This is a genomic window from Azospirillum sp. VT-I1 (genome assembly GCF_055698305.1).
Genome location: NZ_CP168802.1, coordinates 115343 through 173013 on the forward strand (window position 1 = coordinate 115343; position 57671 = coordinate 173013).

General features: G+C 68.7%; 46 protein-coding genes and 3 pseudogenes (2 of these 49 running past the window's edge). 29 read left to right on the plus strand and 20 right to left on the minus strand.

Annotated elements, in window-relative coordinates; genetic code table 11:
• The 3 genes and pseudogenes from AB8P05_RS14665 to AB8P05_RS14675 form a co-directional block, all read left to right on the plus strand.
• Nucleotides 1-632, plus strand: the 3' portion of a protein-coding gene (locus tag AB8P05_RS14665) for an ABC transporter permease (protein WP_455173139.1). 142 nt of this gene lie to the left of the window's left edge; only the last 632 of its 774 coding nucleotides appear in the window; its start codon lies off the left edge, out of view; its stop codon occupies nt 630-632.
• A 27-nt stretch (nt 633-659) separates the two neighbouring features.
• Nucleotides 660-1682, plus strand: coding sequence for an ABC transporter substrate-binding protein (locus tag AB8P05_RS14670; RefSeq protein ID WP_472759840.1), 1023 nt, complete (start codon nt 660-662; stop codon nt 1680-1682).
• A 90-nt stretch (nt 1683-1772) separates the two neighbouring features.
• A pseudogene (locus AB8P05_RS14675) lies at nt 1773-3325 on the plus strand (gamma-glutamyltransferase family protein).
• Nucleotides 3326-3385: 60 nt separating this feature from the next.
• On the opposite strand, the gene AB8P05_RS14680 reads toward AB8P05_RS14675, so the two are convergent.
• Genes AB8P05_RS14680 through AB8P05_RS14695 form a run of 4 tightly spaced genes read right to left on the minus strand, consistent with a single transcriptional unit; the run spans nt 3386 to nt 7998 of the window.
• Nucleotides 3386-4747, minus strand: coding sequence for an aspartate aminotransferase family protein (locus AB8P05_RS14680; RefSeq protein ID WP_472759841.1), 1362 nt, complete (start codon nt 4745-4747; stop codon nt 3386-3388).
• A 28-nt stretch (nt 4748-4775) separates the two neighbouring features.
• Nucleotides 4776-6023 carry an NAD(P)/FAD-dependent oxidoreductase gene (locus AB8P05_RS14685; RefSeq protein ID WP_472759842.1) on the minus strand — a complete coding sequence of 416 codons (1248 nt, stop codon included), beginning with the start codon at nt 6021-6023 and terminating at the stop codon, nt 4776-4778.
• Nucleotides 6020-6850 (minus strand): phosphonoacetaldehyde hydrolase, encoded by an 831-nt coding sequence (gene phnX / locus AB8P05_RS14690; protein ID WP_472760138.1) that lies wholly within the window; start codon nt 6848-6850, stop codon nt 6020-6022. Before phnX ends, AB8P05_RS14685 begins: the two co-directional genes overlap by 4 nt.
• Nucleotides 6851-6879: 29 nt before the next feature.
• Nucleotides 6880-7998 carry a 2-aminoethylphosphonate--pyruvate transaminase gene (locus tag AB8P05_RS14695; RefSeq protein ID WP_472759843.1) on the minus strand — a complete coding sequence of 373 codons (1119 nt, stop codon included), beginning with the start codon at nt 7996-7998 and terminating at the stop codon, nt 6880-6882.
• A 187-nt stretch (nt 7999-8185) separates the two neighbouring features.
• Between AB8P05_RS14695 and AB8P05_RS14700 the strand changes: the two genes are divergently transcribed.
• Nucleotides 8186-9094 (plus strand): LysR substrate-binding domain-containing protein, encoded by a 909-nt coding sequence (locus AB8P05_RS14700; protein WP_472759844.1) that lies wholly within the window; start codon nt 8186-8188, stop codon nt 9092-9094.
• Here AB8P05_RS14700 and AB8P05_RS14705 read toward each other — a convergent pair.
• The 10 genes from AB8P05_RS14705 to AB8P05_RS14750 all read right to left on the minus strand — a co-directional run bounded on the left by AB8P05_RS14705 (nt 9012) and on the right by AB8P05_RS14750 (nt 22084).
• On the minus strand, nt 9012-10736 hold the full coding sequence (locus AB8P05_RS14705) for a putative 2-aminoethylphosphonate ABC transporter permease subunit (protein ID WP_472759845.1): 1725 nt from the start codon (nt 10734-10736) through the stop codon (nt 9012-9014). The genes AB8P05_RS14700 and AB8P05_RS14705 overlap by 83 nt on opposite strands.
• Nucleotides 10733-11818, minus strand: coding sequence for a putative 2-aminoethylphosphonate ABC transporter ATP-binding protein (locus AB8P05_RS14710; protein WP_472759846.1), 1086 nt, complete (start codon nt 11816-11818; stop codon nt 10733-10735). Before AB8P05_RS14710 ends, AB8P05_RS14705 begins: the two co-directional genes overlap by 4 nt.
• Nucleotides 11819-11928: 110 nt before the next feature.
• Nucleotides 11929-12978, minus strand: a complete 1050-nt coding sequence (locus AB8P05_RS14715) for a putative 2-aminoethylphosphonate ABC transporter substrate-binding protein (RefSeq protein WP_472759847.1) — start codon at nt 12976-12978, stop codon at nt 11929-11931.
• 160 nt (nt 12979-13138) lie between these two features.
• Complete coding sequence (locus tag AB8P05_RS14720; RefSeq protein WP_472759848.1) at nt 13139-13873, minus strand: hypothetical protein; 735 nt, start codon at nt 13871-13873, stop codon at nt 13139-13141.
• Nucleotides 13874-13962: 89 nt separating this feature from the next.
• Complete coding sequence (locus AB8P05_RS14725; RefSeq protein WP_472759849.1) at nt 13963-15345, minus strand: L-serine ammonia-lyase; 1383 nt, start codon at nt 15343-15345, stop codon at nt 13963-13965.
• A gap of 291 nt (nt 15346-15636) precedes the next feature.
• Nucleotides 15637-16911 carry a serine hydroxymethyltransferase gene (gene glyA / locus AB8P05_RS14730; protein ID WP_472759850.1) on the minus strand — a complete coding sequence of 425 codons (1275 nt, stop codon included), beginning with the start codon at nt 16909-16911 and terminating at the stop codon, nt 15637-15639.
• 17 nt (nt 16912-16928) lie between these two features.
• Nucleotides 16929-17483 carry a sarcosine oxidase subunit gamma gene (locus AB8P05_RS14735; RefSeq protein ID WP_472759851.1) on the minus strand — a complete coding sequence of 185 codons (555 nt, stop codon included), beginning with the start codon at nt 17481-17483 and terminating at the stop codon, nt 16929-16931.
• A gap of 11 nt (nt 17484-17494) precedes the next feature.
• On the minus strand, nt 17495-20494 hold the full coding sequence (locus AB8P05_RS14740) for a sarcosine oxidase subunit alpha (RefSeq protein WP_472759852.1): 3000 nt from the start codon (nt 20492-20494) through the stop codon (nt 17495-17497).
• Entirely contained in the window at nt 20491-20820 is a 330-nt protein-coding gene (locus AB8P05_RS14745) for a sarcosine oxidase subunit delta (RefSeq protein WP_455173153.1), read from the minus strand. Before AB8P05_RS14745 ends, AB8P05_RS14740 begins: the two co-directional genes overlap by 4 nt.
• A gap of 10 nt (nt 20821-20830) precedes the next feature.
• Nucleotides 20831-22084: a sarcosine oxidase subunit beta family protein gene (locus AB8P05_RS14750; RefSeq protein ID WP_109085702.1), complete on the minus strand. Its 1254-nt coding sequence runs from the start codon at nt 22082-22084 to the stop codon at nt 20831-20833.
• A 114-nt stretch (nt 22085-22198) separates the two neighbouring features.
• On the opposite strand from AB8P05_RS14750, the gene AB8P05_RS14755 reads away from it, so the two are divergent.
• The 5 genes and pseudogenes from AB8P05_RS14755 to AB8P05_RS14775 all read left to right on the plus strand — a co-directional run.
• The gene (locus tag AB8P05_RS14755; protein WP_472759853.1) at nt 22199-23227 is read left to right on the plus strand and encodes a GlxA family transcriptional regulator; all 1029 of its coding nucleotides are present in this window, start codon (nt 22199-22201) and stop codon (nt 23225-23227) included.
• A gap of 189 nt (nt 23228-23416) precedes the next feature.
• Nucleotides 23417-23947 carry a YbaK/EbsC family protein gene (locus AB8P05_RS14760; RefSeq protein ID WP_472759854.1) on the plus strand — a complete coding sequence of 177 codons (531 nt, stop codon included), beginning with the start codon at nt 23417-23419 and terminating at the stop codon, nt 23945-23947.
• A gap of 40 nt (nt 23948-23987) precedes the next feature.
• The gene (purU, locus tag AB8P05_RS14765; protein ID WP_472759855.1) at nt 23988-24851 is read left to right on the plus strand and encodes a formyltetrahydrofolate deformylase; all 864 of its coding nucleotides are present in this window, start codon (nt 23988-23990) and stop codon (nt 24849-24851) included.
• Between the two features lie 47 nt (nt 24852-24898).
• On the plus strand, nt 24899-25084 hold the full coding sequence (locus tag AB8P05_RS14770) for a hypothetical protein (protein WP_472759856.1): 186 nt from the start codon (nt 24899-24901) through the stop codon (nt 25082-25084).
• Between the two features lie 70 nt (nt 25085-25154).
• A pseudogene (locus AB8P05_RS14775) lies at nt 25155-26120 on the plus strand (MFS transporter); the annotation flags it as partial.
• A 335-nt stretch (nt 26121-26455) separates the two neighbouring features.
• Here AB8P05_RS14775 and fae read toward each other — a convergent pair.
• The 3 genes from fae to AB8P05_RS14790 all read right to left on the minus strand — a co-directional run bounded on the left by fae (nt 26456) and on the right by AB8P05_RS14790 (nt 29799).
• The gene (gene fae / locus AB8P05_RS14780) at nt 26456-27007 is read right to left on the minus strand and encodes a formaldehyde-activating enzyme (RefSeq protein WP_472759857.1); all 552 of its coding nucleotides are present in this window, start codon (nt 27005-27007) and stop codon (nt 26456-26458) included.
• 37 nt (nt 27008-27044) lie between these two features.
• Complete coding sequence (locus tag AB8P05_RS14785; RefSeq protein ID WP_472759858.1) at nt 27045-28760, minus strand: methyl-accepting chemotaxis protein; 1716 nt, start codon at nt 28758-28760, stop codon at nt 27045-27047.
• Nucleotides 28761-28908: 148 nt separating this feature from the next.
• Nucleotides 28909-29799: a glycine betaine ABC transporter substrate-binding protein gene (locus tag AB8P05_RS14790; protein ID WP_455173161.1), complete on the minus strand. Its 891-nt coding sequence runs from the start codon at nt 29797-29799 to the stop codon at nt 28909-28911.
• 740 nt (nt 29800-30539) lie between these two features.
• Between AB8P05_RS14790 and AB8P05_RS14795 the strand changes: the two genes are divergently transcribed.
• The 12 genes from AB8P05_RS14795 to AB8P05_RS14850 all read left to right on the plus strand — a co-directional run bounded on the left by AB8P05_RS14795 (nt 30540) and on the right by AB8P05_RS14850 (nt 46250).
• Nucleotides 30540-31820, plus strand: a complete 1281-nt coding sequence (locus AB8P05_RS14795; protein ID WP_455173162.1) for an aromatic ring-hydroxylating oxygenase subunit alpha — start codon at nt 30540-30542, stop codon at nt 31818-31820.
• A 100-nt stretch (nt 31821-31920) separates the two neighbouring features.
• Nucleotides 31921-33066, plus strand: coding sequence for an FAD-binding oxidoreductase (locus AB8P05_RS14800; RefSeq protein ID WP_472760139.1), 1146 nt, complete (start codon nt 31921-31923; stop codon nt 33064-33066).
• A 93-nt stretch (nt 33067-33159) separates the two neighbouring features.
• Nucleotides 33160-34314 (plus strand): GlxA family transcriptional regulator, encoded by a 1155-nt coding sequence (locus AB8P05_RS14805; RefSeq protein ID WP_455173163.1) that lies wholly within the window; start codon nt 33160-33162, stop codon nt 34312-34314.
• Between the two features lie 158 nt (nt 34315-34472).
• Nucleotides 34473-36518, plus strand: coding sequence for an oxidoreductase (locus AB8P05_RS14810; RefSeq protein WP_472759859.1), 2046 nt, complete (start codon nt 34473-34475; stop codon nt 36516-36518).
• Nucleotides 36519-36569: 51 nt separating this feature from the next.
• Nucleotides 36570-38486 (plus strand): DUF3483 domain-containing protein, encoded by a 1917-nt coding sequence (locus tag AB8P05_RS14815; protein ID WP_472759860.1) that lies wholly within the window; start codon nt 36570-36572, stop codon nt 38484-38486.
• Nucleotides 38483-39727, plus strand: coding sequence for an electron transfer flavoprotein subunit alpha/FixB family protein (locus AB8P05_RS14820; protein WP_472759861.1), 1245 nt, complete (start codon nt 38483-38485; stop codon nt 39725-39727). Before AB8P05_RS14815 ends, AB8P05_RS14820 begins: the two co-directional genes overlap by 4 nt.
• Entirely contained in the window at nt 39720-40517 is a 798-nt protein-coding gene (locus AB8P05_RS14825) for an adenine nucleotide alpha hydrolase family protein (RefSeq protein WP_472759862.1), read from the plus strand. The genes AB8P05_RS14820 and AB8P05_RS14825 overlap by 8 nt, the downstream gene beginning before the upstream one ends.
• Nucleotides 40518-40581: 64 nt before the next feature.
• Nucleotides 40582-41865 carry a glycine betaine/L-proline ABC transporter ATP-binding protein ProV gene (gene proV / locus AB8P05_RS14830; RefSeq protein WP_472759863.1) on the plus strand — a complete coding sequence of 428 codons (1284 nt, stop codon included), beginning with the start codon at nt 40582-40584 and terminating at the stop codon, nt 41863-41865.
• 3 nt (nt 41866-41868) lie between these two features.
• Complete coding sequence (locus AB8P05_RS14835; protein WP_472759864.1) at nt 41869-42753, plus strand: ABC transporter permease; 885 nt, start codon at nt 41869-41871, stop codon at nt 42751-42753.
• Nucleotides 42754-42833: 80 nt separating this feature from the next.
• Nucleotides 42834-43472 (plus strand): GNAT family N-acetyltransferase, encoded by a 639-nt coding sequence (locus AB8P05_RS14840; protein WP_472759865.1) that lies wholly within the window; start codon nt 42834-42836, stop codon nt 43470-43472.
• Between the two features lie 3 nt (nt 43473-43475).
• Nucleotides 43476-44957 (plus strand): aminodeoxychorismate synthase component I, encoded by a 1482-nt coding sequence (pabB, locus tag AB8P05_RS14845; RefSeq protein ID WP_472759866.1) that lies wholly within the window; start codon nt 43476-43478, stop codon nt 44955-44957.
• Between the two features lie 318 nt (nt 44958-45275).
• Nucleotides 45276-46250 carry an MBL fold metallo-hydrolase gene (locus tag AB8P05_RS14850; RefSeq protein WP_472759867.1) on the plus strand — a complete coding sequence of 325 codons (975 nt, stop codon included), beginning with the start codon at nt 45276-45278 and terminating at the stop codon, nt 46248-46250.
• 34 nt (nt 46251-46284) lie between these two features.
• On the opposite strand, the gene AB8P05_RS14855 is transcribed toward AB8P05_RS14850, so the two are convergent.
• Nucleotides 46285-47271 carry an aldo/keto reductase gene (locus tag AB8P05_RS14855; protein ID WP_455173173.1) on the minus strand — a complete coding sequence of 329 codons (987 nt, stop codon included), beginning with the start codon at nt 47269-47271 and terminating at the stop codon, nt 46285-46287.
• Between the two features lie 166 nt (nt 47272-47437).
• Here AB8P05_RS14855 and AB8P05_RS14860 point away from each other — a divergent pair, with 166 nt between their 5' ends.
• Entirely contained in the window at nt 47438-48571 is a 1134-nt protein-coding gene (locus AB8P05_RS14860) for a hypothetical protein (RefSeq protein WP_472759868.1), read from the plus strand.
• Between the two features lie 9 nt (nt 48572-48580).
• Here the strand turns inward: AB8P05_RS14860 and AB8P05_RS14865 are convergent, their stop codons facing one another.
• Nucleotides 48581-49066 carry an Lrp/AsnC family transcriptional regulator gene (locus AB8P05_RS14865; protein WP_472759869.1) on the minus strand — a complete coding sequence of 162 codons (486 nt, stop codon included), beginning with the start codon at nt 49064-49066 and terminating at the stop codon, nt 48581-48583.
• A 112-nt stretch (nt 49067-49178) separates the two neighbouring features.
• Here AB8P05_RS14865 and AB8P05_RS14870 point away from each other — a divergent pair, with 112 nt between their 5' ends.
• Nucleotides 49179-50063, plus strand: a complete 885-nt coding sequence (locus tag AB8P05_RS14870) for an EamA family transporter (protein ID WP_472759870.1) — start codon at nt 49179-49181, stop codon at nt 50061-50063.
• Between the two features lie 15 nt (nt 50064-50078).
• Here the strand turns inward: AB8P05_RS14870 and AB8P05_RS14875 are convergent, their stop codons facing one another.
• Nucleotides 50079-50846, minus strand: coding sequence for a DeoR/GlpR family DNA-binding transcription regulator (locus tag AB8P05_RS14875; protein WP_472759871.1), 768 nt, complete (start codon nt 50844-50846; stop codon nt 50079-50081).
• 265 nt (nt 50847-51111) lie between these two features.
• Between AB8P05_RS14875 and deoC the strand changes: the two genes are divergently transcribed.
• From deoC to AB8P05_RS14905, 6 genes and pseudogenes are all read left to right on the plus strand, one after another.
• Nucleotides 51112-51783 (plus strand): deoxyribose-phosphate aldolase, encoded by a 672-nt coding sequence (gene deoC / locus AB8P05_RS14880; protein WP_472759872.1) that lies wholly within the window; start codon nt 51112-51114, stop codon nt 51781-51783.
• 179 nt (nt 51784-51962) lie between these two features.
• Nucleotides 51963-53009, plus strand: a complete 1047-nt coding sequence (locus tag AB8P05_RS14885) for a substrate-binding domain-containing protein (protein WP_472759873.1) — start codon at nt 51963-51965, stop codon at nt 53007-53009.
• Nucleotides 53010-53095: 86 nt separating this feature from the next.
• A pseudogene (locus AB8P05_RS14890) lies at nt 53096-54597 on the plus strand (sugar ABC transporter ATP-binding protein).
• A gap of 11 nt (nt 54598-54608) precedes the next feature.
• Nucleotides 54609-55586, plus strand: a complete 978-nt coding sequence (locus tag AB8P05_RS14895) for an ABC transporter permease (RefSeq protein WP_472759874.1) — start codon at nt 54609-54611, stop codon at nt 55584-55586.
• Nucleotides 55587-55597: 11 nt separating this feature from the next.
• Nucleotides 55598-56590 (plus strand): ABC transporter permease, encoded by a 993-nt coding sequence (locus AB8P05_RS14900; protein WP_472759875.1) that lies wholly within the window; start codon nt 55598-55600, stop codon nt 56588-56590.
• A 24-nt stretch (nt 56591-56614) separates the two neighbouring features.
• Nucleotides 56615-57671, plus strand: the 5' portion of a protein-coding gene (locus AB8P05_RS14905) for an aldose 1-epimerase family protein (protein ID WP_472759876.1). 29 nt of this gene lie beyond the right edge of the window; the window shows 1057 of its 1086 coding nt (coding positions 1-1057); the start codon lies at nt 56615-56617; its stop codon lies beyond the right edge, outside the window.

Sequence of the window (57671 nt, forward strand, 5' to 3'; positions counted from 1 at the left end):
CCCGCTTCGGCATCCTCTGGCCGCATGTGCTGCAGACCCTGTGGACCACGATGATCGGCTTCGTCCTGGGCGTGACCGTCGGAGTGGTCATCGGGGCGGCCATCGGCGTCTCGCGCACCGCCTACGACACGGTCTATCCGCTGCTGATCGGCTTCTCCTCGATCCCCAAGGTCGCGGTGGTGCCGATCTTCGTGCTGTGGTTCGGATCGGGGGCGACGCCGGCCATCCTCACGGCACTCGCCATGTGCTTCTTCCCCATCGTCGTCAACATCGCGACCGGCCTCGCCACCACCGAGCCGGAACTGGAGGACGTGCTGAAGTCGCTGGGGGCCAGCAGGCTCGACATCCTGTGGAACGTCGGCCTGCCCCGCACCATGCCCTTCTTCTTCGCCTCGCTGAAGATCGCCGTCACCTTTGCCTTCGTCGGCAGCGTGCTGTCCGAAACCGTCGCCTCCAACAAGGGCATCGGCAACGTGATGATGACGGCCTCCTCCAACTTCGACGTGCCGCTGGTCTTCGCCGGCCTCTTCCTGCTCGCCGCCCTCGGCATCCTGCTCTACGTCGCCTTCTCGCTGGTCGAGGCGCGCGTCACCGGCTGGGCCACCCGCCGGCAGGGCTTTGCCTCCGCCTGACCCTTCATCCCGAAACGGAGCCTCCCCATGTTGAAAAAGCTTCTCGCGACGCTTGCGCTCGGTCTTTGCCTGAGCGGACCGGCGTTGGCCGACACCAACATCAAGTTCACGCTCGGCTGGAAGACCCAGGGCTCCGACGCGCCCTTCCTGCTGGCGCTGCAGAAGGGCTATTTCAAGGCCGAGGGGCTGAACGTCACCATCGACCAGGGCGAAGGATCGGCGGCCACCGTGACCCGCATCATGTCGGGCGCCTACGACGCTGGCTTCGGCGACATCAACGCGATCATCCAGAATGCGGCGACCCGTCCCGGCGACGTGCCGATCATGGTCTATCAGCTGTGGAACAAGCCGCCCTTCGCCATCGTCTCGAAGAAGACGACCAACATCACCAAGCCCGCCGATCTCGTCGGCAAGAAGCTGGGCGGCGCCCAGGGCACCCCGACCACCCGCCTCGTGACCGTGCTCGGCACGCTCAACAAGGTCGACATGACCAAGGTCGCCATCGAGAACATGGGGCCGAACCTGCAGGAACCGATGCTGATCAAGGGCGACATCGACGGCGCCCTGGTCTTCAACATCACCAGCTGGTTCAACCTGATCAACAACCGCCAGGATCCGGCCAAGGACTACAACTGGCTGCTGTTCGGCGAATTCGGCCTCGACCTCTATTCCAACGGCATGATGGTTTCCCAGAAGCTCATCAAGGAGAACCCCGCCGCCGTCGCCGGGCTTGTCCGCGCGGTCAACAAGGCGGCGGTCGAGATCGGCGGGGATGCCGCGGCCGGGCTGAAGGCGGTCCTCGCCTACGACAATCTGGCCAAGGAGGAGCTTGAACTCGCCCGCATGAAGTTCTCCTACGAGCATCTCATCGTTTCGCCCGAAGTCGACCGGCTCGGCCTCGGCGATGTGGACGACGCCCGCCTCGCCCGTTCGATCGGCATCGTGGTCGAAGGCTATCAGCTGACCGCCACGCCCAAGCCGGAACAGGTCTTCACCCGCCAGTTCCTGCCGCCGCAGGCCGAGCGCAAGCTCGCCTACAAGACCAACTGATCGCAGGGATGCCCCGGCCGGACCGCCGGCCGGGTTTCACCGATGGGGGAAGAGATGAACGTCGCCCATACCGGACTGGCCAGCGCCGGAATGGTCACCAGCCCGCATCCCCTGGCCTCCGAGGCCGGGGCCGCCGTCCTGGCGAGGGGCGGCACCGCCATCGAGGCGGCGGTCGCCATCGCCGCCTGCCTGTCCGTCGTCATGCCGCATTTCTGCGGAATCGGCGGCGACGCCGTCTGGCTGGTGGCCGATCGGCAGGGACGGCAGCGCTGTTTCCTCGGCATCGGGCAGGCGGCGGGCGCTCTTCCCGCCTATGATGCGCCGATCCCCCTGCGCGGCCCCGCCTCGGCCGTCACCTCGGCCTGCGCGGTGGACAGCTGGGGCCATGCGCTTGCCTACAGCGCCGGCCATTGGGACGGCACCCAGCCCTTCGCCGACCTGCTCGCCCCCGCCATCGCCCTGGCCCGGGACGGCTATGTCCCCAGCCGGTCGCAGCATTTCTGGTTCGATTTCCGGCGCGACGAGATCCCGCACTGGGGCCGCTTCGCGGATCATTTCGGCGCCGCCCCCGGCGAGCCGTTCTTGCAGCCCGGCCTCGCCCGCAGCCTCTCCCTGCTGGCCGAGGACGGCTACCGCTCCTTCTATGACGGGCGGCTCGGGCGGAAGCTGGCGGAAGGCTTGGCCGCCGCGGGCTCCCCCTCGGTGCCGCCGATCTGGCGGCGACCCGGACGCGGGAGGAGACGCCCGCCAGCCTGGACTATCGCGGGGTGACCCTGCTGGCCCCGCCCGCGCCGACGCAGGGCCTGTCCACGCTGGCGATCATGGGCATTCTCAGCCACTTCGATCTGGCCGCCCTCTCCCCCTCAAGCCCGCTCCGCTACCATCTGCTGGTCGAGGCGGTGAAGCAGGCATTCCTGGACCGGCCGCTCATCGCCGATCCCGACCGGTCGGAGCCGCCGCCCTGGGACTTTCTCGACCCGCAGCGTCTGGCGGGCAAGGCTGCCGCCATCGATCCCGCGCGCGCCCTGGCCTGGCCCCATCCCTACCGCCATGGCGACACCGTCTACTTCGCCGCCACCGACGAGCAGGGCCGCTGCGCCAGCGTTCTGCAAAGCACCTATTTCGACTGGGGCAGCGGCGTGCTGGTCGGCGATACCGGCATCCTCTGGCAGAACCGCGGGGCGGCCTTCTCCACCGTTCCCGGCGACCGCAACCGGATCGAGCCGGGCAAGCGGCCCTTCTATACCCTGAACCCCGGCATCGCCCTCAAGGATGGGGAGCCGCATCTTCTCTACGGCACCCAGGGTGCGGACGGCCAGCCGCAGACCCTGTCCGTGCTGCTCACCGGCCTGATCGATCACGGCATGACGCCGGAGGAGGCGCTTGCCCAGCCCCGCTTCCTGCTGGGAAGGACGTTCTCCGACAGCCGCGACAGCCTCAAGATCGAGGCGTCGCTGGGCGAGGCGGCGATAGCACAGCTTGCCGCCCTTGGGCACGAGGTGGCACCCCTTCCGGCCCTGTCGCCGATCTTCGGGCAGGCCGGGGCCATCCGCCTCGCCGATGCGGACACCGGCCTCGGCGCCCACGATCCGCGCGGCGAAGGCAATGCGATTCGATGCCAGCCGTCCCCATTTGCCGGATAGCATTCAGAATGGCGAGCCGGGGCGGCAACGCGGATGCCTCGGCAGCCCTATTGAATGGCCTCACCCCGGGATCGAACGGGCGACGATCGCGAGAGCCCGCTCCAGGTCGGCTTTGGCGATGGTCAGCGGCGGGGACAGGGTCAGCACCGTTCCCTGGGAGATCTTCAGGCTGACACCGGCCACAAGTGCGGCGTAGAAGGCCGCCTCCGCCCGGTCGGCGCCGCTCAGTCCCTCATGATCGGCCAGTTCCACCCCGATCAGCAGCCCGGCGCCCCGGATATCGGCGATGCCGGGCAGCGTGACGGTCAGTTCGCGCAGTCGATCGAGCGCGTGGGTGCCAAGGGCCGCGGCGCGGTCGGCCAGCCCCTCGTCCCGGATGATGTCCAGCGTGGTCAGGCCGGCACGGGCGAGGAGCGGGTTCTTCTCGTGGGTGTAATGGCCGAGCGCGCGGTCGGCGGCCACGTCCAGCCCGGCGCGGGCGATCACCGCGGCCAGCGGCAGCATGGCGCCGCCCAGCGCCTTGCCCAGCACCAGGATGTCCGGCCGCGCCCCGAAGGGCTCATGGCTGAACAGGCTGCCGGTCTTGCCGAGGCCGGTCGGGATTTCGTCGAAGATCAGCAGGGCGCCGGCATCGTCGCAGGCCCGCCGCACCTCCGCCCAGAAGCCCGGCGGCGGCACATAGGGCACGGCGCGCACCGGCTCCGCCACCACGGCGGCGACGTCCCCCTCCTTCTCCAGCACATAGCGCAGCATCCGCGCGCAGGTCATCCGGCAGGCGTCGAGGTCGGGACCGCCGCCCGGCGCCGGGTCGAAGCCGTAGGGACAGCGGGCGCAGGCAAACGGCGCCACATGCTCGGTCCCCGGCAGCAGCGGCCCGATCCCGTGCGACCGGAACAGCGCCTCGCCGCCAACGCCGGACGCGCCGAAGCCGGCGCCGTGGAAGGCGTCCCAGAAGGAGACCGTCTTGAAGCGGCCGGTGGCGACGCGGGCCAGCTTCAGCGCGATCTCGATCCCCTCCGACCCGCCGGGCGCGAACAGCACGCGGCTGCCCGGACCGGTCGGGGCGATTGCGGTGAGGCGCTCCGCCAGGTCGGCCGCCGGTTCGCAGGCGAAGCGGCGCGGGGCGAAGGTCAGCTCGTCCATCTGCGCCTTCAGCGCCGCCACCAGCCGGGGATGGGCGTAGCCGATGTGATGGACGCTGTTGCCGTGGAAGTCCATGTAGCGGCGGCCGTCCATGTCCTCGATCCAGATGCCCTCGGCCTTGCGGATTGCCGACAGGCAGGGGGTGGACAGGGACTGCCTGAGGAAGGCGGCGGCATCGCGCTCCACCAGCGCGCGGGAGCGGGGGCCGAGCGCGCCGGCCATCCAGCGCGCGCGCCGGGGCCCGAGATTGACGTCGCCTTCAGAACGGTCGGGCTGCATCGGGTTTTCCTTACTGTCAGCCGGCCCATCAGCCGGCGGTCTTGCCGGAACGTGCGGCGGCGCAGGCGTCGCGCAGCGCCGGGGAAAAGGGATCGACCGTGCCGAGCCGGCCGGGTGCGAAAGGAGCTAGGTCCACCGGTCCCGGCCGGCCGAGGACCGCTGCCGCCACGGCTTGGCCGATGCCTCCCGACGCGGCGATGCCGGCACCGCAGCAGCCGGTCGCCATGAACAGCCCCTCCACCTCCGGAACCGGCCCCAGCACGAAGCGCCCGTCGGCGGTGTAGGTGGACAGGCCGGAGACGTAATGGGCGATGCCGGCCTGGAGCAGCGGCGGGCAGAGCCGCACCAGCGCCTGCCAGCCTTCCTCCAGCGTCTCCAGGCCGCCGTCGGAATCGCCAAGGTCGAGCCCGGCCGTGTCGATGGGAAGCCGTGCCGGGTCGAGCGCCAGCGACCGGCTGCCGCGCAGCCCGAACAGCAGCGCCCCCAGTTCCGGCCGGGCATAGGCGCCGGTATCGGGCATGACCAGCACGGGCAGGTCGCGGGGAAACAGGTCGGGACGCGGCTCGGTGATCCAATACTGGCTGCGCACCGGCGCCTGCGGCAGTCCGGCCCCGGCGGACCATGCCAGTCTGGCCGCCCAGGCTCCGGCGGCATTCACCACGATAGGGGCGGCGATGAAGCCCTGGTCGGTCTGCAGCCCGGCGACGCGGCCACGCTCCACACGGATCGCCTGCACCGACGGGCCGGTGCTGATCCGGACACCGGAAAGCCGGGCCGAGCGGCGGTAGGCGTCGGCCAGCCGCACTGGATCGATGAAGCCGTCAAGCGGCATGAAGGCGGCGCGCTCGACGGCTTCCGCCGACAGGCAGGGGGCGAGGCGGGCGGCGCCGTCGCCGTCCAGCCAGTCCACCGGATCGGTGCTGGCGGCAACCAGGGTACGCAGGGCATCGACACGCGCGGCGCTGGCGGCGACATGCAGGGTGCCGACCCGTCGCAGGCCGAGATCCTCCCCCAACTCCTCTTCCAGGCTGGTGATGGCGATGTAGGTGTCCCGCACCAGCGCAGCCGTTGCCGCATCGCCGCGGACGCGGGTCAGCAGGGCGGCGGCCCGTGCCGTGGCCTGGGTCGAGGGCGGATGGCGGTCGATCACCAGAACCGAGCGGGTGCCGCCGGTCCCCAGCGCCTGCCCGAGCGCCCAGGCGACCGCCAGCCCCAGGATGCCGGCGCCGACCACCACGATGTCGGCGCTGTCGATAGGGGCATGATTTGCGGTCACGGCTTCTCGCCGCGGGCAAGCCTCGCCTCGATGGCGTCGAGCAGCGGCAGCGCCTCGGCCAGCGAGCGGACCACGTAATGGGCGCCGGCCCGTGCCAGACGGTCGGATGCCGCGGCATGCAGAGCGTCGCGCCGGTCCGGCGCCAGAGCCTGCCAGTCAGCAAGCGGCAGGCCGACCTCGTTGCCGGTGTCGGCCACCGCGATGGTCCACATGCCGGCGTTCAGCCCCTCTTCGACATCGACGACGGTGTCGCCGATCTTCACGCAGGCCTCCACCGGCGAGATGGACAGTTCGACGACGCAGCGCAGCGCCATCGCCGGACCGGGCCGCCCGGCCGGGGTCTCTCCGGCGCAGACGGTGATGTCGGGTTCATAGCCCTGCGCGGCCGCCACCCGCTGCACCACATCCATCACCGGGCGGGGATAGCCGGTGGTCGAGCCGATCTTCAGCCCGCGCGCGCGCATGGCGGCGACCGTCTCGGCGGCACCGGGGATCAGGACGGAATGCTGTGCCACCACCTCCACCTGAAGCGGCAGGAAGGTCTCGTAGAGGCGGTCGACGTCGGCGTCGGCCGGGGCGGCGCCATGGATGGCGGTCCAGGCTTCCGCCACCGGCGCCATGCGGGTGATCGCCTGGATGTGGTGCCATTTGGCCATCCCCATGGGGGCGCGGGCCTGCTCCAGCGTGATGGCGACGCCGGAGCGGCGGAAGGCCTCCATGAAGGCGCCGGCCGGGGCGAGGCAACCATGGTCCAGCGTGGTCCCGGCCCAGTCGAGGATGACGGCCTGGAGCGGCCCGGTGTAGCGGCGCGAATAGACGAAGCTCATCGGATCGGGCTTTCGAACGGGTGACATGGTCAAGGCGCGCCGGAGGCGACGCCCATCTCGGACAGGGTGCTGCGGATGGCGGCGACGGCGGCAGTCATCTCCTCCGCTCCCAGCCGGCCGATGCAGCCGATGCGGAAGCTGTCGGCCACCGTCAGCTTGCCGGGATAGATGACGAAGCCGCGCTCGCGCAGCCGGTCGTAGAAGTCGGCGAAGACGAAGGCCGGGTCGGCCGGCATGCGGAAGGTGACGATGATCGGGGCCTGCAGATGGTCGGGCAGCAGCGTCTCGAACCCCAGCGCCCGCATGCCGCCGATCAGGATGGCGGCATTGGCGCGATAGCGCCCCCCGCGCCCCTCGATGCCGCCTTCCGCCTCATGCTCGTCCAGCGCCTGGGCGAAGGCGGCGATCACATGGGTGGGCGGGGTGAAGCGCCACTGCGCGTTCGCCTCGAAGCCGCGCCACTGGTCGTGCAGGTCGAGCGACAGGGAGTGGGCGTTGCCCTTGGCGGCCTCCAGCGCATCGCGGCGGGCGATGACGAAGCCCATGCCCGGCACCCCCTCCAGGCATTTGTTGGAGGACGCGGCGACCGCGAGGGCGCCCAGCGCCGCCATGTCGAGCGCCAGCGCACCGAAGGCGCTCATGGCGTCGATCAGCAGGGCACGGCCGCGCGACCGCGTGACCTCGGCCACCGCCTCAATCGGATTGAGGATGCCGGAGGTGGTTTCGCACTGGACCACGGCGACATGGGTGATCGCCGGATCGGCGTCCAGCGCTTCGGCAAGGGCGGCGGGCGACACCGGCAGGTCCTCCGCCGTCTCAAGCGCGGTGACGGACCGGCCGGCGACCTCGGCGATGCGGACCATGCGGGTGCCGTAGGCGCCGTTGACCAGCACCAGCAGCCGGCCGGCGCGCGGCACCAGCGTGCCGATCATCGCTTCCACCGCAAAGGTGCCGGAGCCCTGGACGGGCACTGCGACATGGCTGTCGGCGCTGCCGCCGGCCAGACGCACCAACCGGTCGCGGATGCCGGCGTTGAGGCCGATGAAGCGGCCGTCCCGCGAACCCCAGTCGCGCAGCATCGCCTGCTTGACGGTGGCGGAGGTGGTCAGCGGGCCCGGAGTCAAAAGATAGGGCACAGGGTCGGACATCAAGGAGAATCCCGAAGGAAAGAGACCGTGACGGACGGAATGGCCCCATGACGCCGGTTCGCGTATCATAAAGCCAATCCATTCGACCTATGGGTCCATAGATGAAATCAATGAACTTCGCCCAGCTCCGCGCCTTCCACGCGGTGGCGACGGAGGGGGATTCACCAAGGCCGCCCGCCTGCTGAACGTGACGCAGCCGACCTGTTCGCAGGAGGTGAAGGCGCTGGAGGAGACCTACGGCGTCACCCTGTTCGACCGCGGCAACCGTCAGGTGGTGCTGACCGAGACCGGCACGGCGCTGTTCGCCGTCACCCGCCGCCTGTTCGCGGCGGAACAGGAAGCCATGGAACTGCTGGCAGGTGTGCGGCACCTGGATGGCGGCACGTTGGCCGTGGGGGCGGACGGGCCGTTCCATGCGGTGCCGCTGATCGCCCGATTCACCCGCGCCCATCCCGGGCCGACGGTGACGCTGGCGGTCGGCAATTCGCGGACCATGCTGGAAGGGCTGATGGAGACGCGCATCGACGTGGCGGTGCTGGCCGACGTGCCGGGGGATTCGCGGCTCTATGTGCTGCCGTTGCGGCGCGATCCGGTGCGGGTGCTGCTGCCGAAGACGCATCCACTGGCGCGGCGCCGGGCGGTGGCGCTGGTCGATCTGGCGGCGGAACGGCTGGTGCTGCGCGAACCGGGATCGATGACCCGCCGGCTGGTCGAAGGCGCGCTGGCGGCGGCGGAGGTCACGCCGGCCGCCGTGATCGAGATTCAAAGCCGCGAGGCGGTGGTGGAGGCGGTGGCGGCCGGGCTGGGCATCGGCTTCACGTCCGCCGCCGAATTCACCGGCGACGGGCGGCTGGTCCTGCTGCCCATCGCCGGGGCCGAGATCGAGATGGACGAATATGTGGTCTGCCTGCGCGAACGCCGCCGGCTGGCAGTGGTGCGGGCCTTCCTGGATCTGGCGCGGGAAGGGGCGGCGGAGGCCGGGGGCCCCCTGTCCGCGCTCAACTCCTCCGGCCTCAGCGCCGCCGCCACGCCTGCGTCCGCCGCTGCAGCGCCCAGGACAGCAGGGCATGCAGCGCCCGCACCACGGCGGAGGTGAGGACGATCATCATCGCCATGGCGGCGGCCCCCGCCACCTCGCCGGCGTCGTCCATGTTCAGCACGGCGACCGACGCCGGCTTGGTCTCCGGCGCATAGAGGAAGACCACCGCCGACACCGTGGTCATGGCGTTGACGAAGAAATAGATGGCGATGTCGAGGATGGCCGGCAGGCAGAGCGGCACCGTCACCCGCAGGAAGGTGGACCAGACCGGCACCTTCAGGCTGGCCGACACCGCTTCGAATTCGGCGTCCAGCTGCTTCAGGGCGGTGACGGCGGTCAGGTGGCTGACGGTGTAGAAATGCGCCACCGTCGCCAGCACCAGGATCGCCATGCCGTGATAGAGCCAGCCCAGCGGGTTCCACGGTGCGTTGAAGAAGAAGATGTAGGCAAGGCCCAGAACCATGCCCGGCACCGCCAGCGGCAGGATCGCCATCAGCCGCACCGCCCCCTTCATCATGGCGCGCCCCGGCGCCCGTTCCACCAGCCAGGCGCCGGTGAAGACGATGGCGGTGCCGGCCAGCGCGGTCCAGAAGGCGAGCGTCAGGCTGTTGGCGTAGCTGCCCCAGCCCGCCGCGTCGAGCTGGGCGAAGTCGTAGTTCGCCAGCGTCGGCGTCAGGTTGTAGGGCCAGAAGGTGACGATGGAGGCGAAGCCCGCCACCCCCAGCAGCCCCAGCAGCAGTCCGCCGACCAGCGCACAGAACAGGAAGGCCAGCCGGTCGCCGACCGGGTTCACCCGCGGCTGGAACGGCACCGAGCGGGCGGACAGCAGCGCCATCTGCCGGCGCTGGCCGAACCAGTCGGCGACGAAGGCCAGCACCGCCGGCACCAGCAGGACGATGCCGACCACCGCCCCCATGCCGAAATTCTGCAGGCCCACCACCTGCTTGTAGACGTCGGTCGCCAGCATGTTGGTGGAGCCGCCGATCACCTTGGGCACGCCGAAATCGGTGACGATCAGCGTGAACACCACGAAGACCGCGGAGATCAGGCCATAGCGCACGCCGGGCAGGGTGATGGTGACGAAGCGCTTCCAGGCGCCGGCCCCCAGCGCCTCCGCCGCCTCGTACAGCCGTGCGTCGGAGGTCGACAGCGCCACGGTCAGGATCATCACCGCATGGGGGAAGGCATAGAAGACCTCGCCCATCACGATGCCGATGGGGCCATAGATGCTCTCCCCCATCAGCAGGCCGCGCAGGATGCCCTTGTTGCCGAACAGATAGACCAGCGCGATGGCCGGCAGCAGCGACGGCGCCAGCAGCGGGATCTGCGCCAGCAGCCGGAACAGCCCCTTGCCCGCCATGTGGGTGCGGGTCAGGCAGAAAGCGTAGAGAAAGGCCAGCGCCACCGTGATGACCGTGGCCAGCAGCGACAGCGTCAGGCTGTTGACCACCGACTGCAACAGCGTCGGCGCCTCCAGGAAGGCGGCGAAGTTGGCGAGCCCGACGAAGGCGCCGTCGCGGTCGTAGACGCTGCGCAGGAACAGCGCGCACAGCGGCAGCAGCACGAACAGCGCCAGGAACAGCGCGATCCCGCCCATCCCCAGCCCGAACAGCAGGCGCTCGCCCGGCTCCACCGGCCGGCCGGATTGGCGGGCGGCGAAGAAGGAGGGCTTCGACACATTTGCCTGCAGCACGCTCATCGCACGGCCTCGAACACGCGCAGCCGCTCGCGCGGCAGGGTCACCGCCAGCCGGCGGCCGGACTCCAGCGACAGGTCGCGCACCAGATTGGCCGACAGGTCGGCGGTGACGCGGGCGTCGCCCAGCCCGTCGGCGGCCAGCCGGGCGCGGTGGAAGGGGCCGAGGAACTCCAGGCTTTCGATCACCGCGTCGAGCGTGTTGGCGCCGCCGGCCGCGCGCACCTGCACGTCCTCCGGCCGCAGGCAGACGGTGACCGCCGTGCCCGGCCCCGACGCGGCCAGATGGTCGCCGTCGCAGTCCAGTCCATGATTGCCCAGCCGCACCCGCCCCGGCGCTTCCAGCACGCCCGGCAGGAAGTTCATCGCCCCGACGAAGTCGGCGACGAAGGGGCTGGCCGGCCGGCGATAGACCTCGTCGGGGGTGCCGACCTGTTCGATGACACCGTCGTTCATCACCACGATGCGGTCGGCCATGGTCAGCGCCTCCTCCTGGTCGTGGGTGACCATGATGGTGGTGATGCCCAGCCGGCGGTGCAGTTCGCGGATCTGGCGGCGCAGATGCAGCCGCACCCGGGCATCCAGCGCCGACAGCGGCTCGTCCAGCAGAAGCAGGCCGGGGGACGGCGCCAGCGCGCGGGCCAGCGCCACCCGCTGCTGCTGTCCGCCGGAAAGCTGGGCCGGGTATTTCGGGCCGGCGTCGGGCAAGCCGACCAGCCCCAGCAGCTCATCCACCCGCGCCCGTTCGGCGGCCCGGCCCAGCTTCAGGCCATAGGCGACGTTCCTGTGCACGGTCAGATTCGGGAACAGCGCGTAGGATTGGAAGACGATGCCGTAATCGCGGGCCGAGGGCGGCAGGCGCGATACGTCGCGGTCCGCCAGCCACACCGTCCCGCCGCTCTGCGGGTCGAGCCCGGCGATCACCCGCAACAGCGTGGTCTTGCCGCAGCCGGACGGCCCCAGGAAGCAGACGAACTCGCCGCGCCGGATGTCGAGCGACACGCCCTTCAGCGCGGTGAAGGTCCCAAAGGTCTTGACGATGGACTCCAGGCGGAGATGGGGCGCGGCGGTTGTCTGGACAGTCATCGGCGGTACATCCTGGGGCGGAATCCTGGAGCGGTGTGTCCCGGCGGAAGGCGAAAAGGACGGGCGGGTGCGTCGGGGCACCCGCCCCTGGGGTCGGCTTGCCGCCGGCCTCAGCTCTTCGGTTCGGACTTGGCGCCGTAGCGCTTTTCCCAATCCGCCAGGATGCGGTCGCGGTTGGCGGCGGCCCAGGCGAAGTCGTTGGTCTTGTTCATCGCCGCTTCCGCGTTCTTCGGATAGTTCGGCGTCTCCTTGGTCACGCCCGGATGCGCCGTGACCTGATAGAAGTTCACATACTGCTCGTTCGCCTTGCGGCTGGCCGCCCAGTCGGCGAGCGCCTTCGCGGCCTCGGCATGGCGGGTGCCCTTGACGATGGCCGTCGCCTCCATCTCCCAGCCCACGCCTTCGGAGGCCAGGATCACGTCGATGGGCGCGCCCTTGGTCTTCTGCTGGGCGCCGGTGTATTCGATGGAGATGCCGATCGGGTATTCGCCGGCCGCCGCCATCTTGCAGGGCTTGGAGCCCGAATGGGTATAGAGGGCGATGTTGTCGTTCAGCCTGTCCATGTAGCCCCAGGCCTTGTCGCCGCCCATGGTCTGCAGCCAGCCCGACACGGCGAGGAAGCCGGTGCCCGAGGAGGCCGGGTTCGGCATGACGATCTGGCCCTTGTATTCCGGCTTCAGCAGGTCGGCCCAGGAGGTCGGCTTCGGCAGCTTCTTCTTCTCCGCCTCCACCGTGTTGAAGCAGATGGCCGCCATCCAGGCATCCATGCCGACCCAGGCCGGCGGGGACTTGGCGTCGCGGAAGCTGGGCTTGAGAGCCTCGGCACCCTTCGGCTGGTAGGGCATCAGCATGCCCTGCGCGTCCAGGATCATCAGGCTGGAGGCGGCAAGGCCCCACACCACGTCGGCCTTGGGATTGTCCTTCTCCGCCAGCAGCTTGGCGGTGACGACGCCGGTGGAATCGCGCACCCAGTCGATCTCGATGCCGGGATTGTCGGCTTCGAACGCCTTCTTGTAGGGGGTGAGCTGTTCGTTCTCCAGCGCGGTGTAGACGGTCAGGCGGGTGGCTGCCGCGGCTTCCGTGGCGGCCCCCGTGACGGACGCGACGGCGGCCAGAAGCGCAAGCGCACAAGTCCCGAGCAGAGTGGTGCGGCGGATCATCAGGAAGCTCCCGTGGTCGAATGGGCGGGTCTGGAGGCGTGCCGGAGCGGCATCGTCCGCCGCCCCGGCACAGGAGCCTCTCTACGCCCAAGCGCCCGTTCACTCCCGTTAAGCTTTGGTGACTCCGGACAGGGAACCGCCGACCTGCCGGCGATCGCGTTCACAGGGCGAACAGCATCGCCCCCGGCGTATGATCCAGAAGACCGGACAGCCGCCACTCGAAGCCCATTCGATGCCAGGACCGCGCCGGACGCTCCACGACCAGAAGGTCGCCTCCGGCACCAGCGATGGCGGCGGTCAGCACAGCGGCGCTCCACCGCAGCGTCGAAATCCGGACAGGGCATCGGCAGTTCAGCCGGTCCAGCCAGCGGGGCTCCTGGTCCGAGCCGACCCCGTCGCGCAGGATCAGGTGAACCGACTCGATGGTCGGGAAAAGCCGCCGTGCGATGCCGAAGGACTTCAGATCGCGTGGCGGTCCGTCCGCCAGGATGGTGACGCTTCGCCCCAATCGGGACGGTGTCTCACGCGGTGCCACCAGGACGGCGCCGAACCGCTTCGCGTCGGCGTTCCAATAGGCCGGATTGCCGGCAAGGGACCGGCCGACCGGCGGGCGGGCGACCATCAGCAAATCGAAATTCCCCGCCGGCGGATCGCGGCTCAGTTCCAGCGCCCCGTCGCCGGGGAGCAATGCCGCCAGGCGGCGCGCCTGGGCAGCGGCGGCACGCAGCAGCATGTCGTCGTCATGCTCCCGCCGCAGGACATGCAAATCCATGAAGCCGCGCGCGCATGGCCCGCCACCCGGCCCGGTGTGCGGAAGGCCGACCGTGACGGCGGTTCCCTGGATCATCGACAGCAGCCAGCCGCAGGCCAGCAACGGCTCCAAGTCGCCGCCCAATGCAGCAAAGATCCTGGTGCCGCCATGCACAGCATCAGCCTCCGACCGGGAATGCAGGCCCTGATACAGCGCCCCAACCCTCCGGGCCGTCAGCACTCCGGCAGGTTGACCGCAAGACCTCCAAGGCTGGTCTCCTTGAACTTCGTGCTCATCTCCTCGCCGGTCTGCCGCATCGCCTGGATGCAGTTGTCCAGCGGCATGAAATGCTGACCGTCGCCGCGCAGCGCCAGTGAGGCTGCGGCCACCGCCTTGGTGGCGCCGATGGCGTTGCGTTCGATGCAGGGCACCTGGACCAGGCCGGCGACCGGATCGCAGGTCATGCCGAGATGATGCTCCAGCGCGATTTCCGCCGCATTCTCCACCTGCTCCGGCGTTCCGCCCAGCACGGCGCACAGTCCGGCCGCGGCCATGGCGGCGGCGGACCCGACCTCGCCCTGGCAGCCGGCCTCCGCCCCGGAGATCGAGGCGTTGTGCTTGATGAGGCCGCCGATCGCCGCGGCGGTCAGCAGGAAATCGCCGACCTTCGCCGGCTCCGCCCCGGCACAATGGTCCAGGTAATAGCGGATCACCGCCGGCACGACGCCGGCCGCCCCGTTGGTCGGCGCGGTCACCACCTTGCCGCCGGCCGCATTCTCCTCGTTGACCGCCATCGCATAGACGCTGAGCCAGTCGGAGGCGACATGCGGCTGGCTGGAATTCGCCCCGCGTTCGCGCAGAAGCTGCTGGTGGATGGCCTTGGCCCGCCGCTTCACCTTCAGGCTGCCGGGAAGCTGGCCGTCCAGGCTGAGGCCACGCTCGATGCAGCCGTTCATCGCCGCCCAGACGGCGCCGAGCTTCTCCTCCACCTCGGCGGGGGAGCGGACGACGACCTCGTTGGCCCGCTTCATCTCGGCGATGGACACACCGCTTTCCCGCGCCATCCGCAGCATCGCCGCCGCATTGTGGAACGGATAGGGCCAGCCGGTGGAGTCGTTCTCGGACGCCGCCGGCGGGGACTCCCGTTCCGCCGCCGTGACGACGAAGCCGCCGCCAATGGAATAGAAGATTTCCGACAGCACCACCCTGCCCGCCCTGTCCAACGCCTGGAACACCAGCCCGTTGGCATGGCCCGGCAGCGGTGGCCCGAAGTCGAAGACCAGATCGGTTTCGGGATCGAAATCCATCTCCGGCAGGCCGGCGGGATGCAGCCTCCGCGTCCGCCAAAGCTCGGCGATCCGCTCTTCGGCTTCATCGACGTCGAGATTGTCCGGCCGGTAATCGAGAAGCCCGAGGAGCACCGCACGGTCCGTCGCATGGCCCTTGCCGGTGAAGGCGAGCGAGCCGTGCAGCCGCACCCTGATCGCCGCGGGCACGATGTCCGCCTGCGCCCGCAGCATGTCGAGGAACCGCACCGCCGCGGTCATCGGCCCCATCGTGTGCGACGACGACGGGCCGATGCCGATCTTGAACACATCGAAAACGCTGAGAAACATCGGGCGCCTCGTCAGAATTCGTGAGTTGCGGAAGCCTTGCCGAGAGACGCTTCAAATTTGCTCCCCTCTCCCCCCGGGGAGAGGGTCGGGGTGAGGGGGATGCACTGCAGAGATTTTGTGGGGATCGGGCGGTTCGCGATGCTTGAAAACACTCGCAATGCCTCCCCCTCACCCTAACCCTCTCCCCGGGGGGAGAGGGGATCTTCTCCTGCATCGGGAGAGCCGTCCATCCGGTAGCGCCTTCGCGGGGATGACGGCCGACGGTCTTCGCAAAAACACAGCCTCGTCAGGTCACCCATAGATCGGGAAGCGCTCGCACAGTTCGCGGACTTCGCCATGCACCCGCTTCTCGACTTCGGGATTGCCGTCCGGGCCGGCGGCGGCAAGGGCGTCGACGACGGTCAGGATCAGTTCGCCGATGCGCGTGAACTCCGCCTCGCCGAAGCCGCGGGTGGTGCCCGCCGCGGTGCCGAGCCGGATGCCGGAGGTCACCGCCGGCTTTTCCGGGTCGAACGGGATCGAGTTCTTGTTGCAGGTCAGGCCGGCCCGCTCCAGCGCGCGTTCGGCATCGCGGCCCTTGACACCCTTCGGCCGCAGATCGACCAGCACCATGTGGCAGTCGGTGCCGCCGGAGACGATGTCCAGCCCGCCCTTCACCAGCGTGTCGGACAGCACCTTGGCATTCGTCACCACCTGCGCGGCATAGGCCTTGAACTCCGGGGTCAGCGCCTCGCCGAATGCGACCGCCTTGGCGGCGATGACATGCATCAGCGGCCCGCCCTGGTTGCCCGGGAACACCGCCGAATTGAACTTCTTCGCCAGCGCCTCGTCGTTGGTCAGGATCATGCCGCCGCGAGGGCCCCGCAGGGTCTTGTGCGTGGTGGTGGTCACCACATGGGCGTGCGGCAGCGGGTCCGGATACTGGCCGGTGGCGACAAGCCCGGCGTAATGGGCCATGTCCACCATCAGATAGGCGCCGACCTCGTCGGCGATGCGGCGGAACTCGGCGAAGTCGATCACCCGCGGATAGGCGGACGCACCGGCGACGATCAGCTTCGGCTTGGTTTCCAGTGCCTTGGCACGCAGGGCGTCATAGTCGATCAGCTGGTCGCTCTCGCGCACCTCATAGCTGACGATGTCGAACCACTTGCCCGACATCGTCACCGGCGAACCGTGGGTCAGGTGGCCGCCATGGGCCAGCGACATGCCCATCACCCGGTCGCCCGGCTGCAGCAGGGCGAGGAAGACGGCCTGGTTGGCCTGGGCGCCCGAATGCGGCTGGACATTGACGAAGCCGGCGCCGAACAGCTGCTTGGCGCGCTCGATGGCGATGGTCTCGACCTCGTCCACGAACTCGCAGCCGCCGTAATAGCGACGGCCCGGATAGCCTTCGGCGTATTTGTTGGTGAGGATCGAGCCCTGGGCGGCCAGCACGTCCGCCGAGACGATGTTTTCCGAGGCGATCAGCTCGATCTCGTACTTCTGGCGGTTCAGTTCGCGCCCGATGGCCGCGGCAATCGCAGTATCGGCGAGATCGGGCTTCGGCAGAGACTGGTGACGGTTCATGTGCAGTTCTCTTTCGATCAGATGCCGAGCGCGATTTCGCGGCTGACGGCGTGCAGGATTCCCCAAACATGGTCGGCGAAGGAACGCCAGACCTCGATCCGGAAGCGGTTGGCGTCCTCGCGGATCAGGACGATCTGCGCCTTGTCGAAGATGGTGCGGCAGCCGGTGCCGACCGCCATCGCGTCCACATCGAAGGCGATTGCCGAGCGCAGGGCGAGCGCCGCGGCCTCCCCCTCCACCAGGATGCCGACCTCGCGATGGCCGACATCGACCAGGCTGTGCGGTTCCTCAAGGGCGGCGAAGGCGTCGGCGATGCCGTCGGTCTCGGCGACCGGCGCCGTCAGCATCCACTCGTCGGGACCGAGCTGGAGTGCTGCCCGGCCGCCGGCCTCCACCATTCCGCCGATGCGGGTGGGGAGCGGCGTGCCGAAGGCGGCCCCGGCCGCCTGGACGGCGGCGGGGTCGATGCGCAGGCTGAAGCGGGCGGTGTCCTCGGCGGCACGGATGCTCAGCCGGCTTGCGGTGTCGCCGGGGATGGTCTTGCCCAGCAACGGGTGATTGGCCAGAAGCATGGGGAGACCTCCTATGCGCTGAGACGCGTGTTCTCGGGATCGACGAACACCATGCCGGTGATGGTGGCGGCATGGACCTTGTCAGGCATCGGGACATGCACGGTCTTGCCCTGCAGGGACCGGCCGCCCTGGATCACCGCCAGGGCGATGGACCGCCCCAGCTCGGCACTCCAGTAGGACGAGGTCACATGGCCGACCATCTCCATCGGGACCGGCTGCTTGGGGTCGAGGACGATCTGCGCCCCTTCCTCCAGCACGGTCTTCGGATCGCTGGTCAGCAGACCGACCAGCTGCTTGCGGTTGGTCGCCAACATGTCCGGGCGGGACAGGGAGCGCTTGCCGACGAAGTCCGGCTTGGTCTTGCCGACGGCCCAGGACAGGCCGGCGTCGTCCGGCGTCAACGTGCCGTCCGTATCCTGCCCGACGATGATGTAGCCCTTCTCGGCGCGCAGGACGTGCATCGTCTCGGTGCCGTAGGGGGTGATGCCGAAACGCTGCCCGGCCTCGAACAGCTTTTCCCACACCGCGCGGCCGTAGCGGGCCGGGACGTTGATCTCGAAGCCGAGTTCGCCGGTGAAGGAGACGCGGAACAGCCGGGTCGGCACGCCGAAGATCTTGCCGGTCGCCACCGCCATGTGCGGGAAGGCGCCCTCCGACAGGTCGATGCCCTCGACGAACGGCACGATCAGCTTGCGGGCGTTCGGCCCCTGCAGCGCGATCACCGACCATTGCTCGGTGGTCGAGGTCAGCCAGACCTTCAGGTCCGGCCATTCGGTCTGGAGGTAATCCTCCATCATGTTCAGCACGCGCGCCGCACCGCCGGTGGTGGTCGTGACGTGGAAGCGGTCATGGGCCAGACGCCCGATCACGCCGTCGTCGCGGATGAAGCCGTCCTCGCCCAGCAGCAGGCCGTAGCGGCAGCGGCCGGGTGCCAGCTTGGTCCAGGCGTTGGTGTACATGCGGTTCATGAACTCGGCGGCGTCGGGACCGACGATCTCGATCTTGCCGAGGGTGGAGGCGTCGAACATGCCCACCGACGTGCGCACCGCCTTGCATTCGCGCGCCACCGCCGTGTGCATGTCCTCGCCGACCTGCGGGAAGTACCAGGCGCGCCGCCACAGCGACACCGGTTCGAACACCGCGCCGTTTTCCTCGGCCCAGCCGTCGATCGGCGTCTTGCGCGTCACGTCGAACAGTTCGCCCTTGTTGTAGCCGGCGAAGGTGCCGAAGGTGGTCGGGGTGTAGGGCGGGCGGAAGGTGGTCAGGCCCACCGCCGGGATCGGCCGCTTCAGCGCATCGGACGCGACCGCCAGACCGTTGATGTTGGACGTCTTGCCCTGGTCCGTCGCCATGCCGTTGGTGGTGTAGCGCTTGATGTGCTCGATCGACTTGAAGCCTTCGCGCACGGCCAGCCGGATGTCCTTGGCCATCACGTCGTTCTGGAAATCGACGAATGCCTTGGCATGGCCGGGATCGCGGTCGGTTGGCAGCTCCCGCCCGGTCACCCCGGTGAAGGACAGCTCGCCCTCGACATGGTAAGTGGCCGGTTCGGTGTTGAACCCGGCATCGGCCGCCGCCGCGGCACCGGCGGCGGCACCGTCCTCGAACGCCGCCTTCAGCCCGAAGCGGCCCTTGCCGGCGCCGGCCAGACGGCATTCTTCCTTGCCGCGGCCGGGCAGGAACATCTGGCCGTCCTCGTTCCAGGTCAGCGACCCCTGGGTGTGCGAGAACAGATGGATGCTGGGGGTCCAGCCGCCCGACATCAGCAGGGCGTCGCAGGCGATGGTCTCGGCGCCACCGACCTTACCGCCGTTCGTCACCGGATTGACCCGCACGGAGGAGACGCGCAGCCGGCCCTTGGTGCCGGTGACGGTCCAGCCGATCCGCGTCTTGATGCGCAGCGCATCGGCGGAGCCCACCAGCTGGGTCGGCACGGTGCCGCGGACGTCGACGATGGCCGCGACCTCCACCCCCGCCTTGGCCAGATCGAAGGCGGCATGCCAGGCGCTGTCATGGCTGGTGACGACCACGACCCGGTTGCCGACCTTGACGCCATAGCGGTTCAGGTAGGTCCGCGCAGCGCCGGCCAGCATCACGCCCGGCCGGTCGTTGCCGGCGAACACCAGCGGCTTCTCGATGGCGCCCTGGGCCAGAACCACCTGCTTGGCCCGCACCTTCCACATCCGCTCGCGCGGGGCGCCTTCCGGCACGATGTGCAGATGGTCGGTCAGCCGCTGGCACAGGCCGACGAAATTCTGGTGGTAATATCCGATGGCCGTCGTGCGCGGCAGCACCGTGACGTTCGGCATTCCCGCCAGCGCGGCGTTGGCATCCTCCAGCCAGTCCCAGGCCAGCTGCCCGTTGATCTCGGCAGTCGGTTCCGACAGCAGCGAGCCGCCGATTTCCGACTGCTCATCGCACAGGATGACGGAGGCGCCGCCGCGGCCGGCTTCCAGCGCCGCAGCGAGGCCGGCGGCACCGCCGCCGACGACCAGCACGTCGCAATGGGCGAAGCGGCTGGCGTAGGTGTCGGGATCGGGGGCGGTCGGCGCCTTGCCCAGACCGGCGGCGTTGCGGATGACCGGCTCATAGACCTTGTCCCAGAAGCTCTTCGGCCACATGAAGGTCTTGTAGTAGAAGCCGGCCGAGAACAGCATGTACAGCGCGTCGTTGACCGCGCCGATGTCGCGGGTCAGCGACGGCCAGCGGTTCTGGCTCTCGGTCTTCAGCCCTTCGAAGACCTCCAGCACCGTCGCCCGGGTGTTGGGCTCGAACCGCCCGTTGCCGCGGTCGGTCCCGACCAGCGCGTTCGGCTCCTCCGATCCGGCGGACAGGATGCCGCGCGGCCGATGGTACTTGAAGGACCGTCCGACGAGATGGACGCCGTTCGCCAGAAGCGCGGACGCCAGGGTGTCGCCCTCGTAGCCGGTGTAGTCGACGCCGTCGAAGGTGAAGCGGACCTGACGGCTGCGGTTGACCCTGCCCTTGCCGGCAATGCGGAAATTGCTCATGGACGTGCTTCCCCGGCGCTGGTGGCGCTGACCGCGAGCGCGATCTCCTCGTCGCTCGGACGCGGAGCCCCAGCCTTGTAGGTCATGGCGAATTTGTCGGTCACGGTGTCGCGCACCGCGTTGAAGAAGCGGCCGCAGCCATGCATGTGGCGCCAGCGTTCGAAATGCCGGCCGCGCGGGTTGGTGCGGATGAACAGGAAGTCGCGCCATTCGTCGTCGGACAGGGCGGAGGGGTCGGCCGGTCGCGCGATGTGCGCCTCGCCGGCATAGGTGAACTCCACCTCCGGGCGCTCGGCTTCGCAATAGGGGCAGCGGATGAGCAGCATGGTCGTCTCCTCAATGCGCGACGGCGGCGGCGGCGGCCTCGTCGATCAGCCGGCCGGTCTTGAAGCGCTCCAGCGTGAAGGGCGCGTTGATCGGGTGCGGCTCGTCGCGGGCGATGGTGTGGGCGAAGACGTTGGCCGACCCCGGCGTCGCCTTGAAGCCGCCGGTGCCCCAGCCGCAATTGACGTACAGACCCGGCACCGGCGTCTTGCCGATGATCGGCGAGCGGTCGGGCGTGACGTCGACGATGCCGCCCCATTTGCGCAGCATGCGCATGCGGTTGAAGATCGGGAACACCTCGCAGATGGCGGCGACCGTGTGCTCGATCAGCGGCAGACCGCCGCGCTGGCTGTAGGAGGTGTACTGGTCGGTGCCCGACCCGATGACCAGTTCGCCCTTGTCGGATTGGCTGATGTAGGCATGCACCGTGTTGGACATCACCACGCAGGGGAAGGCCGGCTTGATCGGCTCCGACACCAGCGCCTGCAGCGGATAGCTTTCCAGCGGCAGCCGGACGCCGGCGGTGTCCATCACCACCGAGGTGTTGCCGGCGGCCGAAACCGCGACCTTCTTCGCCTTGATGAAGCCGCGCGCCGTCTCCACCCCGGTGACGCGGCCGGAGGCGTCGCGGCGGATGGCGGTCACCGGGCAGTTCTGGATGATGTCGACCCCGCGCGCTGAGGCGGCCCGCGCATAGCCCCAGGCCACCGCATCATGGCGGGCGGTGCCGCCGCGCCGCTGCAGTGCCGCCCCCATGACCGGATAGCGGGCGTTGGCGGCGATGTTCAGCGGCGGGCAGTATTCCTTGGCCTGCTCCGGCGTCAGCCACTCGTTGTCGATGCCGTTCAGGCGGTTGGAATGGATGTGGCGCTTGAAGCTCTGGATGTCATGCACCGTGTGCGCCAGCATCATCACGCCGCGCTGCGAGAACATGACGTTGTAGTTCAGCTCCTGGCTCAGCCCTTCCCACAGCTTCACCGCATGCTCGTACAGGCGGGCGCTTTCGTCGTACAGGTAGTTGGAGCGGATGATGGTGGTGTTGCGGCCGGTGTTGCCGCCGCCGAGCCACCCCTTCTCCACCACCGCGACGTTGGTGATGCCGTGTTCTTTGGCGAGATAATAGGCAGCACCCAGACCATGCCCGCCCGCGCCGACGATCACGACGTCATATTCGGATTTCGGTTCCGCATCGGGCCATTGAGGCTGCCAGTTCTTGTTGCCGGTCAGCGCATTGGTCAACAGCGAGGAAAATGAGAAGCGGGTCATGGCAGCACCGCGAAGTTCAATGTGCTGACAGTATCGGGAAGCGACCCAACGTTGGACAGAACGGATGCGTCAGTTTAATGTCACCTGTGCGACGGTTCGACCGCCGGAGGTCACATGTCCAATAGCATCGCGGCAGGCAGCGTCAGGTCCAACGCCACCAGGGGCGGCCGGTTCCCGGACCGCCCGGCGGCGCCGCGCCTGTCCGTCGGTTTCATCCTCGCCCACCGCTTCACGCTGTGCGCCTTCGCGAATTTCGTCGACGTGCTGCGGCTCGCCGCCGACGAGGGCGACCGCAGCCGGCCGATCCTGTGCGAGTGGGCCGTTCTTTCGGACCAGATGCGGCCGGTGGCGTCCAGCTGCGGCATGCTGGTGCAGCCGACCGAACGGCTGGGCGATCCGGCCAAGTTCGACTATATCGTCGTGATCGGCGGGCTGATCGACGAGATCTCCAACCTCAGCCCCGACTATATCCGCTATCTGCGGCAGGCGGCGGCGGCAAAGATCCCGCTGGTGGGTGTGTGCACCGGCGCCTTCATCCTGCAGCGCGCCGGGTTGATGGACGGATACCGCTGCTGCATCAGCTGGTTCCATCACGCCGATTTCCTGGAGCAGTTCGACGGCATCACGCCGGTGTCCGACCAGATCTTCATCGTCGACCGCGACCGGCTGACCTGCTCGGGCGGGACCAGCTCGGCCCATCTCGCAGCCCATCTCGTCGAAAAGCATGTCGGCCGCGCCCAGGCGCGCAAGAGCCTGCACATCATGATCATCGACGACGCGCTGCGCGGGGAGAAGCCGCAGCCGGGCATTCCGCTCGACTTCTCCACCAACGACGAGGTGGTGCGGAAGGCGCTGCTGCTGATGCAGCAGAACATCGACGTGCCCTTGTCGGTGGCGGAGATGGCGCGCCGCCTGGGTGCCCCCCGGCGCCAGATGGAGCGGCATTTCCAGAACGCGCTGGGCATGACGCCGACCGAGGCTTACCGGATCATGCGGCTGGAGCATGCCGAGTTCCTGCTGCGCAACACCGAACAGTCGGTGACGGAGATCGCCGCCGCCGTCGGCTTCTGCGATTCCTCGCATTTCGTCCGCGCCTTCAAGGAACGCCGCGGCATGACGCCGTCCGTCTTCCGCAAGGGCTGAGACTCCGCCACGGCTGTTCCATTCCACGCCGTTGACGCACCCGTACAATCGGCGGGTGGATCCTTTCGCCATGCTGTGTCCATCCAAACAGTCGGGAGCGCGGAGCATCCACCGCGGCCCCGACCCGCATCGCGGCGAACCGCCTTCCGCGGCTTGCCGGACAGACCCGGACAGACAAGGACGGCGAACATGCTCGACGACAACGACACCATGCAGATGCACTGGCGTGAGGCCGGCATTCCCGAGGAGCTGTGCCGGGAACTCGCCCTGGCGACGACGCCGATGCGCCTGCACGCCCATCCGCCGGTGCGCACCGTCGCCGACGCGGAGGAGCATTGGCGCAGCGTTCCCGGCGTGCACACCAAGAACCTGCTTCTGAAGGATGCCAAGGGCGTCCTGTGGCTGGTGGTGCTGCCGCACGATCAGTCGGTGAACCTGAAGGAACTGGCCCCGGTCATCGGCGCGGCCAAGCTGTCCTTCGCCTCGCCGGTCACGCTGGAGCAGGTCCTGTCCATCGAGCCGGGCGGCGTGAGCCCGCTGGCCCTGGTGGCGGACAAGGAGCGCCGCGTCCGGCTGGTGCTGGAACGCCGCGTGCTGGCCGGCGACACCGTCAATTTCCACCCGATGACGAACCGCGCGACGCTGTCGATGCACCCCGACGACCTGTCGGCCTTCCTGCGCCGCCTCGGCTATGAGCCGACCATCGTCGACATCGCCTGACCCCACCTTCCCCCGGCCACCCTTCGGCGCGAGACCTGCGATGCGTTCCAATCAAAACCAGTTCTACATGAACGTCAGTTGCCGGAGCCGGCCGGGGATCATCTCCGCCATATCGACCTACCTGTCGGACCGCAACTGCGACATCATCGAAAGCGCGCAGTTCGTCGATCACGACGGCGAGCAATTCTTCCTGCGGATGGCCTTCGACGCGCCGGAAGCGATCCGGAACGACGCCGTTCTCATCGAGGATCTGCAACCCGTCGTGGACCGCTTCGCGATGACCCTGACGCTGCGCGACGCCCGGCGGCGGCCGAAGATCCTCATCATGGTGTCGAAGTTCGGCCATTGCCTGAACGACCTTCTGTACCGGCACAGCATCGGGGCGCTGCCCATCGACATCGTCGGCGTCGTCTCCAACCACGACGCCTTCCGGTCGCTGGTCGAATCGCATGGCATCGCCTACCATCACCTCCCGGTCTCCCCCGGCAACAAGCGGGAGCAGGAACTCCGCCTGATGGAGATCGTGGAGACGCAGGGCGTGGAACTCGTCGTGCTCGCCCGCTACATGCAGGTGCTCTCGCAGGATCTCTGCACGCGGATGGCGGGGCGGATCATCAACATCCATCACAGCTTCCTGCCCAGCTTCAAGGGTGCCAAGCCCTATCACCAGGCCTACGCCCGCGGCGTGAAGCTGATCGGCGCCACGGCGCACTACGTCACCGACGATCTCGACGAAGGGCCAATCATCGAGCAGGAGGTGGCGCGCGTCGACCATTCCATGTCGCCCGACGATCTGGTCGCCATCGGCCGCGACGTCGAAAGCGTCGTCCTGGCCCGCGCCATCCGGCTGCACATCGAAGCGCGCGTCATGCTCCACGATCATCGGGCCATCGTGCTGCGGTAACCTCCCGCGGCCGGTTTGCCGACCTCTCCCGAAGGAGTCCAGGAACCATGCAACTGATCGACGAAAGAGCCACCCAGGCGGTCCGGCAAGCCTTCGCGACCGGCGGCCTCGCCGCGGCGGTGCAGGAGCTGCGCCGGCATGTCGTCATCGAGGACGAGCGCATGGCGCTCGCCGCCGTCGAAGCCTTCCTGGCCAGCGGCCGGGACGGCGCCGCCGGCACGCGGGAGCCGTAACGGCGCGTTCCCCGAACCGCGCCGCCGAACTGCGACCCGTCGATCTCTTCCCACGCCTGCGGACCACGCGATGCCCCTCATCCAACCGATCGTCCCGTTGCTCGTCGCGGTTTTGCTGATGATGGGCGGGACGGGGGCGCTGACCACCATCGTCAGCGTCCGCATGGATGCCGCGGGCGCGCCGCCCATCCTGCTCGGCGCCCTGACCGCCGCCTATTACCTGGGGGTGACGGTCGGGTCGACGCAGGCATACCGGCTCATCGCCCAGGTCGGCCACATCCGCGCCTTCAGCGCCTCCGCAACGGTGATGGTCGCCGCGACCCTGGGGCATGCCCTCGGGTCCGATCCGCTCGCCTGGACCGCCCTGCGCCTCGTCGAAGGCTGCTGCATGGCCGGCCTGTTCGTCTGCATCGAAAGCTGGCTGAACCAAAGCGCCACATCGGCCACGCGCGGGCGGATCCTGGCCCTCTACATGATCGCGCTCTACGGGGCGCAAGGGGCCGGCCAGTATCTGATGGTCATCGACGACCCACATGGCTTCAGGCAGTTCGTCCTGGTGTCGATCCTGATATCGCTCGCCCTTCTGCCGGTTGCGCTGAGCCGCAAGGCCCCGCCCCTTCTGCAGGAACCGGCGCCCGTCCGCATCCGTGATCTCTATCGCGCAAGTCCGCTGGGGTTCGTCGGCACGGTGATCAGCGGGCTGGTGGTCGGCGCCTTCTATGGGCTGGGTCCGGTCTATATTCGGCACCTGGGCTATGATCTCGGCCAGTCGGCGACCTTCGTCAGCGCCGCCATCATCGGCGGCATGATTCTCCAGTGGCCGTTCGGGAAGCTGTCGGATCTCTTCGACCGGCGGCTGGTGCTGGTCGGCCTGTTCGCAGCACTGGCCGTCATCAGCATCGGCATGACGATGCTTCCGCAGAGCGGCTTCGGCCCTCTCGTCGGCGGCATCGCCCTGTTCGGCGGGATCATCTTCGCGATCTATCCGATCTGCGTCTCGCACACCAACGACTTCCTGACGCCCGCCGAGATGGTGCCTGCGAGCGGCGCCATGGTGCTGGGATTCTCGATGGGCGCCATCGCCGGGCCCTTCCTGGCCTCTCTGGTGATGGCGACGTTCGAACAGGATGGATTGTTCCTGTTCACGGCGCTGGTGGCGGTCGCCGCGCTGTGGTTCGCGCTGTGGCGCATGACGGTCCGGCCCCCGGTCCCCTTCGACCAGCGCCTTCCCTTCCTGCCCCAGGCACCGATCGCCGGGCCCTTGGACGGCATGACGGGCGAGGAGCCCCCAGGGAAAGCACCGGGGACGGCATCGGCTGACCGGCGCAAGCTGCCGTCTGGATGCGAACGTGAAGCCCGACGTCTCAGGCTTCACGTCCGGCGGCAAGAATCACCCTGCGAATCCAGCATGAAATGCCGGACCTTGTGCCGGTTTTCGATCAGCTCGTCGATGGTGGGTTCGTTGCGCATCGCCCGCCCGACGGCGATCTTGGTCGCCTCGTAATTGGTGCGGTAGAGATCGGCGCGATCGAGGTTCGGATCGGTGGCGCAGCGCGGATCGATCCAGACCATCACCAGGATGCACAGATCGTTGATGCCGTCGCGCGGCAGAACGCCTTCGATCACGCAGTCCAGCACCGCGTCGGCGGTGGCGGCCTGGACGACGCCGCCGAACAGGTCGACATAGGCGCTGGACTTCATCGTCACCTTGGACACCATCATGGTGGCCGGGCGGACCATCTGGTTGCAGTCCCGCACCGCGAACATGCGGGTGTGGCCGGCGGTCTGCCCCATCATGGTGGCGAACGCATGGCCGGCCGGGCCGTCGACCGTGCCGATCACGATCTCCGGCATGGCGTCGGTGAACTGGCCTTCCTTGGCGAACACGGTGGCCTCGCCGACGCGGAACAGCGGATTGCTCATGGGAACGTTGCTCTCTTGGAAAGGGTGGTGCCGGCGGTCATCCGGTGCGGATGCCGTCCAGCAACAGTTCGATGCTGCGGCGCAGCCGTTCGGTCTGGCCGGCCAGATCCGCAGCGGCGGTCAGGACGTGCCGGGTGGCACTTTCGGTGTCGCGGGCACCGCCGGTGACATGCCGGGCGTTGCGGGCGACCACGCCCGCCCCGGATGCCGCCTGGTCGATGCTGGTGTGGATGGTGGCCGATGCGGCGGCCTGCGCCTCCATCGACCGGGCGATGGCCAGCGAGATGGTGCTGATCTCCTCGATCACCGCGGTGATGCTCTGAAGGGCCTGGGCGGCGTTGCCGGTGGCGTCCTGCATCGCCTGGATGCGGAGCGAGACGTCCTGCGTCGCCTTGCCGGTCTGGCTGGCCAGCTGGCGCACCTCCTGCGCCACCACCGCGAAGCCCTTGCCGGCCTCCCCGGCGCGCGCGGCTTCGATGGTGGCGTTCAGGGCCAGCAGATTGGTTTGCCCGGTGATCTCGTCGATGATGCGCACGACATTGCCGATATCCTCGGCCGACTGCCGCAGGCTGTGCACCGACTGGTCGGCCTTCCTGGCCTGCTCCACCGCCGACTGGGCGATGCGGGCGGAATCGTCGATGCGAAGACGGATTTCCTCCAACGAGCGGAAGGTGTCGTCGGCCAGGGCGGCGACGGACTGGACGTTGCCGGCGATCTGTTCCGCGGCCACCACGGTGGCGCCCGCCTGTTCGTTGGTGCGGTCGATGATGCCGGTCAGCTGGCGCGCGGTGCCGTCGAGCGCGCTCGCCGACGAATCCACCGTGTCCAGCCCCTCCATCGCCGTCCGTTCGAAATCGGAAATCAGCGCTTCCAGATGGGCGGAGCGCAGGCGCTCGCGCCGCCGCGCCGCGATGTCCTGGAAGGCGGACCGGACCTGATCGTTGGCAGGATGCTCCAGGATTTCGTCCAGGGTGCCGGTCTGGGTGATGCGTCCCGCCTCCATCACGGCGATCCGGTCGGCAAGCCGCATCGCCTCGTCCGGGTCCTGCGTGGTCAGCAGCACGGCGGCGCGATGCGCCCGCTGCCAGTCGAGGAACTCGGCCTCCAGCTCCGACCGCAGGACGGGATCGACCCCGGCAAAGGGCAAATCCATCAGCAGCAGCGGCGGATCGCCGATCAGGGAGCGCGCCAGCCCGATCCGCAACCGCGCATCGGGCGGGATCTCCTGCGGGCGCCGGCTGGAGAGATGGGCCAGCCCCATGCGCTCCAGAAGGGCCAGGGCGCGCTCATGCCGGTCGCGCCGGCGCAAGCCCGCAACTTCCAGCCCGAAGGCCACGTTTTCCAGAATGCTGCGGTTCGGCATCAGCGCCACGGCGCCGAACGTCATCGCCATGGCGCCGCGGCGGGCGGCCACCAGTTCGGCCGGCGTCATCGCCGCCATGTCGCGTCCGTTCAGGACCACGGTCCCGGCGGTCGGTTCCACCAGACGGTTCACCATGCGGACCAGGGTGGACTTGCCGGAGTTGGACCGCCCCAGCACCGCGAGGATCTCGCCGGCCGATAGGTCGAACGAGACATCGGCCACGGCCACGGTCGCGCCGGTTTCCTGCCGGATGTCGGCGTGGTCCATGCCGGCCTGCAGCATGGCCAATGCCCGGGCGGCGTTGCCGCCATAGACCTTGCACAGTCCTTCGGCCGACAACATCCCGGTGCCGGCCGGCACGGTGCCCTGCATGTGAGCTGACGAGTTCATCGGCGATCCCGGTCATGGACGGACTGAAAACGGGAATGGCTGGAGACGGCCCTTCGTCACGCGACCGCGCTGCGAACGGGCCGCCTCCATGGACGCCGCGGGAAAGGGTGCGCGGCCGCCACACCGGCGGCCGCGGCCCGGCAGCGGATCAGAGCTTGCCGGTGACCCAGTAATCGATCCGGGCCTTGTTGTTCTTGATGTAGTTGTCGACCGCCTGCTCATAGCTGGTCTGGCGGGCTTCCTGCATCATCGCCTCCAGGTCGCCGATCGGCAGGACCATCCGGTTCAGGAACTCGTAGACCTCCGGGTGATCCTGGTAGAAGCCCTTGCGGACGATGGCGTTCACGCTCTCCAGACCGCCCAGCGCGCCCTTGGGATCCTCCAGGTAGCGCAGCTTCCAGTTGGCGAACATCCAGTGCGGGCTCCAGCTCGTCACGACGATCCACTCGTTGCGCTTCATGGCGCGCTCCAGGGCGGCAAGCATCGCGGCGTCGCTGGCCGACACCAGTTGCAATCCCTTCAGATCGTAGGTCTTCAGCGCCTTTTCGGACGCCTGCATCAGCCCCGAACCCGGATCGATGCCCTGGACCTTGCCGCCCAGCTGCTTCTGCACCTCCGGCTTCTTCAGGTCGTCGATGGTCTTGACCTGATCGACCGGAATATAGTCCGGCACGACCCAGCCCAGACGGGCACGGGTGTAGAGCGGGCCGAGATCGACGATGTCCTTGCCGACCTTGTCGAGATAGGGCTTGTGGGTCAGCGGCTGCCACGACATCAGCATGGCGTCGAGCTTGCCGCTGGCGATGCCCTGATACTGGATGCCGATGTCGGCCATGGTCAGCTCAACCTTGTAGCCGAACCGCTCCTCGATCACGTGCTTGGCCAGCTTCGTCACCGCCTCGGCGTCCGACCAGGCGGTCCAGCCGATGTTGATGGACTTCCCGGCGGCCAGCGCCGGGCTGGCGATCACGCCGGCCCCCAGACCGACCGTCATGGCCGCCGACAGCAGCATGCCCAAGGCTTTACCGAAGATTCTCATCAAGAAGCCTCCTCTTATCGTTTGTTTGTACTCGTCTGTTCTGACGGGCCGGACTTTCGCCCCTGGACTTGAACGGGGCGCGTGCCTGCGGCCCGGGAGATCACCTCTGTCCTACCGGTGAACGCGATCGGGTGACGGCCCCGTATCCGTGGATGCGGCCGGCCGGCCACCTTGCGGCATCAAGACGAAAAGCTGCTTCCAACCGACGCACATGGTTGCGGGCATCAGTGTCGATTGAGGAAGAATGCCGGCCCGGAAAGCAAAAAACCTACATCAGAACGGCAATTCGTATCGGATTTGCGACAGCTCTGTACGAACTCCCACTCTGCAGCCGAATTCTGCCCGATATGCGAGCAGGGACTTCAAAATCTGCCATGGAAATAGGGAAATGCTGCGCCAATGCGAAGGCGTCGAGACGTTGCGGACGTCGATCGGTGGTCTTCGGATGACGTCGCGCGGCCGGCCGGCAATTCTCCCGATTGAACGGGGCGGCCACCGTTGTTGAATAAATGCGGCATGTCGCAAATCGGCTATTGCCGAAGTCCGGCTTGCGCAAAAAGACAGGACCGCCTGTCGGCCTTTTTAAAGTTGATGTCGCAATCCAGAACGCGGGGTGCTTCGCCCGGCGGCAGGCTGTCCGTCGTGGAATCGAAGAAAGTACAGCCCGGTCAAGGCTGAAGCGGTTCCACGAACGTACGGCTCAGCTCCCACAGGCCCACTCCCGCAGAAGGTCAACCGCCATGTCGTCCGAGATCTCCATAGAATCCCTGCTGACGCGCCGCAAGAAGGGCTACAGCCTGGAAGCCCCGTTCTACACCAGCGAAGAGATCTTCAAGCTGGACATGGAGATCATCTTCGGCCGCCACTGGCTGCATGTGGGCGTGGAACCGGACGTGCCGGAGCCGGGCGACGTGATGGTGGTGGACATCGGCAAGACGTCCGTCATCGTCATGCGCGACGACGACATGGAACTGCGCGCCTTTCACAATGTCTGCCGCCACCGCGGCGCGCGCATCATCCTGAAGGAGAAGACTTCCGTCGGCAATCTGGTGTGCAGCTATCACCAGTGGACCTACGGGCAGGACGGGGAGCTTCTGTTCGCCGAGCATATGGGCAATGATTTTGACCGCAAGTGCCGGAACCTGAAGAAGGTCCACATCCGCTCTGTCGGCGGCCTGATCTTCATCTGCCTGGCGGAGGAAGCGCCGGACGACATCGACCGCATGGCGGCGGCCATCGAGCCCTACATCCTTCCGCACGATCTGAAGAACTGCAAGGTCGCCAAGACCGTCGATCTGATCGAGAAGGGCAACTGGAAGCTCACGATGGAGAACAATCGTGAATGCTACCACTGTGTCGGCAACCATCCGGAACTGACCATCCCGCTGTTCGAATACGGCTTCGGCTTCGCCCCCGACGGCACCAACCCGAAGCGGATGGAACATGCCGCCAAGTACGAGGCGCTGGTGCAGTCCTGCCATGTCGGCTGGGAGGCGGCCGGCTTCCCCAGCCGCGAGGTCGAGCGTCTGACCGACGTGACCGGTTTCCGCACCGAACGCCTGCCGCTGGACGGCGCCGGCGAGGCTCACACCAAGGACACCCGCTGCGCCTCCAACAAGCTGCTGGGGTCGATCACCGAGCGCAAGCTGGGCGCCCTGTCCTTCTGGACCCAGCCGAACTCGTGGAACCACTTCATGAGCGACCACATCGTCACCTTCTCGGTGTTCCCGCTCGGCCCCGACCGCAACCTGCTGCGCACCCGCTGGCTGGTCCACAAGGACGCGGTGGAAGGCGTCGATTACGACCTGAACCGCCTGACCGAGGTGTGGGAGGCGACCAACCAGCAGGATGCCGATCTGGTCGAGATCTCGCACAACGGCGCGATCAGCCCCGCCTACGAGCCGGGCCCCTATTCGCCCTACACCGAGCCGCTCGTGGAGAAGTTCACGGAATGGTACGTCGGCCGCATGTCCGAGCATCTGCTGGGCAAGCAGGCCGCGGTGAGCGTCGCCGCCGAATGACAGGGCGCCAGGGCGCGTCCCGGCGGACAGAGCGCCGGGACCGCCTGTCGTCCACGGCTCAGGTTTCAGGGGCTCAGGATTCAGGGGGAGAGAGATGACGATGCGGCAGGATGCGGCTCCGCCTCCGGTCCGGGACTGGGATCCGGAGATCGACGACACGCTGGTTTGCCGGGCGGTGCGGGACGAAACGCACGATGTGAAGACCTTCGTCTTCGCGCCGAAGCAACCCTGCCTGTTCCGCTTCAAGCCGGGCCAGTTCATCACGCTGGAACTGCCCATCGGCGGCGGGACCGTGCACCGCAGCTACACCGTCTCCTCCTCCGCCGCGCGGCCGCACCGGCTGTCGATCACCGTCAAGCGCGTGCCCGGCGGCCCGGTTTCGAACTGGCTGCACGACACCCTGAAGCCGGGCGACACCATCCGCGCGGTCGGCCCGCTCGGCGAGTTCACTCCCGGCGAATTGCCGGGAGACTCCGGGACGCCGCGCAAATTCCTGTTCCTGTCCGGCGGCAGCGGCATCACCCCTTTGATGTCGATGACCCGGACCTTCGACGATCTGGGCGAGGACCACGACATCGTCTTCGTCCATGCCGCCCGGACCCCGGCCGACATCGTCTTCCGCCGCGAACTGGACGCGCTGACCGGTCCCGGCCGCCGCCTTCGCGTCGCCCATGTCTGCGAGGGGATCGGCAGCGAGGCCCACTGGGCGGGCTTCACCGGCCGGCTGTCGCTGCCGATGCTGGGGATGATCGCGCCGGACTTCATGGACCGGGAGGTCTATGTCTGCGGACCCGGCCCCTTCATGAAGGCGGTGCGCGCCTTCCTGGAGCAGGGCGGCTTCGACATGAGCCGCTACCATCAGGAGAGCTTCAACTTCGAGGAGCTGGCGGCCGAACTCGCCGCGGGACAGCCGCCGGCCCAGGCCGCCCAGACCACGGACGTGCCGGGCCTGGACGTGCCGAGCGCGAACGCGCCGCCTTCCGACGGATTCCGCATCGAGTTCGCCAAGACCGGCAAGGTCTTCGCCTGCCCGCCGGACATGGCCGTGGCGGATGCGGCGTCGGCCGCCGACATCCGGGTTCCGACCTCCTGCGCGCGCGGGCTGTGCGGAACCTGCAAGACGAGATTGATCTCAGGCACGGTCGAGATGAACCACACCGGCGGCATCCGCAAGCGCGAGATCGACCAGGGGTTGATCCTGCTCTGCTGCAGCCGGCCAACCAGCGATCTGGTGATAGAGCGTTAGCGGCATCGCCGATGAATTGTCTTCCGGGGGCAGGCCGCTGACGCTAGCATTCCGAAGGATTAATCAGGGCCGTCATACTGGGGGGATGTCCTGGTGGGGAAGACAGTGGAATATCGCCGTTTCGGCGGTAGCGGTCCCGCCCCCCGGCAGGAGGAACGCGCGCTGTTGTCGGTCGGGTTCATCCTGACCAACAACTTCACCCTGACGGCGCTCGCCCCCTTCATCGACGCCCTGCGGCTGGCGGCCGACGACGGCGACCGGTCGCGGCAGATCCGCTGCCGCTGGACCATCATGGGGTCGCGGGCGGAGCCGGTGATGTCCAGCTGCGGCATCGGCGTCGCCCGCTGGGAACCGCTGACCGATCCCCGCCGCTTCGACTATGTGGTCGTGGTGGGCGGGCTGCTGCATGCCGGCCCTCAACTGGACGACGAGGCGCTGGCCTATCTGCGCGCCGCGGCCTCCTACGGCGTGACTCTGGTCGGCGTGTGCACCGGCAGCTTCGTGCTGAGCCGCATCGGCCTGATGAAGAACCGGCGCTGCTGCGTCAGCTGGTACCATCACCGCGATTTCATCGAGGAATTTCCCGATCTGGTGCCGGTGGCCGACCAGCTCTATGTGGTGGACCGCGACCGCATCACCTGTTCGGGCGGCGCCGGGGTGGCGGATTTGGCCGCCTTCCTGATCGAGCGCCATCTGGGCCGCGCCACCGCCCAGAAAACCATGCACATCCTGCTGATCGACAAGGCGCGTCCCGCCAGCCAGTCGCAGCCCCAGCCGCCGACGGTGGTGGAGATCACCAACGACCGCGTCCGCCGCGCCCTGCTGCTGATGGAACAGCACATCAGCGATCCGCTGTCGGTCGAGGAGATCGTCCACCGGCTGAACGTCAGCACCCGGCAGTTCGAACGGCTGTTCCGGCTGGCGGTGGGCACCAGCCCGGCCACCTATTACCGGTCCTTGCGCCTGCGCTATGGCCACTGGCTGCTGCGCAACACGAAGCGCTCGGTCACCGCCATCGCCAACGAGGCCGGCTTCGCCGACTGCGCGCATTTCTCCCGCCAGTTCCGGGAGCTGTTCGGCGTTTCACCGTCGGAGGTGCGCCGCACCGCCGTGCCGGATGCGGAGGCAGATCCGCATTTCTCGCCTCTCGCCGCCTTCCGCCGCACGAACGGCGATTCCCTTCTGCCCGACCGCCGCCTGTTCGAGGATCCGGCGCCGACTGTCCAGGACAGCGCACCGGTGGACTGACGGGACACAGATTCCTCCAATTCTCTCGCAAATTCAGGCATTTGATCGACCCGTTCCGCCCCTGTCGCAAAAAGGTAATTCATGGTCGCGGGGGGCAACGCGACAATCGCGGCGATGGTGAATTCTTGGCAGGCTCAATACTGGGGATCGTTCCTGCCATGTCCTCACCAGCCGAAGCCCTTCTGAAGCCTCTGCAGATCAAGCATCTGACGATCCGTAACCGCGTGATGAGCACGAGCCATGCGCCGGGTTACGGGTCCGAAGGCAAGCCGAAGGAACGCTACCAGCTCTACCACGAGGAAAAGGCGAAGGGGGGCATCGGCCTGACGATGTTCGGCGGCTCCTCCTCCGTCGCGGTGGACAGCCCGGCGGCGCCGTGGAACCAGATTTCCGTCGCCGACGACAGCGTCATTCCCTTCTTCCGCGAATTCTCCGACCGGGTGCACCGCCATGGCGCGGCGCTGATGATCCAGCTGACCCACATGGGCCGGCGCACCCGCTGGGACACCGAGAACTGGCTGCCCACCGTCTCCGCCTCGGCCACCCGCGAACCGGCGCACCGCAACACGCCGAAGGAGATGGAGGATTTCGACTTCAAGCGGATCATCGCCGGCTATGCCGCCGCCGCCCGCCGCTGCAAGGAAGGCGGCCTGGACGGCTTCGAGCTGTCGGCCGCCCACGGCCACCTGATCGACCAGTTCTGGAGCCCCTCGGTCAACCGGCGCACCGACAAGTACGGCGGCAGCCTGGAAAACCGCATGCGCTTCGGCATCGAGGTGTTCGAGGCGATCCGCGCCGAGGTCGGCGACGACTACGTCATCGGCATGCGCATGTCCGGCGACGAGCTGATCGACGACGGCCTCAGCCACGAGGACTGCATCGCCATCGCCCGCACCTATGCCGAACGCGGGCTGATCGACTTCGTGAACGTGCTGGGCGGACAGGCGCGCGATCATCTGGCGCATGCCATCTCGCTGCCCAACATGTCCTTCCCGGTCGCCCCCTTCCTGCATCTGGCCAGCGGCATCAAGCGCGAAGCCGGCATTCCCGTCTTCCACGCCCAGCGGGTGACCGACCTCGCCACCGCCGCCCGCGCGGTGGAGGAAGGCCATGTCGACATGGTCGCCATGACCCGCGCCCACATCGCCGATCCGCATCTGGTGCGCAAGCTGATGGAAGGGCGGCTGGACGATGTGCGCCAGTGCGTCGGCGCCGGCTATTGCATCGACCGCATCTATGTCGGCGGCGACGCGCTGTGCATCCAGAACGCCGCGACCGGCCGCGAGCGCACGATGCCGCACGTCATCCCGAAGGCGGAGCGCAAGCGCCGCGTCGTGGTGGTGGGCGGCGGCCCCGGCGGCCTGGAAGCCGCCCGCGTCTGCGCCGAGCGCGGCCACTCGGTCGTCCTGCTCGAACGCAACGCCGCCCCCGGCGGCCAGATCAACGTCGCCGCCAAGGCAACCTGGCGCGAGGCGATGAGCGGCATCACCCGCTGGCTGTCGCAGCAGGTCACCAAGCTGGGCGTCGATGTCCGCCTTGGGGTGGAGGCCGACCGCGCGACTGTGGAGGCCGAGACACCCGACGTGGTGATCCTCGCCACCGGCGGCCGTCCCAACCGCGGCGACTTCAAGGGCGCCGATCTGGCGGTCTCGACCTGGGACGTCCTGACCGGAGCGGTCGAGCCGACGGGAACCGTGCTGATGTATGACGGCACCGGCCAGCATCATGGCGCGTCCTGCGCGGAATTCATGGCCAAGCGCGGCGCCCTGGTGGAGATCGCCACCCCCGACCGCATGATCGCGGAGGAGGTCGGCACCACCAACCAACCGATCCACCTGCGCGAGCTGTACAAGCTGAACGTGGTGATGACCACCAACCACCAGCTCGTGGAGATCTACCAGGAGGGCAACCGCCGCGTCGCCGTCCTGCGCAACGAATACACCCACGAGGAAGAGGAGCGGCTGGTCGACCAGATCGTGGTGGAGCTGGGCACCCTGCCCAACGACGCCCTCTATTTCGATCTGAAGGACCACTCGCTGAACCGCGGCGAGACCGACCTCGACAGCCTGATCGCCGGCCGGCCGCAGCCGGTGCAGGCCAACGGCCATGGCGGCTACACGCTGCACCGCATCGGCGACGCTGTGGCCGGCCGCAACATCCACGCCGCCATCTACGACGCGGCGCGTCTCTGCAAGGACATCTGACACCTCCACCCCCGCCCAGCGACCCCAGCCAAGCGACAGGAGCCGTCCGACGTGATCGCCACCGCTCTCACCACCGTCGTCCTTGCCGTCCTTGCCATCGGCGCGGCATTGGCCGTCTGGCAGTCGCGGCGCTGGCTGGCCGGCCGGCCGGCGAGGGTCGGCGTGGTCACGGGGCTGCGCGCCCTGCCCGGCCGCTATCTGGTCGATGTGCACCATGTGGTGGGGCGGACGCCGTTCAACGCCCGCTTCCACGCGCTGGTCGCCGGGGGCTTCCTCGCCGCACTGGCGCTGCTGGTGGCGATGGCTATCGCCATCGGCGGATCGCGCCTCGTCTGGCTGCTGCTCGCCGTTGTGCTGGCGGTCATGCTGGCGGGCGCCCTGATGGTCCGGCATCGCCGCCGGGTGCTGCGCCCGCGCGAGCTGTCGCAGGGGCGCTTCGCCCGCCTCCCCCTGTCGCTTCTTGGATTTTCCGGCTCCCTGCTGCTGGTGGCTCTCGACCAGTCGCTGGGCGGCGTGATGCCGGAGGCGCTGGCCCTGGTCCTGGTCGCAGTTGCCGGGGTGGCGTTGGCAGATCTGGTGTGGGGCGTGTGGAAGGGACCGCTGAAGCATGCGGTGCATGGGGCGCTGCATCTGGCCTTCCACCCGCGTCCGGCCCGCTTCCATGACGGCAAGGGGCGCGACACCGGGCTGAAGCCGCTGCCGCTTGCTCCCACGAAGGACAATGAGCCGGGCGCGCTGGGCGTGGAACGTCCTGTCGATTTCGCCTGGAACCGCCTGCTCGGCTTCGATGCCTGCGTCCAGTGCGGACGGTGCGAGACCGCCTGCCCGGCCTATGCTGCCGGCCTGCCGCTGAACCCGAAGAAGCTGGTGCAGGATCTGGTCATCGCCATGGACGGGCAGGCCAGCGACGCCGCCTATGCCGGCAACCCCCATCCCGGCCGCGGTGTCGGCAAGGCCCATGGCGGGGCGGCGCTGCCGCTGATCGGGCATGACGCGATGATCCATCCCGACACGCTGTGGTCCTGCACCACCTGCCGCGCCTGCGTGCAGGAATGCCCGATGATGATCGAGCATGTGGACGCCGTGGTGGACCTCCGCCGCTTCCAGACGCTGGAGTTGGGCGCCACCCCCGGCAAGGCCGCCGTCATGCTGGAGGAGCTGCGCGCCACCGACAATCCCGGCGGCCGTGCGCTCGCCCGGCGCTGGGACTGGGCGGCCGACCTGTCGCTGCCCCGGCTGCCGGCCGGCGGGTCCTGCGACACGCTGCTGTGGGTCGGCGACGGTGCCTTCGACCTGCGGGTCCAGCGCTCGCTGCGGGCTCTGGTGGTGTTGCTGCGCCGCGCCGGGGTGGATTTCGCCGTGCTGGGCGACGAGGAGCTGGATTGCGGCGACGTCGCCCGCCGGTTGGGCGACGAGGCGACCTTCCAGTCGCTGGCGACCCGCAACGTGGCGACGCTGAACGCCCGCCGCTTCAGCCGTATCGTCACCGCCGACCCGCACGCGCTGCACACGCTGCGCAACGAATATCCGGCCTTCGGCGGCAGCTGGACCGTCGTCCACCACACCGCCCTGCTGCTGGAGCTGATCGCCGCGGGCGCGCTGACGGTGACGAAGCCGGTCGGCCGCAGCGTAACCTTCCACGACCCCTGCTATCTCGGCCGCTACAACGGCGAGATCGAGGCGCCGCGCGCCCTGCTGGACGCCATCGGGGTGGAGCGCCGGGAGATGCTGCGCTCCGGCTTGCGGTCGAGCTGTTGCGGCGGCGGCGGCGGCGCTCCGCTGACCGACGTGTCGGGCGAACGCCGCATCCCCGACGTCCGCATGGAGCATGTCCGGGAGACCGGCGCCTCGATGGTCGCCGTCGCCTGTCCCAACTGCGCCCTGATGCTGGAAGGCGTCGTCGGTCCCCGGCCGGAGGTGGCGGAGATCGCCGAACTGGTGCTCGCCGCGACGGAGACCGCCCGATGAGCCAACCCACCGTCATCCGCCGCCGTGTCGATCCCCGGGCCGAGCGTGCCGCCCGCACGATCCTGACCGGCCAGCGCCCGCGCCTGCTGCGCCAGCCGGTCGCCGCAACGAGCAACGAGCGCCGCCGCGATCCGCGCGCCATCCGCGACGCGGCCCTGGTGCAGCGCCAGCCGCGCCCGCGCTACGACTGGGCGCGCGACGCGGCCACGGCCGGAACCGCCGCGGCGGTCGGCATTGCCGTCGCCACGGCACCCGCGATCCCGCTGCAGGTGATCGCCGAGCCGGCCTATCTGGTCCTCGCCGTGCTCGACCGCCCCGGCGGCGAGGTCAGCGAGCATGACCGGCAGGTCATCGCCGCCGCCCGCCTGCTGGCCGATGGCGCAGATGGTGGCGGCGGCGGGGCGGTGGTGACCGTCTCCACCGGATCGGGCGAGGCGCTGGCGGAGTCCGGATCCGACCGCCATGTCGCCCTGCCCGACGGCTGGGCCGACGATTACGTGCCGGAACGGCGCGCCGCCGCCGCTTCGGCGCTGATGGCGTCCCTGTCCCCCCGCCACGTCCTGTTCCCGGACAGCCCGGACGGCGGCGACGTGGCGCGGCGGGTCGCGGCGGCGACGGGGGAGCGGCTGTTCTCCGGCGTGCAGAGCCTCGCGCCCGACCGGGCGACCCGCCAGTCGGCCGGCGGGTCGCTGGAGACCGGGCACCGCCCCACCCGGCTGATGACGGTGGCAGCGGACGCCTTCGCCCCGCTCGACGGCGTCCGGCACGAGGCCCGGCCGATCGATCTCGCCGCTCCGGCGCTCGCCGGGGAGGAGGTCCTGCCCCGCCTGGGCGGCGCCCGCCGGCTGGCGGTCGATCCCGACGCGCTGTCCCTGTCGGAGACCGACTTCATCCTCAGCGCCGGCAACGGCGTGACCGACTGGCAGAGCTTCGCGGAACTGGGCGAGGCGCTGGGCGCCACCCGCGCCGGCAGCCGCGTGGTCTGCGACGCCGGCCATCTGCCGCGCGAACGGCAGGTCGGCGCCTCCGGCACGGTGGTCGGCGCGCGCTGCTACCTTGCCTTCGGCATCGCCGGGGCGCCGCAGCATCTCCAGGGCATCACCGCCGTCCGCCATGTGATCGCCGTCAACACCGACCTCCACGCCGAGATGATCAAACGCGCCGACCTGTCCATTGTCGCCGATGCGCAGGAGATCATGCCCGCCCTGATCCGGCTCATCCGGGAGCGCCGCCATGACTGACCTCTCAATGGCCGACGTCGCCGTCCTGCTGTCCGTCGGCCGCCATCCGGTTTCCGGCCGAACCCGCCGAGCCGCGACCGACGCGCAGGCGCTGGAGATGGCGCTGGCGCTGCGCCCGCGGCGGCTGACCGCGATCCATGCCGGACCGGCCGCCGACGGCGAGGCGCTGCGGGCCTATCTCGGCATGGGGCTGGAGCGGCTGACGCTGCTGGTCCTGCCGGAAGGCGCCGATCCGGTCGAACCGCTGATCGCCCATCTGCGCCGCCTCGCCCCTTCGCTGGTTTTGACCGGACGGCAGGCGGAGGACGGCGAGGGCAGCGGCATGCTGCCCTATCTGGTCGCCCGCGGCCTCGATGCCGCCGTCGTTTCCGACGTGGTGCGGGTCGCCCCCGCCGACGGGCCCGACGGCAAGCCGGGTTCGGCGGACATCGTGCAGGCGCTGCCGCGCGGACAGCGCCGGGCCTTGACCGTCACCGGCCGCCTGATAGCGACCGTCCATCCGTCCGCCCCGCCTGCCCGTGCCTCGGCCTTCGGGCCGGCCCGGCGGGGCGTCATCGAACCGGTGGCGGTCCAGGCGACCGCCGATCTCTTCCTGTCGGACTGCGAGCATCGGCCATGGCGCCCTCGTCCCAAGCTGATGCGCGTGAAGCGCGGCGGCTCGGCCCTGGACCGGCTGAAGGCGGCGACCGAGAGCAAGAGCGGAAAGGGCCAACTGCTGGTCAACCCGTCAGCCGAAGCGGGAGCGCTGGCCATCTACGACAGCCTTGTCGAACAGGGAATGCTGCCATGAACATGCACAACGATCCTCCCAGTGCCACGGGTCACGCTGTCGCGAAGCCGGGGGAGGCCTGTCGATGAACACGATGATGCGAAGCGCGGTCGCGGTCGGCGCTCCCGCCAGCCTGGGCTTTCCCCGCGGAGCGGCCAGGAGCCACGCCGGCGACGACGCGGCGGTCCGGCTTGAGGTGCGGAACGTCTACAAGATCTTCTCCGCCGATCCGAAGCCCGCACTGTCGATGCTGCGCCAGGGCGCCAGCAAGGCCGAGGTCCTGGAAAAGCTGAACGTCAATGTCGGCGTGCTCGACGCCAGCTTCCAGGTCCGCGCCGGCGAGATCTTCGTCATCATGGGGCTGTCGGGGTCCGGCAAATCCACCATGATCCGCCTGCTGAACCGGCTGATCGAGCCCAGCAGCGGCGAAATCCTGCTCGACGGCAAAGATCTGGTCAGCATGTCCAAGGCGGAGCTGATCCAGGCCCGCCGCCGCAACATGGGCATGGTCTTCCAGTCCTTCGCCCTGATGCCCCATCTGAGCGCGCTGGACAACGCCGCCTTCGGCCTGGAGATCTCCGGCGCCTCCAAGGCGGACCGCCACAAGGCGGCGCAGCAGGCGCTGGAACAGGTGGGTCTGGGCGCCTACGCCCACCGCTACCCGCGCGAGATGTCCGGCGGCATGCAGCAGCGCGTAGGCCTCGCCCGCGCACTGGCCAACGACCCGACCATCCTGCTGATGGACGAGGCATTCTCCGCGCTGGACCCGCTGATCCGCACGGAGATGCAGGACGAGCTTCTGCGCCTGCAGCGCGAGCAGCAGCGCACCATCGTCTTCATCTCCCACGACCTGGACGAGGCGATGCGCATCGGCGACCGCATCGCCATCATGGAAGGCGGGCGCATCGTGCAGGTCGGCACGCCCTACGAGATCCTCAGCCGCCCGGCCGACGACTATGTCCGCTCCTTCTTCCGCAACGTCGATGCCTCCAAGGTGCTGCGGGCCGGCGACGTGGCGCGGTTCGAAGCGACGAACACCGTCATCCGCATGCCCGGCGAACTGGCCCCGGCGCTGCACCAGCTGCGCGAGAACCACCATCATTTCGGCTATGTCCGCACCCAGGACGGCCGTTTCGAGGGCGTCGTGTCGCAGGCGACGCTGGAACGCGAGCTGAAGGGGCCGCAGCCGCGCTTCGTCAACGCCTTCCTGCCGGACGTCCGCACCGTCAACGCCACGACGCCCATCCACTCCCTGCTCGCGCTCGTCGCCGACACCGAATGGCCGGTGCCCGTCGTCGACGATGACCACAATTTCCTCGGCGCCATCTCACGCGCCCTCATGCTCCACACCTTGGTTCGGGGGGATTGATCGATGGAATTCGAACTGAGAATCGGCAAATGGGTCGAGGAACTGGTCAGCTTCATGCTCGACCATTTCCAGCCGGCGCTGGACGCGATCGCGACGGTGGTGAACGGCTTCGGCGGCGCCATCGAGTATGTGCTGGTCGGGGCACCGGCCTGGCTGCTGATCGGGTTGATCGTCGCCATCTCCCTCTGGCGCGTCGGTGTCGGCTTCGCCGTCTTCACGGTCGCCGCCCTGGCGCTGATCGCCGGCATGGGGCTGTGGGCGGAGACCGCCTCCACGCTGGGACTGGTGCTTACCGCCACCCTGCTCAGCCTGCTGGTCGGCGTGCCGCTGGGCGTCTGGATGGCACGCAACCGCGTGGTGGAAAGCATCGTCCGCACCACGCTGGACTTCATGCAGACCATGCCGGCCTTCGTCTACCTGATCCCGGCCGTGATGTTCTTCGGGCTGGGCCGGGTGCCGGGCATCCTCGCCACCGTGATCTTCGCCATGCCGCCGGCCGTGCGCCTGACGGCGCTGGGCATCCAGCAGGTGCCGGGCGAGATCGTGGAGGCCGGCAAGGCCTTCGGCTGCCATGACCGCCAGCTTCTGTTCAAGGTGCAGCTGCCGAACGCCCTGCCCTCGATCATGGCGGGCGTGAACCAGACCATGATGATGGCGCTGTCGATGATCGTCATCGCCTCGATGATCGGTGCCGGCGGCCTGGGCAACGTCGTGCTGCAGGGCATCCAACGGCTGGACATCGCGCTCGGCTTCGAAAGCGGGCTCAGCGTCGTGCTGCTGGCGATCGTCCTCGACCGCATCACGCAGAGCTTCGGCCAGACCGCCGCCGCGCCGCGCCCGGCACGCTTCGCGTTCCTGCGCCGGTTCCTGCCGGTGCCGGCACGGTGAGCGCCGGGGCTCTTCCGGAAGGGGGCTTCGCCGCCGCTCTTCCGGCGCGGCCCCCGCCACCTGACGGGCGGCGGCTGCAAGTGGATACGCAGGGCGGCGACAGCCGGTTGGGCGATATCCGGGTGGAACGGCTCGCCGGCGCCGCCCTGGCCGACTGGCTGGAGGAGCTGGCGGCCCTGCGGCTGGCGGTGCTGGGCGAGTTCCCCTACCTCTATCCCGGCTCGGCCGCCTACGAGGAACGCTATCTCTCCGACCTCGGCAGCCTGCCGGGCGGGCTGATCCTGGCCGCCTTCGACCGCAACCGCATGGTCGCGGCCGTCACCGGCGCACCGCTCGACCAGGAGCTGGACGCGCTGCGCGACCCCTTCGTCCATGCCGGCCGCGATCCGGGTTCGATCTTCTGCTTCGGAGAGCTGGTGGTCCTGCCCTCCCATCGCGGGCGGGGGATCGGGACCGCCCTGCTCGAGATCGGCGAGGCGCATATCAGGGAGGCCGACCGCTTCGCCTCCGCCGCCTTCGGCGAGATCGTGCGCTCCACCGACCATCCCCGCCGTCCCAAGACCTACCGGACGCCGGATGCCGCATGGCACCGGCTGGGCTATCGGCCGGAGCCGGAGATCGGCGGCACCCTGTCCTGGTGCGATGCCGGCGACCGGGATGAGACCGCCAAACCCCTTCGCTTCTGGGTAAAATCCCTCATCTCCAGCATCGGAGCATGACGCATGCCCCATGACGGCCTGATGTTAGACATTCCGGCCAGGGAGATTCCGGTTGGGGACATTCCGGCTGGTGGGAGCGCGGGCGACGGGTGTCCGCTGCTGATCCGCGAGGTTCCCTACCGCGATCCGGTCGCCGCCTTCGCCCCCTGGTCCGGCCGGCCTTTCGCCACGCTTCTGCACAGCGCCGCCGCGGCCGGCGGCCGGGGCCGCTGGAGCATCGTCGCCGCCGAGCCCTTCCGCACCATCCAGGCGCGCGGCGGCTCCGTCACGGTGGATGGACAGGGGGTCGCCGGCGATCCCTTCACCGTGCTGGAACGGCAGCTGGAGGCGCACCGCCTGTCCCTTCCGCCCGACCTGCCCGTTCCCTTCGCCGGCGGCGCCGTCGGTTTCCTCGGCTATGAGCTGGGAGGGGTACTGGAGCGGCTGCCGGCGCGCCATGGCGACGACACCGGCCTGCCCGACATGGCCTTCGGGCTCTACGACACCGTCATCGTCTTCGACGAATGGGAGCGGCGCGGCTGGATCCTGTCCAGCGGCTTTCCCGAGCAGGACGCGGTCCGGCGCCGCCGCCGTGCCGCCCGACGCCTCCGGTCTTTTGTCGATACCCTGGAAGCGGCTCCCACCAGCCTGCCGCCACCCCATGCCGCCACCGCGTCCTGGCGGCCGGAGATCGCGCGCGAGAAGTATTGCCGCCGGGTGGAACGGGTGCTGGAGTACATCCGTGCAGGCGACATCTTCCAGGCCAACTTCACCGGGCGCTTCCTGGCCGACCGGCCGGCAGCGCTGCCGGTGTTCGACCTGTACCGCCGCCTGCTGGCGCTCAGCCCCGCGCCCTTCGCGGCCTGCCTGTCGCTGCCCGGCGGCACCGGTCTGGCCAGCGCCTCGCCGGAGCGCTTCATCCGCCTCCACGCCGACGGCCGCATGGAAACCCGCCCGATCAAGGGAACCCGCCCGCGCGGCGCCACGCCGGAAGAGGACGACGCCCTGGCCCGCGAGCTTGAAGGCAGCGTCAAGGACCGGGCCGAGAACCTGATGATCACCGACCTGCTGCGCAACGACATCGGCCGCGTGGCGCGCATCGGCAGCGTCAAGGTGCCGGTCCTGTGCGGGGTGGAGCGCTTCGCCTCCGTCCACCATCTGGTGTCGGTGATCGAGGGGCAGCTGAAGCCGGGCCTGGGTCCGGTCGACCTGCTGCGCGCCACCTTCCCCGGCGGCTCCATCACCGGCGCCCCCAAGATCCGCGCCATGGAGATCATCGACGAGCTGGAGGACTCCCGCCGCGGCGCCTATTGCGGGTCGGTGGCCTGGATCGGCTTCGACGGGGCGATGGACAGCAGCATCGTCATCCGCACCCTGACCGTCACGCCCGACCGCGTCGTCGCCCAGGCCGGTGGCGGCATCGTCGCCGATTCCGATCCCGGCCGGGAGCATGACGAGATGATGGTGAAGATCCGCCCGCTGCTGCGCGCGCTGGATGTTGGCTGAGGCAACTCTGCCAGTTCGCCGGAAAAGCCCCTCTCCCCTTGCTGGAGTTTTGCCAAAGGGGCGGATTTGTAGATTTGGGCGAGTATTCGGCGGCCGGACAGGACCGATGTCCTTCCTGGCCGCCGATTTTCCGGGGCCAAGGCGGCACCGAAGCGTCGCTCACCGCCGCGGTGCGGATCACGGCATGCTCCTCTGGTCCAGAACCCCACTCTCCGATGTGACGTCCTTTTGCGGGTCCCCCCTTTCAAGCGTGAACCCGACTGCGCAAATCATGGGTTCCCTGGCTTTCATCGCCACGAAACGGAGGATGCGTCCCGCATGCGTAACCCCTACTGGCAAGGACCCGTCTCCGCGAACTTCGATGGGGTGCGCTTCTTCAATCCGGGGGAACCGGACACCGACCGTTCGCTGCGCCAGCTGCTGCGGTGGCAGTTCAACCGCCGGAAGGTCAAATGGCCGGGCGAGGTGCCGGTCACCCCGGTCGTGCCGGAACCGGACGTCGATGCGCTACGGGTGACGGTGGTGGGGCATGCGACGGCGCTGATCCAGGCGCCGGGGCTGAACATCCTGACCGATCCGGTCTGGTCGGAGCGGGCGAGCCCGGTGCGCTTCGCAGGACCCAAGCGGGCGACCGCGCCGGGCATCCGGTTCCACGACCTGCCGAGGATCGACGCCGTCCTGCTGTCGCACAACCATTACGACCATATGGACATCGACACCCTGCGGCGGCTGCATGAGCGCGACCGGCCGCTGGTCGTCACGCCGCTCGGCAACGACACCATCCTGCACAGGCATATCCCCGGGATAAGGACCGCGGTCGGCGACTGGTGGAGCCGGTTCGAGATTGCGGCGGACACCGAGGTCCACATCGTGCCGGCCAACCACTGGTCGTCGCGGACGGTGCGCGACCGGCGGATGGCGCTGTGGGGCGGCTTCCACCTGCGCACGCCGGTCGGCACGCTCTATTTCGCCGGCGACACCGGATATGGCACCGGGGCGGCCTTCAAGGCGATCCACCGGCGGCTGGGCGGCTGCGACCTCGCGCTGATCCCCATCGGCGCCTACGATCCGCGCTGGTTCATGTCCGCCCAGCATTGCGACCCGGAGGAGGCGGTGCGGATCATGCTGGACGTCGGGGCGCGGAAGGCCGTCGGCATCCATTGGGGCACCTTCTGCCTGACCGACGAGGCGCGCGAGGAGCCGCCGGAACGGCTGCGCGCCACGCTGGCCGACCACGGCATCGAGCCCGGCCGGTTCGAAGCGGCCTTCCCCGGCATGGTGGTGAGCGCCTGACCGGCCGGCGCTCACCCGCCCCATCAAGCCGCCGTCAAGCTGGAGTCGGCGCCTGTTCCGGCAAGACGCCCGACGCCTTCAGCTCCCGCCAGAAATCGGCGGGGATCGGCTGGGCCATCAGCTGGACATTCTCATGCACCCGCGCCGGGTTCTTGGTGCCGGGAATGACGGAGGCGACGACCGGATGGGCAGCACAGAACTGCAGCGCCGCCGCACGCAGGTCGACGCCATGGCGGCCGGCGATCTCCGCCAGACGGTCGCGGGCGGCGACCTTGTCGGATGATGCCTCCTGATACTCGAAGGTCTTGCCGCCGGCGATGATGCCAGAGTTGTAGGGGCCGCCGACCACCACATGCACGCCGCGCTCCGCGCAGCGCGGGAACAGCTCGTCCAGCGCCGGTTGGTTCAGCAGGCTGTAGCGGCCGGCGAGAAGGAAGACGTCCGGGTCGGCGCGCTCCAGCGCCATGACGCAGGGCTCCACCCGGTTGACGCCCAGGCCCCAGGCGCGGATCACGCCCTCCTCCCGCAATTGGGTGAGCGCCACGGCGGCGCCCTTCATGGCGGTGTCGAACACCTCCAGCCAACGGTCGCCATGGGCGTCCTCGGCGCAGTCGTGGATGTAGGCGACGTCGATGCGCGCCATGCCCAGCCGCTGCAGGCTGTCCTCGATGGAGCGGCGGACGCCGTCGGCGGTGTAGTCGTAATCGACGCGGAAGGGCAGCCCCTTCACGAAGGGGCCGTGCTGCCCGCCCTTGCTCTCGTCCGCGCGCAACAGGCGCCCGACCTTGGTGGACAGCACGAACCGGTCGCGCGGTCGGTTGCGCAGCGCATGACCGAACCGGTGCTCCGAGATGCCGGGGCCATATTCGGGCGCCGTGTCGAAATAACGGATGCCGGCGTCCCAGGCGGCGTCGAGCGTGGCTTCGGCGATGTCGTCCGCCACCTCCTCGAACATGTTGCCCAGGGGAGCGCCGCCGAAGCCGAGCGGGCCGGGCGGAGCGAAATGCGCGCTGTCTGGCATGGGAACCCTCATCATATCAGGCGCCCCCGCCGATGGACGGCGACGCCGATGCCTTTGGTCGTCCACCGTCAACAGCGCCGTTCGCAAGGCCGTTCCGCCTGCGCTTGAAGACCGTTTCAGCGACGACCAGCTTGGTGGGGTGATGCGGCAACGGGCCAGGGCGGACATGGCGGCGAAGGGCCAGCGGGAACACAGGGCGGGCAAAGCGGAGGAAAGCGCGGAAATCCTCGCCGAGGCCCGCCGCATCGTCGCCGTCGGCGACCGCAGCGCCCTGGCGCCGACCGCCTCGCTGGAAGAACTGGCGGAAGCGCTCGCGGATGATTTCGACGAGAGCTATACGGCCGAGCGGGTGCTCTCCCTGCTCTCCCCCGCCCACCGCAGAAGCCTGACCGGCCGTTTCGCCCTGCCGGACGAATCCGGCGGTGCGGAGGTCTGGCTGCCGACGGATGTGCTGGACAGGCTGCGGACCGTCGCCGACAGCCCGCTCGACGCGATCCGCACCCTGCTGGACAGCGGGCGCGGCCTGCCGGAGCCGGGCAGCGAGGAGCATTGCCGCAACCGCCGCTGCGCACCCCGCATCCTCCTGTCGGATCCCGGCGGCTGGCAATGCCAGACCTGCGGACTGAAGGGGCGGACCGACTCGGCCCCCAACCCGATCGTCGCCCAGCGGCTGGCCGACCAGCGCAGCCGCATCGCCGACCTGCATGCGCTGGCCGCCGGACTTTACGAAGGCTGGGGGGCCGGCGAACGCTTCACCACCGCGGATGTTGCCGCGCAGCGGCCGGCCGGCAGCCGGACCGACCGCGACCGGCTGAAGGCGATGCTCGCCGATCTCGTGCAGGAAGGGCTGATCGAGGAGGCTCCGGGCCCGCGTGGCGGTGCCGGCTACCACGTGCTGGAGGAGCCGCCCGACTGGATCGCCGATGCGATGGCGGAGCGCCGCCGCCAGCGGGAGGACGAGGCCCGCATCCGCGAGGAGCGCGCCGGCCTGCTGCGCCGGGTGCTGGAGGAAGGGCTGACCCACAGGACGGCGTCCGGGGAGCTGGTGGAGATTGCGCAGAACGACCGCGGCCTGGAACTGCGCTTCCCCTCGATTCCGTCCTGGGAATTGCGGGAGGAGATGAAGCGGCAGGGGAAGTGCCGGTGGGACGGCCGCCGCCGGCGCTGGTGCCGGATGTCCCCCGTCACCGGCGTGGAGCCCTGGCTGGCCGCGGCGCTGGACGCCGGCGCGACCGTCGCCCCGCTCGGCACCGCCGACCCGGACGCAGAGGATTGGGGCTATGAGGAGTGGGAGGACTGAGCGTTCCGCTCAAACGTCCACCTCCAGCGTGACCTTCACCGGGTCGAGCACCACCAGGGTTTGGAAGGCCTGCACCAGTTCATTGTCGGCGAACAGGCGGCGCGACAGCAGCTCGTAGCTCGCCATGTCCGGGACCAGCAGAATCAGGACGAAGCTGGCCTTGCCGGTGACGAAGTAACATTGCTGCACCTCCGGCGCCTCGCGGAACATGCGCTTGGCGGCGGCGATCACGGGGGAGCGGTCGTTGACCGTCTGGACCTCCACCACCACGGTCACGCCCTGGCCGACGCCGGCCGGATCGATCACGGCGACGTTGCGGCGGATGATGCCGGCCGCCTCCATCCGGGCGATGCGGCGCTGCACCGCCGGGGCGGAGAGGTGGACCGCCTCGCCGATGACCCGTTGCGAGGTCTTGTTGTCGCGCTGGAGGATGCGCAGGATCGCGCGGTCCTGGTCGTCGAGCTGGTCCGGCGGCCGAGCGGTTGTTGAGCGCATGGGGGCTCTTGCGAAATAACGATGCGTCGATGGGGCGAAACTTAAGCGCTCGGCGCCGCGGCGTCACAGTATCTTTTCGTTCGACCCCAATCCCGATCCGGAGCCCCCGAGCGTGGCGAACGCCTCCACCGATCCGACGAGCGCCGGCAGTACGGACCATGCCGCGCTTCCCCTGCTGCTCCTGCTGGCCTCGCTGCTGTCGCAATATGTCGGCGCCGCATCGGCCAAGTCGCTGTTCCCGCTGGTGGGGGCGGAGGGCGTCACGGCGCTGCGGGTCGGGCTTTCGGCGCTGATGCTGGCGGCGATGCTGCGGCCCTGGCGCAGCCGTCCCGGCCGCGGCGACCTGCGCAACCTGCTGATCTACGGCACCACGCTGGGGGCGATGAACCTGTCGATCTACCGCGCGATGGAACTGATCCCCATCGGCATCGCCATCGCCATCGAGGTGACCGGGCCGCTGGCGGTGGCGCTGCTCGGCTCCCGCCGGCTGAAGGATTTCCTGTGGATCGCCTGCGCCGTGGCCGGGCTCGTTCTGCTGCTGCCTCTGCAGCAGGCGTCAGCCGCGCTCGATCCGGTCGGCGTCGCCTATGCGGCGGCGGCGGCGCTGTGCTGGGCGCTCTACATCGTGTTCGGCAAGCGCGCCTCGTCCCTGCCCGGCGGACAGGCGGTGGCATGGGGCATGCTGGTTGCCGCCAGCTTCACGGTGCCGCTGGGGGTCGCCCATGCGGGCGGCGGATTGCTGATCCCGTCGGTTCTGGTGGTCGGCTTCGCGGTGGCGGCGCTGTCCAGCATGCTGCCCTACACGCTGGAGATGATGGCGCTGCGCCGCCTGCCGGGTCCGGTGTTCAGCCTTGCCGTCAGCGCGTCGCCGGCCGTGGCGGCGCTGATCGGCTTCCTGATGCTGGGCGAACGGTTGAGCTGGGTGCAGTGGACGGCCATCGCCTGCATCATGTGCGCGTCGGCCGGCAGCGCGCTGGGCAAGGCCAAATCAGGCTGATCGGCGACCTGCCGCTCAGGCCGGCACGATCCGGATGCCCGCCGCGGACAGCCTCCCGGCCCGCCCGTCGTCCAGCCCGCGGTCGCAGCACAGGATGTCGAAGCTGTCGAGCTTGGCGAAGAAGGCCGGCTTCACCTGATCGAACTTGCTGCTGTCGATCACCAGCGCCTTGGTCACGGCGTTGGCGATGGCGGTCTGCTTGATCTCCACCTCGTGGAAGTTGGAGCAGCTGATCCCCAGCGCCTCGTGCACGCCGCCGGCCGAGATGAAGGCGGTGTTGATGCCGATGCCGCGCAGCATCTCCAGCGACTCGGGACTGGAGAAGGACGCCGACGAGGCATGGTAGAGGCCGCCCAGCATGACCACCCGCACGCCCGGCTTCTTGCAGACGATCTCCGCGATGTTCATGGCGTAGCAGACCACCGTGATCTGGCTGTCGGCCGGGATGCGGCTGGCGAGGTGGGTGGTGGTGGTGCCGCAGTCGATGAAGACCGTCTCCCCCGGCTTCAGCAGGGTCGCCGCCGCCTCGCAGGCCGCCCGCTTCATCTCGATATGGGCGTCGCGCTCCCGGTCCAGCATGTAGCCCATGCCGCCGCTGCTCTCCAGCCCGCCGGCGATGTAGCCGCCGAGATAGGCGAATCGCCCGCCGCAGGACGCGATGTCGCGGCGCACCGTCATCTCGGAGACGCCCAGCAGCCGGGCCGCATCCTTCAGCCGCAGATAGCCGCCGGCATCCAGCGCGGTCTGTAACCGGTCAAGGCGATCCGCCCTTCTCATCGACATGTCCGCATCCCGCAGCGCTTTCGCCCAGCCTAATCACGGCCGCAGCCTACAATCCAGACGGGTTAATCCCAATGGCGCAATGCCTGGAACTGTATGGCCGTAGCCAAACTCACAATCGCATGCATTGATCTTGACACACTGCGCGGCGACGTGAAACTATCCTTTCAGAAAATGTTAGGATGTTAACATCAACAAGGAAGATGTTGGCATCCCGGCGACAATCGAGGAGAGGCTCGGCGAAAAGGGTCTCCCCGGGAGGACCAAGATGCCCGTTCCCAGCGTCCCGACGGAGTCGGCCGGTCTGGCTCCGTTCATCGACCACACCATCCTGCGCCCGGACGCCCAGCCCGCCGATGTCGAGCGGCTGTGCGACGAGGCGCGCGCGCATGGCTTCAAGGCGGTCTGCGTCAACCCGGTCTTCATCCCGCTGGTGACGGAGCGGCTGGCCGGCTCGCCGGTGGCGCCCTGCGCCGTGATCTGCTTTCCCTTCGGCGCCGACCCCACGGCCATCAAGGCCGACGAGGCGGAATGGGTGGTCCGCCACGGCGCCCGCGAGGTCGACATGGTGATCCCCATCGGCCTGCTGAAAGCCGGCCGGACGGCGGAAGTCCGCGACGACATCGCCGCGGTCAAGCGCGCCTGCGGCGACGCCCTGCTCAAGGTCATCATCGAGACCTGCCTGCTCACCGACGACGAGAAGATTCTGGCCTGCCGCCTGTCGCAGGAGGCCGGGGCCGATTTCGTCAAGACCTCCACCGGCTTCGCCGGGGGCGGCGCCACGGTCGAGGATGTGGCGCTGATGCGCCGCACCGTCGGCGACGGCATGGGGGTCAAGGCATCGGGCGGCGTGCGGACGACCGAGGATGCCCGCCGCATGATCGCGGCCGGTGCCTCGCGCATCGGCGCCAGCGCCAGCGTGGCGATCGTCGGCGGCTGACGCCGCGGGCCCTCGCCGCACAGCGTGCCGGTCGGGCGGGTGTTCCGTCCGTCCCAGCCGGCACGGCATCACCAGAAACGGAACGCGGAAGGGGGTGGCAAACACCCCGGCACCGTCGATGGGTGTGGTTTTCCGCCCCCACCGCGGCGCACATCGCCTGCCATGGGAGTCACGCCAACATGAAGAAGTTGCTGTCTTCGCTCATCGTCGCCGCGTCGCTGGTCGCCGGGCCGGCGGTGGCCGCCGATCCGGTTCCGACCCCGGATGCCGTCAAGACGCTGAAGTCCGACGCCACCAAGAAGAAATACTCCATCGCCACCGTGGTGAAGGTCGACGGCATCGCCTGGTTCGACCGCATGCGCGACGGCGTGAAGCAGTTCGCCGGCGACACCGGCCACGACACCTGGATGGTCGGGCCGAGCCAGGCCGACGCGGCAGCGCAGGTCCAGCTGGTCGAGAACCTGATCGCCCAGGGCGTGGACGCCATCGCCATCGTCCCCTTCTCCGTCGAGGCGGTGGAGCCGGTGCTGAAGAAGGCGCGCGACCGCGGCATCGTGGTGATCGCGCATGAGGCGTCGAACATCCAGAACGCCGACTATGTGCTGGAAGCCTTCGACAACTTCGCCTACGGCGCCAAGCTGATGGAAGTGCTGGGCAAGGCGATGGGCGGCGAGGGCAAGTATGTCTGCACCGTCGGCAGCCTGACCTCGAAGTCGCAGAACGAATGGATCGACGGCGCCATCGCCTACCAGAAGCAGAATTTCCCCAAGATGCAGATGGTGACCAACCGTCTGGAGACCTATGACGACGCCAACACCGACTACAACAAGCTGAAGGAAGTCCTGACGACATATCCGGACCTGAAGGGCATCATCGGCGGCCCGATGCCGACCTCGGCCGGCGCCGGCCGTCTGGTGGCGGAACGCGGCCTGAAGAACAAGCTGTTCTTCTCCGGCACCGGCCTGGTTTCGGTGGCCGGCCAGTATCTGGCCCAGGGCGACATCCAGTACATCCAGTTCTGGGATCCCGCGGTCGCCGGCTATGCCATGAACATGATGGCGGTGATGGCGCTGGACGGGAAGAAGGAGCAGATCAAGGCCGGCCTGAACCTGGGCCTGCCCGGCTACACCGCCCTGACCACGCCGCAGGGCGCCAAGGCCAACCTGCTGTACGGCCAGGGCTGGGTCGGCGTGACCAAGGAAAACATGGACGCCTACGACTTCTGATGACCTGAAGGCGGGCGCCGGCGGCATGACAAGGGCTGCCGGCGCCCGCGCCTTCATCCTTATCCTCGAACCGCCGGGCGGAAGACATGTCAGACGGTTTCATCGAACTCCGCGGCATCCGGAAGGTATTTTCCGGCGTCGTCGCGCTGGACGCCATGTCCCTGGTCATCAAGCCCGGCGAGATCCATTGCCTGGCCGGAGAGAACGGGTCGGGCAAATCCACCGTCATCAAGATCATGTCCGGCGTCTACCAGCCGGACGGCGGCGAAATCCTGATCGACGGCAAGCCGGTGCCGGCCATGTCGCCGATCGAGGCCATCGCCCACGGCGTCCAGGTCATCTACCAGGACTTCTCCCTGTTCGGGAACCTGACGGTCGCCGAGAATCTGGCGATGAACGTCCATCTCGGCGAGAAGCGGCGCCTGATGAACTGGCGGCGCACCCGCGCCATTGCCCGCGAGGCGGTCGACCGGCTGGGCGTGGAGCTTGACCTCGATGCCGAGGTCGCGTCGCTGCCGACCGCCGGCAAGCAGCTGGTCGCCATCGCCCGCGCGCTGATGTCCGACGCCCGCCTTATCATCATGGACGAGCCGACCACGGCCTTGACCCGCAAGGAGGTCGAGACGCTGTTCCGCATCGTCCGCGACATCCAGGCGCGCGGCATCGCCATCCTGTTCGTCAGCCACAAGATGCGCGAAATGCTGGAGATCAGCGAGCGCATCACCGTCATCCGCAACGGCCGCAAGGTGGCGGAGGGGCCGACCGGCGACTTCGACGAGGCGTCGATCACCCGCCACATGACCGGAGGCGACATCCTCAACGAACCCTATGCCTGGACCCCGCCCCCGGCCCGCCGCCGGTGCCGCGGCTGGAGATCCGCGGCCTGACCGTCCCCGGCAAATGCGAGGGGCTGAACCTCGCCATCCGGCCGGGCGAGATCGTCGGGCTGTCGGGCCTGCTTGGCTCCGGCCGCACCGATCTGGCGCTGGCGCTGTTCGGCATGGTGCCGCGTTATGAAGGCGAAATCCTGATCGACGGCGCGCCGGTGCGGCTGCGCACGACCCAGGAGGCCATCGAGGCCGGCATCGCCTATGTGCCGGAAGACCGGCTGACCGAAGGGCTGTTCCTGCCGCAGAGCATCAAGCGCAACATGCTCGCCACCTCCTACGAGCGGCTGGCTCGCAAGCTGGTGATCGACCGCAGCCAAGCGGAGAAGATGACGCAGGGCATGGTCCGCGCCATGCAGATCGCCACCCCCACCGCCGAGAAACCGGTGATGCAGCTGTCGGGCGGAAACCAGCAGCGCGTGGTGCTGGCCCGCTGGCTGCTGACCGACGCCCGCGTGCTGATCCTGAACGGCCCGACGGTGGGCGTCGATGTCGGGTCGAAGGCGGAAATCCACGCCAAGATCCGGGAGCTGGCGCAGCATCACGGCCTTGCTGTCCTGATGATCTCCGACGACGTGCTGGAGCTGGTGCAGAACTGCAACCGCATCGTGCTGATGCATCGCGGACGCTTCATCGAGGATCTGCCCGCCGCCGACGTCACCGAAGAGACGGTCAGCGACCGGCTCAAGACCTTTACCTAGGGGAGGAACCGATGGCCCTGCTCCGCCGGTCGGAAACGGTCATCGCGGGCATCCTGCTGCTCGCCATGGTCCTCATCGGCACGATCAACCCTGCCTTCTGGCAGCTCGACAACCTGTTCAGCCTGATGCGCAGCAACGTCATCATCGGCATCATGGCCTTGGGCGTGCTGCTGGTGCTGATCTCCGGCGGCATCGACGTGTCCTTCCCGGCTTTCGCCGTCGCCTCCATGTACCTGACGATCAAGGGCATGCTGGCGCTGGGATACAATGGCGTCGTGCTGCCTCTGGCGGCGGCCACCCTGATGGGGCTGGCGTTCGGCGCGGTCAACGGATTCTTCGTCTACAAGTTCCGCATGATCCCACTGATCGTGACGCTGGGCACCAGCGCCATGGTGCGCGGCTTCCTGCTGGGCGTCGTCGGCACCAGCATGATCAACATCAACAAGATGCCGACCGCGCTGATCGACTTCGCCCGCACCGACGTCGTCAGCGTGACCAAGGCCGACGGCACCACCTATGGCCTGACGGCGATGGTGCTGATCTATCTGGGGCTGGCGGTCGCCATGCATCTGGTGCTGCGCTACACCATGATCGGCCGCAGCGCCTATGCGCTGGGCGGCGATCCGGAGGCGGCGCGGCGCGCCGGCTTCGACCTGCGCAAGACCATCTTCTTCATCTATTGCGTCGCCGGTGCGCTGGCCGGCTTCGCCGGGCTGCTGCACAGCGGCATGATCTGGCTCGCCAATCCGCGCGACTTCGTCGGGCTGGAGCTGGACGTCATCGCGGCGGTGGTGCTGGGCGGCGCGTCGATCTTCGGCGGGCGGGGCAGCGTTCTCGGCACCATGCTCGGCGTCTTCATGCTGGTGATGGTCAAGAACAGCCTGATCATCATGAAAGTGGACACCACCTGGCAGCTGGTCGCCGTGGGTCTGATCGTCATCGTCGCGACCGCCCTGTCGGCCTGGCGCGACCGTCGCCGGATGGCGTGAGGAGGCGGATCATGAAGGCACAGATGAACATCCGCAGTCTGGTCAACCGCGACAACAACATCGTCCAGCTTCTGGTGATGACGGTGCTGATCTTCGCCGTGATGACGGCGCTCAGCCCGGACAAGTTCCTGCGCTACTACAATTTCGAGTCCATCACCTACATCTTCCCCGAACTGGGGCTGCTCTCCATCGCCATGATGATCGCCATGCTCACGGGCGGCATCGACCTGTCGGTGGTGGGCGTCGCCAACCTGTCGGGCATCCTGGCCGGCGTGCTGTTCCACAAGCTGGCAGGTGCCGCCGGGGTCGCCGACACCGGCATCCTGACCGTCCTGCTCGGCGGAGTCATCGCGCTCGGCACCGGGCTGGTGGCGGGGACGGTGAACGGGCTGCTGATCACTCGGATGGGCATCACGCCGATCCTGGCGACGCTGGGGACGGGACAGGTCTTCACCGGGCTTGCCATCGTGCTGACCGGCGGGCCTGCCATCGTCGGCTTCCCCACAGCTTGGGCCTTCCTCGGCAACGGCAAGATCCTGGGGCTGGCGACGCCCTTCGTGCTGTTCGCCGCCATCGCCGCCCTGATCGCCTTCATGCTGACCCGCACCGCGCTGGGCATCAACCTGATGCTGATCGGCACCAACCCGAAGGCGGCGCTGTTCGCCGGGTTGAAGCGGGAGCGCATGGTGCTGTACAGCTACATGCTGACCGGCGTGCTGGCGTCCGTCGCCGGCATCATCCTGTCGGGGCGGACCAACGCGGCGAAGTCGGACTACGGCAACTCCTACCTGCTGCAGGCGGTGCTGATCGCCGTGCTGGGCGGCACCAACCCGGCCGGCGGACGGGGCACGGTTCTGGGCATCACCATCGCCGTGGTGGCGCTGATGCTGCTGTCGAGCGGCTTCCAGATCCTGCGCTTCTCCAACCACCTGATCGACTTCATCTGGGGCGCGTTCCTGCTGCTGGTCATCGTGATCAACGCCTACAAGAACCGCACCCGCTAGCATGCTTCTTCGGGGGGACTTCCCATGAGCGTCCGGACCGCCATCCATTTCCGCAAGAGCTTCTTCGGCGAGGCGGAGCGCCCGGTCGCCGAGGCGCACGGCATGACCGCCAGCCTGTTCCGCTACGACAGCGGCATCGAGGCGGTGCGTCTGTCCAACCGCCGCGGCCATCTGGTGGTGCTGCCCTATTACGGGCAGATGGTGTGGGACGCCGTGTTCGACGGCGTCGATTTGACCATGGCGAACATGTTCGACATGCCGCGTCCTGCCAGCGAGATCGTCGGCACATACGGCTGCTTCGCCTTCCATTCCGGGCTGCTCCGCAACGGCTGCCCCGGTCCGCAGGACAACCACCTTCTGCATGGCGAGATGCCCTGCGCCCCGATGGACGCCGCCGGGCTGGAGGTGGGGGAGGACGACGAAGGTCCCTACATGGCCGTCACCGGCCGGCGCGAATATGTGATGGGCTTCGGCGCCCATTACGCCGCCCGCCCGCGCTTGGTGCTGCGCCCCGGTTCCGCCCTGTTCGACATCCGGATGGAGGTGGAGAACCTGTCGGGTGCGGCGATGGACCTGATGTACATGTGCCACGTCAACTTCGCCTTCGCCGAGGGTGCCCGCATCGTCCAGCCGGCGCCCTTCACGCCGGAGGCGACGGCGGTGCGCACGGTGGTGCCGGCCCATGTGCCGCGCAGCCCGGCCTATGACGCGCTGCTGTCCGACCTCGCCCGCGATCCCGCGGTGATGGAGGTGCTGGACGAGCCCGAGCGCTACGACCCCGAACAGGTCTTCTACATCCGCGGCCTGCGCACCGACGAGGAGGGCGGCACCGCGCTGATGATGCGGCGGCGGGAGGGCGATGCCTTCCACATCGCCTACAGCACGCGGGACTTCCCCAAGACGGTGCGCTGGGTGCTGGTCAACAGCGACCAGAAGGTCTGCGCCTTCGCCCTGCCCTCCACCTGCGAGCCGGAGGGCTACAATGCGGAGGCGATGAAGGGCAATGTCCAGAAACTGGCGGGCGGCGAGACGCGGCGCTTCTCCGTCCGGCTGGGCTACCTGACCGCCGACGAGGCCGAAG

Coding starts and splice junctions, on each gene's coding strand:
- AB8P05_RS14670 (WP_472759840.1), top strand. CDS start 660: ATGTTGAAAAAGCTTCTCGCGACGCTTGCGCTCGGTCTTTGCCTGAGC.
- AB8P05_RS14680 (WP_472759841.1), bottom strand. CDS start 4,747: ATGCAGCCCGACCGTTCTGAAGGCGACGTCAATCTCGGGCCCCGGCGC.
- phnX (WP_472760138.1), bottom strand. CDS start 6,850: ATGAGCTTCGTCTATTCGCGCCGCTACACCGGGCCGCTCCAGGCCGTC.
- AB8P05_RS14695 (WP_472759843.1), bottom strand. CDS start 7,998: ATGTCCGACCCTGTGCCCTATCTTTTGACTCCGGGCCCGCTGACCACC.
- AB8P05_RS14705 (WP_472759845.1), bottom strand. CDS start 10,736: ATGAGCGTGCTGCAGGCAAATGTGTCGAAGCCCTCCTTCTTCGCCGCC.
- AB8P05_RS14710 (WP_472759846.1), bottom strand. CDS start 11,818: ATGACTGTCCAGACAACCGCCGCGCCCCATCTCCGCCTGGAGTCCATC.
- AB8P05_RS14715 (WP_472759847.1), bottom strand. CDS start 12,978: ATGATCCGCCGCACCACTCTGCTCGGGACTTGTGCGCTTGCGCTTCTG.
- AB8P05_RS14725 (WP_472759849.1), bottom strand. CDS start 15,345: ATGTTTCTCAGCGTTTTCGATGTGTTCAAGATCGGCATCGGCCCGTCG.
- glyA (WP_472759850.1), bottom strand. CDS start 16,911: ATGAACCGTCACCAGTCTCTGCCGAAGCCCGATCTCGCCGATACTGCG.
- AB8P05_RS14735 (WP_472759851.1), bottom strand. CDS start 17,483: ATGCTTCTGGCCAATCACCCGTTGCTGGGCAAGACCATCCCCGGCGAC.
- AB8P05_RS14740 (WP_472759852.1), bottom strand. CDS start 20,494: ATGAGCAATTTCCGCATTGCCGGCAAGGGCAGGGTCAACCGCAGCCGT.
- AB8P05_RS14745 (WP_455173153.1), bottom strand. CDS start 20,820: ATGCTGCTCATCCGCTGCCCCTATTGCGAAGCCGAGCGCCCGGAGGTG.
- AB8P05_RS14750 (WP_109085702.1), bottom strand. CDS start 22,084: ATGACCCGCTTCTCATTTTCCTCGCTGTTGACCAATGCGCTGACCGGC.
- AB8P05_RS14755 (WP_472759853.1), top strand. CDS start 22,199: ATGTCCAATAGCATCGCGGCAGGCAGCGTCAGGTCCAACGCCACCAGG.
- AB8P05_RS14760 (WP_472759854.1), top strand. CDS start 23,417: ATGCTCGACGACAACGACACCATGCAGATGCACTGGCGTGAGGCCGGC.
- purU (WP_472759855.1), top strand. CDS start 23,988: ATGCGTTCCAATCAAAACCAGTTCTACATGAACGTCAGTTGCCGGAGC.
- AB8P05_RS14770 (WP_472759856.1), top strand. CDS start 24,899: ATGCAACTGATCGACGAAAGAGCCACCCAGGCGGTCCGGCAAGCCTTC.
- fae (WP_472759857.1), bottom strand. CDS start 27,007: ATGAGCAATCCGCTGTTCCGCGTCGGCGAGGCCACCGTGTTCGCCAAG.
- AB8P05_RS14785 (WP_472759858.1), bottom strand. CDS start 28,760: ATGAACTCGTCAGCTCACATGCAGGGCACCGTGCCGGCCGGCACCGGG.
- AB8P05_RS14790 (WP_455173161.1), bottom strand. CDS start 29,799: ATGAGAATCTTCGGTAAAGCCTTGGGCATGCTGCTGTCGGCGGCCATG.
- AB8P05_RS14795 (WP_455173162.1), top strand. CDS start 30,540: ATGTCGTCCGAGATCTCCATAGAATCCCTGCTGACGCGCCGCAAGAAG.
- AB8P05_RS14800 (WP_472760139.1), top strand. CDS start 31,921: ATGCGGCAGGATGCGGCTCCGCCTCCGGTCCGGGACTGGGATCCGGAG.
- AB8P05_RS14810 (WP_472759859.1), top strand. CDS start 34,473: ATGTCCTCACCAGCCGAAGCCCTTCTGAAGCCTCTGCAGATCAAGCAT.
- AB8P05_RS14820 (WP_472759861.1), top strand. CDS start 38,483: ATGAGCCAACCCACCGTCATCCGCCGCCGTGTCGATCCCCGGGCCGAG.
- AB8P05_RS14825 (WP_472759862.1), top strand. CDS start 39,720: ATGACTGACCTCTCAATGGCCGACGTCGCCGTCCTGCTGTCCGTCGGC.
- proV (WP_472759863.1), top strand. CDS start 40,582: ATGAACACGATGATGCGAAGCGCGGTCGCGGTCGGCGCTCCCGCCAGC.
- AB8P05_RS14835 (WP_472759864.1), top strand. CDS start 41,869: ATGGAATTCGAACTGAGAATCGGCAAATGGGTCGAGGAACTGGTCAGC.
- pabB (WP_472759866.1), top strand. CDS start 43,476: ATGCCCCATGACGGCCTGATGTTAGACATTCCGGCCAGGGAGATTCCG.
- AB8P05_RS14850 (WP_472759867.1), top strand. CDS start 45,276: ATGCGTAACCCCTACTGGCAAGGACCCGTCTCCGCGAACTTCGATGGG.
- AB8P05_RS14855 (WP_455173173.1), bottom strand. CDS start 47,271: ATGCCAGACAGCGCGCATTTCGCTCCGCCCGGCCCGCTCGGCTTCGGC.
- AB8P05_RS14860 (WP_472759868.1), top strand. CDS start 47,438: ATGGCGGCGAAGGGCCAGCGGGAACACAGGGCGGGCAAAGCGGAGGAA.
- AB8P05_RS14865 (WP_472759869.1), bottom strand. CDS start 49,066: ATGCGCTCAACAACCGCTCGGCCGCCGGACCAGCTCGACGACCAGGAC.
- AB8P05_RS14875 (WP_472759871.1), bottom strand. CDS start 50,846: ATGTCGATGAGAAGGGCGGATCGCCTTGACCGGTTACAGACCGCGCTG.
- deoC (WP_472759872.1), top strand. CDS start 51,112: ATGCCCGTTCCCAGCGTCCCGACGGAGTCGGCCGGTCTGGCTCCGTTC.
- AB8P05_RS14885 (WP_472759873.1), top strand. CDS start 51,963: ATGAAGAAGTTGCTGTCTTCGCTCATCGTCGCCGCGTCGCTGGTCGCC.
- AB8P05_RS14895 (WP_472759874.1), top strand. CDS start 54,609: ATGGCCCTGCTCCGCCGGTCGGAAACGGTCATCGCGGGCATCCTGCTG.
- AB8P05_RS14900 (WP_472759875.1), top strand. CDS start 55,598: ATGAAGGCACAGATGAACATCCGCAGTCTGGTCAACCGCGACAACAAC.